The organism is Sphingomonas sp. Leaf230, assembly GCF_001421745.1.
Lineage (GTDB): Bacteria > Pseudomonadota > Alphaproteobacteria > Sphingomonadales > Sphingomonadaceae > Sphingomonas.
Map to the genome: position 1 here is coordinate 1 of NZ_LMKW01000015.1, position 55,559 is coordinate 55,559.

At 58.5% G+C, this 55,559-nt stretch carries 62 protein-coding genes and 1 tRNA gene; 24 read left to right on the top strand and 39 right to left on the bottom strand.

Annotated features, from left to right (window positions below):
- Nucleotides 1-122: 122 nt before the first annotated feature.
- Nucleotides 123-473 carry a hypothetical protein gene (locus ASE82_RS18265; RefSeq protein WP_056066804.1) on the bottom strand — a complete coding sequence of 117 codons (351 nt, stop codon included), beginning with the start codon at nucleotides 471-473 and terminating at the stop codon, nucleotides 123-125.
- 404 nt (nucleotides 474-877) lie between these two features.
- Between ASE82_RS18265 and ASE82_RS18275 the strand changes: the two genes are divergently transcribed.
- Both ASE82_RS18275 and ASE82_RS18280 read left to right on the top strand, forming a co-directional pair.
- A complete protein-coding gene (locus tag ASE82_RS18275; RefSeq protein ID WP_056066810.1) occupies nucleotides 878-1,120 on the top strand; it encodes a hypothetical protein in 243 nt (80 codons plus the stop codon).
- 2 nt (nucleotides 1,121-1,122) lie between these two features.
- Nucleotides 1,123-2,442, top strand: coding sequence for a zeta toxin family protein (locus ASE82_RS18280; protein WP_056066812.1), 1,320 nt, complete (start codon nucleotides 1,123-1,125; stop codon nucleotides 2,440-2,442).
- Between the two features lie 150 nt (nucleotides 2,443-2,592).
- On the opposite strand, the gene ASE82_RS18285 is transcribed toward ASE82_RS18280, so the two are convergent.
- The 16 genes from ASE82_RS18285 to ASE82_RS19140 all read right to left on the bottom strand — a co-directional run bounded on the left by ASE82_RS18285 (nucleotide 2,593) and on the right by ASE82_RS19140 (nucleotide 16,439).
- Nucleotides 2,593-2,665, bottom strand: a tRNA-Trp gene (locus tag ASE82_RS18285).
- A gap of 538 nt (nucleotides 2,666-3,203) precedes the next feature.
- A complete protein-coding gene (locus ASE82_RS19605; protein WP_156348966.1) occupies nucleotides 3,204-3,641 on the bottom strand; it encodes a hypothetical protein in 438 nt (145 codons plus the stop codon).
- Nucleotides 3,641-3,955: a hypothetical protein gene (locus tag ASE82_RS18290; RefSeq protein ID WP_056066815.1), complete on the bottom strand. Its 315-nt coding sequence runs from the start codon at nucleotides 3,953-3,955 to the stop codon at nucleotides 3,641-3,643. Before ASE82_RS18290 ends, ASE82_RS19605 begins: the two co-directional genes overlap by 1 nt.
- A complete protein-coding gene (locus ASE82_RS18295; RefSeq protein ID WP_235524794.1) occupies nucleotides 3,952-4,587 on the bottom strand; it encodes a transglycosylase SLT domain-containing protein in 636 nt (211 codons plus the stop codon). The genes ASE82_RS18290 and ASE82_RS18295 overlap by 4 nt, the downstream gene beginning before the upstream one ends.
- A 28-nt stretch (nucleotides 4,588-4,615) precedes the next feature.
- Nucleotides 4,616-6,484, bottom strand: coding sequence for a P-type conjugative transfer protein TrbL (gene trbL / locus ASE82_RS19135; protein WP_082441725.1), 1,869 nt, complete (start codon nucleotides 6,482-6,484; stop codon nucleotides 4,616-4,618).
- A 10-nt stretch (nucleotides 6,485-6,494) separates the two neighbouring features.
- A complete protein-coding gene (locus tag ASE82_RS19610) occupies nucleotides 6,495-6,674 on the bottom strand; it encodes a hypothetical protein (protein WP_156348967.1) in 180 nt (59 codons plus the stop codon).
- Between the two features lie 11 nt (nucleotides 6,675-6,685).
- A complete protein-coding gene (gene trbJ, locus ASE82_RS18305) occupies nucleotides 6,686-7,450 on the bottom strand; it encodes a P-type conjugative transfer protein TrbJ (protein ID WP_056066823.1) in 765 nt (254 codons plus the stop codon).
- Nucleotides 7,451-7,468: 18 nt separating this feature from the next.
- Nucleotides 7,469-8,797: a TrbI/VirB10 family protein gene (locus ASE82_RS18310; RefSeq protein WP_235524795.1), complete on the bottom strand. Its 1,329-nt coding sequence runs from the start codon at nucleotides 8,795-8,797 to the stop codon at nucleotides 7,469-7,471.
- Nucleotides 8,798-8,912: 115 nt separating this feature from the next.
- Nucleotides 8,913-9,854 carry an SPOR domain-containing protein gene (locus ASE82_RS18315; RefSeq protein ID WP_056066825.1) on the bottom strand — a complete coding sequence of 314 codons (942 nt, stop codon included), beginning with the start codon at nucleotides 9,852-9,854 and terminating at the stop codon, nucleotides 8,913-8,915.
- A gap of 112 nt (nucleotides 9,855-9,966) precedes the next feature.
- Nucleotides 9,967-10,947 carry a P-type conjugative transfer protein TrbG gene (gene trbG / locus ASE82_RS18320; protein ID WP_056066829.1) on the bottom strand — a complete coding sequence of 327 codons (981 nt, stop codon included), beginning with the start codon at nucleotides 10,945-10,947 and terminating at the stop codon, nucleotides 9,967-9,969.
- A 14-nt stretch (nucleotides 10,948-10,961) separates the two neighbouring features.
- Nucleotides 10,962-11,681, bottom strand: a complete 720-nt coding sequence (locus ASE82_RS18325; protein ID WP_056066831.1) for a VirB8/TrbF family protein — start codon at nucleotides 11,679-11,681, stop codon at nucleotides 10,962-10,964.
- Nucleotides 11,678-14,215 carry a VirB4 family type IV secretion/conjugal transfer ATPase gene (locus tag ASE82_RS18330; protein ID WP_056066833.1) on the bottom strand — a complete coding sequence of 846 codons (2,538 nt, stop codon included), beginning with the start codon at nucleotides 14,213-14,215 and terminating at the stop codon, nucleotides 11,678-11,680. The genes ASE82_RS18325 and ASE82_RS18330 overlap by 4 nt, the downstream gene beginning before the upstream one ends.
- Nucleotides 14,212-14,544 (bottom strand): conjugal transfer protein TrbD, encoded by a 333-nt coding sequence (locus ASE82_RS18335; protein WP_056066837.1) that lies wholly within the window; start codon nucleotides 14,542-14,544, stop codon nucleotides 14,212-14,214. Before ASE82_RS18335 ends, ASE82_RS18330 begins: the two co-directional genes overlap by 4 nt.
- Before the next feature lies 1 nt (nucleotide 14,545).
- Nucleotides 14,546-14,935, bottom strand: a complete 390-nt coding sequence (locus ASE82_RS18340) for a TrbC/VirB2 family protein (RefSeq protein ID WP_056066840.1) — start codon at nucleotides 14,933-14,935, stop codon at nucleotides 14,546-14,548.
- A 13-nt stretch (nucleotides 14,936-14,948) separates the two neighbouring features.
- A complete protein-coding gene (gene trbB, locus ASE82_RS18345; RefSeq protein ID WP_235524797.1) occupies nucleotides 14,949-15,926 on the bottom strand; it encodes a P-type conjugative transfer ATPase TrbB in 978 nt (325 codons plus the stop codon).
- A gap of 129 nt (nucleotides 15,927-16,055) precedes the next feature.
- Nucleotides 16,056-16,439: a helix-turn-helix domain-containing protein gene (locus ASE82_RS19140; RefSeq protein ID WP_235524798.1), complete on the bottom strand. Its 384-nt coding sequence runs from the start codon at nucleotides 16,437-16,439 to the stop codon at nucleotides 16,056-16,058.
- A 603-nt stretch (nucleotides 16,440-17,042) separates the two neighbouring features.
- Here ASE82_RS19140 and ASE82_RS18355 point away from each other — a divergent pair.
- From ASE82_RS18355 to ASE82_RS18400, 11 genes are all read left to right on the top strand, one after another.
- The gene (locus ASE82_RS18355; protein WP_235524799.1) at nucleotides 17,043-17,291 is read left to right on the top strand and encodes a hypothetical protein; all 249 of its coding nucleotides are present in this window, start codon (nucleotides 17,043-17,045) and stop codon (nucleotides 17,289-17,291) included.
- Between the two features lie 184 nt (nucleotides 17,292-17,475).
- Entirely contained in the window at nucleotides 17,476-18,249 is a 774-nt protein-coding gene (locus tag ASE82_RS18360) for a helix-turn-helix domain-containing protein (RefSeq protein WP_056066846.1), read from the top strand.
- Between the two features lie 398 nt (nucleotides 18,250-18,647).
- The gene (locus ASE82_RS18365) at nucleotides 18,648-19,061 is read left to right on the top strand and encodes an antirestriction protein (RefSeq protein ID WP_056066849.1); all 414 of its coding nucleotides are present in this window, start codon (nucleotides 18,648-18,650) and stop codon (nucleotides 19,059-19,061) included.
- 50 nt (nucleotides 19,062-19,111) lie between these two features.
- Nucleotides 19,112-19,297, top strand: a complete 186-nt coding sequence (locus tag ASE82_RS19615) for a hypothetical protein (protein ID WP_156348968.1) — start codon at nucleotides 19,112-19,114, stop codon at nucleotides 19,295-19,297.
- Between the two features lie 3 nt (nucleotides 19,298-19,300).
- Complete coding sequence (locus ASE82_RS18370) at nucleotides 19,301-19,900, top strand: hypothetical protein (RefSeq protein WP_056066851.1); 600 nt, start codon at nucleotides 19,301-19,303, stop codon at nucleotides 19,898-19,900.
- Nucleotides 19,897-20,379 carry a DUF6884 domain-containing protein gene (locus ASE82_RS18375; RefSeq protein ID WP_056066856.1) on the top strand — a complete coding sequence of 161 codons (483 nt, stop codon included), beginning with the start codon at nucleotides 19,897-19,899 and terminating at the stop codon, nucleotides 20,377-20,379. The genes ASE82_RS18370 and ASE82_RS18375 overlap by 4 nt, the downstream gene beginning before the upstream one ends.
- 605 nt (nucleotides 20,380-20,984) lie before the next feature.
- Nucleotides 20,985-21,347, top strand: coding sequence for a KleE stable inheritance protein (gene kleE, locus ASE82_RS19740; RefSeq protein ID WP_056066860.1), 363 nt, complete (start codon nucleotides 20,985-20,987; stop codon nucleotides 21,345-21,347).
- Complete coding sequence (locus ASE82_RS18385; protein ID WP_056066867.1) at nucleotides 21,334-21,636, top strand: TrfB-related DNA-binding protein; 303 nt, start codon at nucleotides 21,334-21,336, stop codon at nucleotides 21,634-21,636. Before kleE ends, ASE82_RS18385 begins: the two co-directional genes overlap by 14 nt.
- Nucleotides 21,633-22,388: a ParA family protein gene (locus ASE82_RS18390; protein WP_235524801.1), complete on the top strand. Its 756-nt coding sequence runs from the start codon at nucleotides 21,633-21,635 to the stop codon at nucleotides 22,386-22,388. Before ASE82_RS18385 ends, ASE82_RS18390 begins: the two co-directional genes overlap by 4 nt.
- Nucleotides 22,388-23,428, top strand: coding sequence for a ParB/RepB/Spo0J family partition protein (locus ASE82_RS18395; RefSeq protein WP_056066878.1), 1,041 nt, complete (start codon nucleotides 22,388-22,390; stop codon nucleotides 23,426-23,428). Before ASE82_RS18390 ends, ASE82_RS18395 begins: the two co-directional genes overlap by 1 nt.
- Nucleotides 23,429-23,542: 114 nt before the next feature.
- Nucleotides 23,543-24,175, top strand: a complete 633-nt coding sequence (locus ASE82_RS18400) for an IncP plasmid survival protein KfrC family protein (RefSeq protein WP_056066882.1) — start codon at nucleotides 23,543-23,545, stop codon at nucleotides 24,173-24,175.
- A gap of 12 nt (nucleotides 24,176-24,187) precedes the next feature.
- On the opposite strand, the gene ASE82_RS18405 is transcribed toward ASE82_RS18400, so the two are convergent.
- The 3 genes from ASE82_RS18405 to ASE82_RS19620 are packed head-to-tail and all read right to left on the bottom strand — an operon-like array spanning nucleotide 24,188 to nucleotide 25,754.
- Nucleotides 24,188-24,625: a conjugal transfer protein TraM gene (locus ASE82_RS18405; RefSeq protein WP_056066885.1), complete on the bottom strand. Its 438-nt coding sequence runs from the start codon at nucleotides 24,623-24,625 to the stop codon at nucleotides 24,188-24,190.
- Nucleotides 24,625-25,350, bottom strand: a complete 726-nt coding sequence (locus tag ASE82_RS18410; protein WP_056066887.1) for a nucleotide-binding protein — start codon at nucleotides 25,348-25,350, stop codon at nucleotides 24,625-24,627. The genes ASE82_RS18405 and ASE82_RS18410 overlap by 1 nt, the downstream gene beginning before the upstream one ends.
- Nucleotides 25,347-25,754, bottom strand: coding sequence for a TraK family protein (locus ASE82_RS19620; RefSeq protein ID WP_156348969.1), 408 nt, complete (start codon nucleotides 25,752-25,754; stop codon nucleotides 25,347-25,349). The genes ASE82_RS18410 and ASE82_RS19620 overlap by 4 nt, the downstream gene beginning before the upstream one ends.
- A gap of 325 nt (nucleotides 25,755-26,079) precedes the next feature.
- On the opposite strand from ASE82_RS19620, the gene traJ reads away from it, so the two are divergent.
- From traJ to ASE82_RS18455, 9 genes are all read left to right on the top strand, one after another.
- Nucleotides 26,080-26,475, top strand: coding sequence for a conjugal transfer transcriptional regulator TraJ (traJ, locus tag ASE82_RS18420; RefSeq protein WP_056066893.1), 396 nt, complete (start codon nucleotides 26,080-26,082; stop codon nucleotides 26,473-26,475).
- A gap of 34 nt (nucleotides 26,476-26,509) precedes the next feature.
- Nucleotides 26,510-28,831, top strand: coding sequence for a TraI/MobA(P) family conjugative relaxase (gene traI / locus ASE82_RS18425; RefSeq protein ID WP_056066896.1), 2,322 nt, complete (start codon nucleotides 26,510-26,512; stop codon nucleotides 28,829-28,831).
- Nucleotides 28,828-28,992: a type IV secretory system conjugative DNA transfer family protein gene (locus ASE82_RS20425; protein WP_156348970.1), complete on the top strand. Its 165-nt coding sequence runs from the start codon at nucleotides 28,828-28,830 to the stop codon at nucleotides 28,990-28,992. The genes traI and ASE82_RS20425 overlap by 4 nt, the downstream gene beginning before the upstream one ends.
- Nucleotides 28,989-30,911 (top strand): type IV secretory system conjugative DNA transfer family protein, encoded by a 1,923-nt coding sequence (locus tag ASE82_RS18430; RefSeq protein WP_056066899.1) that lies wholly within the window; start codon nucleotides 28,989-28,991, stop codon nucleotides 30,909-30,911. Before ASE82_RS20425 ends, ASE82_RS18430 begins: the two co-directional genes overlap by 4 nt.
- Entirely contained in the window at nucleotides 30,908-31,444 is a 537-nt protein-coding gene (gene traF, locus ASE82_RS18435) for a conjugative transfer signal peptidase TraF (protein WP_056066901.1), read from the top strand. The genes ASE82_RS18430 and traF overlap by 4 nt, the downstream gene beginning before the upstream one ends.
- Before the next feature lie 9 nt (nucleotides 31,445-31,453).
- A complete protein-coding gene (locus ASE82_RS18440) occupies nucleotides 31,454-33,634 on the top strand; it encodes a DNA topoisomerase 3 (RefSeq protein WP_056066903.1) in 2,181 nt (726 codons plus the stop codon).
- Nucleotides 33,631-34,029, top strand: coding sequence for a hypothetical protein (locus ASE82_RS20210; RefSeq protein ID WP_235524802.1), 399 nt, complete (start codon nucleotides 33,631-33,633; stop codon nucleotides 34,027-34,029). The genes ASE82_RS18440 and ASE82_RS20210 overlap by 4 nt, the downstream gene beginning before the upstream one ends.
- Before the next feature lie 15 nt (nucleotides 34,030-34,044).
- The gene (locus tag ASE82_RS18450) at nucleotides 34,045-37,299 is read left to right on the top strand and encodes a zincin-like metallopeptidase domain-containing protein (RefSeq protein WP_056066906.1); all 3,255 of its coding nucleotides are present in this window, start codon (nucleotides 34,045-34,047) and stop codon (nucleotides 37,297-37,299) included.
- A 245-nt stretch (nucleotides 37,300-37,544) separates the two neighbouring features.
- Entirely contained in the window at nucleotides 37,545-38,012 is a 468-nt protein-coding gene (locus ASE82_RS18455) for a thermonuclease family protein (protein ID WP_235524803.1), read from the top strand.
- 1,031 nt (nucleotides 38,013-39,043) lie between these two features.
- Here ASE82_RS18455 and ASE82_RS18460 read toward each other — a convergent pair.
- From ASE82_RS18460 to ASE82_RS18535, 16 genes are all read right to left on the bottom strand, one after another.
- Entirely contained in the window at nucleotides 39,044-39,292 is a 249-nt protein-coding gene (locus tag ASE82_RS18460) for a hypothetical protein (protein WP_056066912.1), read from the bottom strand.
- Between the two features lie 46 nt (nucleotides 39,293-39,338).
- Entirely contained in the window at nucleotides 39,339-39,971 is a 633-nt protein-coding gene (locus ASE82_RS18465) for an SOS response-associated peptidase family protein (protein WP_056066915.1), read from the bottom strand.
- A 10-nt stretch (nucleotides 39,972-39,981) separates the two neighbouring features.
- Entirely contained in the window at nucleotides 39,982-40,263 is a 282-nt protein-coding gene (locus ASE82_RS18470; protein ID WP_056066918.1) for a hypothetical protein, read from the bottom strand.
- 31 nt (nucleotides 40,264-40,294) lie between these two features.
- A complete protein-coding gene (locus ASE82_RS18475) occupies nucleotides 40,295-40,555 on the bottom strand; it encodes a hypothetical protein (RefSeq protein WP_056066920.1) in 261 nt (86 codons plus the stop codon).
- Between the two features lie 63 nt (nucleotides 40,556-40,618).
- Complete coding sequence (locus ASE82_RS18480) at nucleotides 40,619-41,878, bottom strand: Y-family DNA polymerase (protein ID WP_056066923.1); 1,260 nt, start codon at nucleotides 41,876-41,878, stop codon at nucleotides 40,619-40,621.
- Between the two features lie 3 nt (nucleotides 41,879-41,881).
- Complete coding sequence (locus tag ASE82_RS18485) at nucleotides 41,882-42,316, bottom strand: LexA family protein (protein ID WP_235524804.1); 435 nt, start codon at nucleotides 42,314-42,316, stop codon at nucleotides 41,882-41,884.
- Between the two features lie 104 nt (nucleotides 42,317-42,420).
- Nucleotides 42,421-42,903, bottom strand: a complete 483-nt coding sequence (locus ASE82_RS18490; protein ID WP_056066928.1) for a hypothetical protein — start codon at nucleotides 42,901-42,903, stop codon at nucleotides 42,421-42,423.
- A gap of 26 nt (nucleotides 42,904-42,929) precedes the next feature.
- Nucleotides 42,930-43,616 (bottom strand): DNA adenine methylase, encoded by a 687-nt coding sequence (locus ASE82_RS18495; RefSeq protein ID WP_056066931.1) that lies wholly within the window; start codon nucleotides 43,614-43,616, stop codon nucleotides 42,930-42,932.
- A 145-nt stretch (nucleotides 43,617-43,761) separates the two neighbouring features.
- Nucleotides 43,762-44,076 (bottom strand): hypothetical protein, encoded by a 315-nt coding sequence (locus ASE82_RS18500; protein WP_162236768.1) that lies wholly within the window; start codon nucleotides 44,074-44,076, stop codon nucleotides 43,762-43,764.
- Between the two features lie 133 nt (nucleotides 44,077-44,209).
- The gene (locus tag ASE82_RS19155; protein ID WP_082441729.1) at nucleotides 44,210-45,793 is read right to left on the bottom strand and encodes a Fic family protein; all 1,584 of its coding nucleotides are present in this window, start codon (nucleotides 45,791-45,793) and stop codon (nucleotides 44,210-44,212) included.
- Nucleotides 45,794-45,795: 2 nt separating this feature from the next.
- A complete protein-coding gene (locus ASE82_RS18515) occupies nucleotides 45,796-46,002 on the bottom strand; it encodes an antitoxin VbhA family protein (protein ID WP_056066948.1) in 207 nt (68 codons plus the stop codon).
- A gap of 109 nt (nucleotides 46,003-46,111) precedes the next feature.
- Nucleotides 46,112-46,600 carry a hypothetical protein gene (locus ASE82_RS19630; protein ID WP_156348971.1) on the bottom strand — a complete coding sequence of 163 codons (489 nt, stop codon included), beginning with the start codon at nucleotides 46,598-46,600 and terminating at the stop codon, nucleotides 46,112-46,114.
- Nucleotides 46,601-46,700: 100 nt separating this feature from the next.
- On the bottom strand, nucleotides 46,701-47,462 hold the full coding sequence (locus ASE82_RS18520; RefSeq protein ID WP_200910756.1) for a hypothetical protein: 762 nt from the start codon (nucleotides 47,460-47,462) through the stop codon (nucleotides 46,701-46,703).
- Entirely contained in the window at nucleotides 47,449-49,098 is a 1,650-nt protein-coding gene (locus ASE82_RS18525) for an HsdM family class I SAM-dependent methyltransferase (RefSeq protein WP_056066953.1), read from the bottom strand. Before ASE82_RS18525 ends, ASE82_RS18520 begins: the two co-directional genes overlap by 14 nt.
- Nucleotides 49,099-49,215: 117 nt before the next feature.
- Nucleotides 49,216-49,986, bottom strand: coding sequence for a hypothetical protein (locus ASE82_RS19635; RefSeq protein WP_156348973.1), 771 nt, complete (start codon nucleotides 49,984-49,986; stop codon nucleotides 49,216-49,218).
- 82 nt (nucleotides 49,987-50,068) lie between these two features.
- Entirely contained in the window at nucleotides 50,069-50,278 is a 210-nt protein-coding gene (locus tag ASE82_RS18535; protein ID WP_056066959.1) for a hypothetical protein, read from the bottom strand.
- Between the two features lie 251 nt (nucleotides 50,279-50,529).
- Here ASE82_RS18535 and ASE82_RS18540 point away from each other — a divergent pair, with 251 nt between their 5' ends.
- Complete coding sequence (locus ASE82_RS18540) at nucleotides 50,530-51,087, top strand: hypothetical protein (RefSeq protein WP_056066962.1); 558 nt, start codon at nucleotides 50,530-50,532, stop codon at nucleotides 51,085-51,087.
- A gap of 150 nt (nucleotides 51,088-51,237) precedes the next feature.
- On the opposite strand, the gene ASE82_RS18545 is transcribed toward ASE82_RS18540, so the two are convergent.
- The 3 genes from ASE82_RS18545 to ASE82_RS18550 all read right to left on the bottom strand — a co-directional run bounded on the left by ASE82_RS18545 (nucleotide 51,238) and on the right by ASE82_RS18550 (nucleotide 54,632).
- Entirely contained in the window at nucleotides 51,238-51,744 is a 507-nt protein-coding gene (locus tag ASE82_RS18545) for a MucR family transcriptional regulator (RefSeq protein ID WP_056066965.1), read from the bottom strand.
- Nucleotides 51,745-51,973: 229 nt separating this feature from the next.
- Nucleotides 51,974-54,025: a putative bifunctional diguanylate cyclase/phosphodiesterase gene (locus ASE82_RS19160; protein ID WP_156348974.1), complete on the bottom strand. Its 2,052-nt coding sequence runs from the start codon at nucleotides 54,023-54,025 to the stop codon at nucleotides 51,974-51,976.
- Between the two features lie 40 nt (nucleotides 54,026-54,065).
- Complete coding sequence (locus ASE82_RS18550) at nucleotides 54,066-54,632, bottom strand: recombinase family protein (RefSeq protein ID WP_056067055.1); 567 nt, start codon at nucleotides 54,630-54,632, stop codon at nucleotides 54,066-54,068.
- A gap of 530 nt (nucleotides 54,633-55,162) precedes the next feature.
- Here ASE82_RS18550 and ASE82_RS18555 point away from each other — a divergent pair.
- Complete coding sequence (locus tag ASE82_RS18555) at nucleotides 55,163-55,534, top strand: hypothetical protein (RefSeq protein WP_156348975.1); 372 nt, start codon at nucleotides 55,163-55,165, stop codon at nucleotides 55,532-55,534.
- Nucleotides 55,535-55,559 lie beyond the last annotated feature (25 nt).

Genomic DNA, 55,559 nt, shown 5'->3' on the forward strand with positions numbered 1-55,559 from the left:
CTCGGCCGCACTGGCCAAGGACGCCGCGACCATGAAGGTCGCGATTGTACGATGCATCGATGATGACTCCTGACGAACCTAGTTCGCCCCGCGCGGCAGTAGCCGGCGGGGTTAGCGGGTCGTCAGGCTTGCGGGGGCCTCAGAGCGGGATCAGCCGTGGACAGCGGCAGCATCGATCGGCCCGCGCCCACGGGGGCAAGGCGAAGATCCCCCGTCAGGTTCATGCTGACGATCTTGACCGGCGCTGCGACATGATCGCCGTGGCACCCGCCGTGATGGTGCGGGTAGCCCTTGTCGCCGTCTGCCGGCACCTGATCGGTGTCACCGGGGCTATGGCCTTCGGCAATTTGTTCGCCGGACGTCAGATGTACGCTGATGCTGGCATCCGGCCGTTCCAGTGCGTGCGCCGTCGCCGTCGCCCCAAGGGAGAAGACGAGTGTCAGGCAGGCAAGGATGGTCAACAGGCGTCGCACGGATTGCTCCGTAGCAGTAACTCTGCTGATGCGATAGCCCGTCCATGGTAGGAACAATTAAACGATCAACCCCCGGCAATTTGCGGGTATTTGTTATATTGTCTCTCAAAGAAAGTAGAACTCTTCTGTCATCGAAGGAGCGCTGGTGAGACGCATCCTGCTCCTTACCATGATCATTGGAGCCATTTGCATGACCGCGAGTACTTTGACGCACACTGTTGTAATCATGATCGGTGTGGTTTCCCCCCTGCCCCGCCGGTAGAATACGCTCCGCTGCCCCTCCGCAGCGGGGCGTTTCCATTTCTGATACAACGTGTTCGCAGCGTCATCGCTGATGACTAAAAACGTCTATATGCTACTCAATTAGGCGCCCGAGTGTTATAGCGGAACGGAAAGGAAGGCCCGTGAGCAAGACCAGCCTCAACCAGATCATCGAGGGTATCGATAGGAACCTTTCGTTCCTGCATAAGGAGCGTTGGGCGCTTCGCTACGCGGATCTTCTCGACACTATTCAGGCCACCACTGGCGACGAACAGGCTCGCGCCAAGCAGGCGTTGCGCGAGCACAACGCGATCCGAAATCAGCCGGAGACTAGCCGGGGCCCTTTAGTGGAGCAGGCGCGCGCGAATTACACGGCTCACGCATAAGCATGGCTGACGATCAAAAGCCGCTTGGAGACTCCGAGCGTGAGGCGCATTCGCGTCTGATTGCTGACCTCGCCATGGAAGACGCCCCGGCTGTAGCACAGCCAAAAGTGGTCTTGACCGCCGGGCAGCCCGGTTCCGGCAAGAGCATGATCGTTAACCGTGTGTCGGTGCAATTCCAGGGTATTAAAGAGCCGGCGATCGTCGTTGATCCCGATGCCATCCGCCCGACCCTGCCATACATGCGTGAACGGATCGCCAGCGGCGACTTGAATATCCCCGGCGCAGCTTTTCAGGATGCGGGGACCATCGGTGCGCGGGTTGTCGAGATGGCCGCTGAGGGGCGGCGAAACATCATCTACGACGGTACGCTCTCCAACGTGAAGTATGCTCGAATGAGCATCGAAAATCTCAAGGAGCAGGGTTACCGCGTCGAAATTCACGGCATGGCTGTGTCCCCTGATTTAAGCCACGCCAGCACGTATGAGCGGCGCGAAATACAGATCAAGAGTTCCGCGACGGGTTTCGGTCGTGGCGTAGGCGACGATTTCCACGATCAGGCCGTCTCTGGCTTGGTTTCGACAATCGGGACTTTGCAGGCGGAGGGCATTGTTGATGCGATCGTTCTTTATGATCGGCAAGGCAATGTCGTTGGCAGCACCCGCTTGGAAGCCGGTCAATGGGTGCCGGATGAGCAGATGGCAGAGACGTTGAAGAACGCCCACCAGAACCCTAACGCTCGCACGCTTCGCGATACCGCTGCAAGTTGGGATACCGCCTCTAACTTGATGAAGGATCGAGGTGCTGATCCGCAGGAGCAGCAGAAGGTTGATAACTTCCGTGACGCGGCGGTAAAGCGCAGTCCTTCCCCGGCGGAAAGCGCAGCCGAGTTCGAGCGTGCATGTTCCGAGGAGGGCAAGCGGATTGTCACCCGCGCGACCCGTCTTGATGAGCGGCTAGTGGATAAGTGGACTGCGCTGAACAAGGCGCACGGAGAGATTATAGCCGCGAAGCCCAGCGGGCCGACATGGATGCCGGGACATGCTGCCAAGGAAGCGGACTGGCGCAGCCAGTGGGATGCGAGCGCCAAAGCGATATCCGATAATGTGGCCCGGCGGGATCGCATCGCTCCCTACACCCAGGCCCCTATCCCCGGCTATCCGAGCAAGGTGGAAGAAGCGGCGGTAACGAAGGTTCAGCGTCGCGACCCGCAGTTGGCAAAAGAGGGCATGGCCTTCCGCGCGACAGAGCGGCAGCAGAGGGCGCAGGCGATGGCCGAATCGCGGACACAACAGCAGAGCAATAACCAAAAACTCGGACGCTAATTTTAGCCGCTAAAATTTCTGGCCAAAATATCGGGGTATCACACACCCATCCCCATATTAATTCGGATCGACTTAATAAGAGTGGCGGCGAGGCTAACGCAAAAATGGGCCGCACCTTTCAGTGACGGCCCATTTAAGGTGCATCGCACAAATACCCGACGGGACTCGAACCCGTGACACCCGGTTTTGGAGACCGGTGCTCTACCAACTGAGCTACAGGCCCACAACATTTTTAAGATGGGGTTGTAACGGTCGATTACAAGGGCGGTTAGGGGAGTCTAAAGGCAAAATATTGTTTTAGTCCAAGCATCTTCATATGAATACGGCCCATGTACAGACCCAAAGCATCCGCGGGACGGAACCTGCCGATTTAGTTCGCCTAAGATCCAGTTGACATATATGCGCTTATAACCATCCTCGATATCTATATGCTTAATAATACCAAGCGCTCTAATTTCGATATTAGATGAACCTTGACCAAGCATCTTTTTGACAGCAATTCTGTCTCCGATCGCCATTTGATCTCGTAATGCGTTTTGGCCCTCGTCTTGTGCCGGCGTATACCCCAAGTACCAGTATCCTCCGGCAAGAAAACTAGGCAACATATCATGTTTGCCTTCCCACATTGCGCCGACTAACCAATACTGAGGCATATATGCTACTCCCGTGGTAACTGAAACTTCCTACCCTTCTTCTTAAACCTTTCGGTCATGTCGACCATTCCTTTTTTGGCGTAGACGGTAGTGGTCCTGCCGCCACTCCTAAGGGTCCGCACGCCTCGACGGTACATAGCCGTAGCGCACGACAGATCGGGCGACCCATGAATATGAGGCGCAATGCACGCCATCTTTTCGTGCTCGCGCCCACGAGAGATCAATAACCTGATCGCCCCAGCGTTTAGCCACCCAGCCGATCGTCGCCGCAGCATCACGGTTATACGGTAGCAGCCAGACCACACGGCCAGCTTTCAAACGTTCTCTTATGGCGTACAGGTTTGTCGCGAGATCCGGGTTTTCCGCGTCATTTCCACCGGCCGAGATCACCGCAGCGGCATATGCGATCGTCGGGGTGCGTTTTAGAATAGCCGTTGAGCTAAGCCCATTTTCCGTGATGAACGCGCAACGTTCGCCAACGATAGTCCGAACCTCAGCAGCCGTTGCGACCGCATGACTATCGCCGAGAATGAGGCACGCGATCATTAACCGAAACGAGCTTCAATATCGGCCGCTAGTGTATCTCGCGCGGCAATCTCGCCGGCCGCAGCATCAAAGTCGATCGCGAAGTATTCGCCATCCGCCGGCTTTAGCCGGGCCGCCAGGTATCCCCGGAGGATCGGTTGGGCCGCCGCTGTTTCTGCCCAACGCGCCAGCGCTGGCGTGTCGGCAAATCCCCCTATGGACAGCATTTCCGAAATTGCCCGGCTACGATCCACGGCATTGAGCACGATCGGGACCGACGCCGGGCAAGCAGGATCTACCCGCCTTCCCGTGCCGATCCCGTCCGGATCGATCATTGTTCGGCCGAGATCGAGCGCGTGACATAGCCGGGAGCCTGATAGGCAACCCTGATAGGCGCAGCGTATTCGAGAGGGCGTGCAGGCGTCGCGGGAGCCCGTAGGATACGCCGTGTCGGCTTCGCGGTTATCCGGACAGGCGACGCGGCCGGCGACAGGCTGGCGGTTCTCAGCGGTGCTTTAGCAGCCGGCGCAGCTGCTACCGCCGCGATCGTTTGCGGCGTTGCCACCGTCAGGGTGTCATAGGTGTGGAACCGAGCCGCCAGCCAGTTTCCCCATTGGCGTGCTCCAATCATGATAGCGGCACGGTAAGGCGCATTGTGGCGCGGCGTCCGCGAATGGTAGTTCGCAACCCGCGTCCAGATATCACCGCGATCATTCTTGATGTGTCCGCGCAGTCGCCATGCGGCCAGATCGAAGGAGAAGCAGCCCGCTTTCGCTACGTCGCCCGTGCCGATGCCGTAGCGCGCGAGCGTCCGAATATAGGCCGTGTTGAACTGCATCGCGCCGATATCGTAGGTCGCATTCGTATTGCGGACCCACTGCCCCGGCCGGCCGCCTTCCCGTTGCGCGACCGCAAGGATGATATTGGCAGGGACGGCATATTTCGCCGCGGCAGCAACAGAGCACACAACTCGTTCGCGGATAGCGGGAGGAATATCAGCCGGCATCATGAGCGCGTCCCCGGTTCACAAAATCATCGACTTCGCCCGCAGCGGATGACGGGTTATCCCGACGCGAGCTACCGGAGATTGCATCCCCGCCAAATCCACCTGGATCAGCGCCGATAGCTTCGCTTGGACCGCCATCGCCATCGAGCGCGCCGCCATCCGAACCACCGGCCGGCGCAGAGCCAGAATTTGCGCTATTAGAGGGGCCGCTGGCGCTAGCCAGCGGTTCAGGGTTTGACTGCGCGGCTTCCGTTGGTGCCGCACCGGGCGACGCTGGAGGATTAGCGGCAGCGCTCGCGGCTTGAATCCGTGACGACAGTTTGCCCATTGCCGAGCGATCAACCCGGCCCTGCAATGCTTCGCCAACCATTCCGGCCGCGTTCTTGCCAAGGATCTTTGCAGCGCCCCAAGCCGCGCTACCACCAGCAGCCGCGCCCGCCGCGCCCGCAGCAGCACCAGAAGCGGAGCCACCAGCGCCAGCGCCGCCGGCTTCGCTGCCGCCGCCTTCACCGCCGCCGGGTTCGTTGCGCGCGGCATCCGCCGCGTTTGCGCCGCCGCCGCCGCCGGCTCCACCACCGCCGGCTCCACCACCGCCGGCACTGGAACCACCAGCCGCCGAGGCGGACTGACTACCGGTATCGGAAGCAGCCTCGCCGCCCGTCGCGGCCGAACCGTTATCGTTCGATGACATGGGAGAGGATGACGACGAAGATGACGTAGAACCCATCGCCGCTTCCATCGGTGAACCGCCACCGCCCGGTGAACCGCCGCCATCAGACGGAGCCGCTGCATCAGTCGCAGAGGTCAAAGCTGACCCCGCTCCGGTGTCGGCCATATCAGCCTGTGCTGACTTGTAAGCCGCGGCAATAGCTTGCCCGCCACCTACGGCATTCGCCGCGCCCGCAGCCATAGCAGCGCCACCCGTCGCCGCCGCCGCCGCCGCCATGCTAGCAGCGCCCATAGCGGCGCCAGCACCAAAGCTGCCGGCGCTACCGATCGCGCCAATGCTGCCACCCGTAATGACGCCAGCAACCATCGCCGGAATCTTGTTCACGAGCGCCAGCAGAACCACGCAAAACACTAGCATCGTACCAGTGTCTTGCAGGCTCAGCGAATTGCCCGCCGTTTCGTAATACTGATCTAGGAATGTTTTGCCGACGCCGACGATAACAACCATTGTTAGCAGTGATGCTCCAACGGCTAGAACAGTCTTGAAATAATTGATTGCCATGTCGGAGGTCCAGCGCGAACCACCGAAGCCAAGAAAGATTACGCCAGCGTAAGCGAGGATATATGCGGATGCGAGTAGCAGGAGCATATTCACGCCGACGAGAGCCAGTGTAACGAGAATACCGATCCCGCAGAGCATACCAACTAGACTATCCATCGGATGCCACGCCGACGTATTTGCCAAAATCTTTTTATAGATATCGAAGCCTACGTCCACGATTCCAGACGGGGATAGATTGTTTGGTAAGCCAGAAGCCTCAGCCCCCATTTGCCTCATGCCATTGATGATAGCGAGGCCGATGGCCGGGCCGTTCAGCAGCAGCCACCAGTAGAAGCCGCAGAATATGGCAAATCGTATGAGTTCTGACGCAAACTCACCTAGATCGACCCGCTTCAACGCCATTTGTCCGAAGGTCCAAATCATGCTGATCGCGGCAAGGCTCCAAAACAGAACCGTTGCATGATGGGTAAAAACGTCGCCCCAACCGGATGCCTGCGCTTTGAACTTGTTAAGTACATTATCCAGCATTCCGTTCGACGGAGCGCTTTGGGCGAAGGCAGTACCCGCCGATAGGAACCATATCAGCAGGCTAGCCGAGATTGTGCGGGCGACGTTTCGCGACAGCATAACAGAACCCTTATTGTTGGAAGTTGCTGCGTTCTTCGGGTGTTGTGTCGTGAACGCGATCAGCAGCCGATTTCGCCGCGGGTGTCGTGGTCTTCACCGGCTCCGGCTGGCGAGACGGTATCAAGATGATCGCCGCTAAACCGCCGACAGCGGCAAGTGCGATGATAAAGTAAATTAGGTTCTTACTCATAACTATACCCTTTACTGCGTGTAGTTGCTTCTGGCCTCAGCGGTAGTCTTGTGAGCGTTGAGTCGTGCTTCATCTTCCGCGGCAACACGATCAAGCTGTAGCTGCTGATGGGCGGCGGAAGCCGCATTTTGCGCCAGCAATAGACCACGAATTTGCTGTAGCTCGCCAGTGGACTTAGCTGCCAACTGGTTCGCGTAGCCGATAGCTTCCATTTGCCCCTTCGCAGTCTGTGCATTGGCTTGGATGCGGTCGAGTGTGCGGCTGTCAGTAGTTAACTGAGCTTGTTGGGCATCTAACCCGCGCAACGTCGCGTCATTAGCTGCCATCGCTGTTGCAGTCTTAGCGCGCTGTGCGGCGACAAGAGCGGACCGCTCAGCAGGCGTGCAGCCACCGCCCCCATAGCACGGCGAACTTTTATAATAATTCGGATCTTTGAATTTATCAAGGTACTGACTGATGCCACCCGACTGTTGTTTCAGGGCATTAATCTGGTTCACCGACGACTGTAGGTTGTCGATCGTTTGTGTGGCGTTGTTCCAGATATAGGCCGCCGGGGCGGCCGTATTCTGAAGCATGTTCTGGTACTGTTGAAGCTGGGTTTGATATTGTTGAACTTGTTTGGCGACAGCAGCCACACTTTGGATCGCCGTTGTCGTCGTCTGCTTGACCGCAGCCACGTCGACTACGGCAAGCTGCGCCGAAACCGGCGCGACCATCATCGGTGCAGCGATCAGGGCGGCGAGGCCGATTTTAGCGGCTAAAATTTTGGTACGCATTGTCTGTCCTCCTTGCTGTTAGTAGTCGAAAGCGCGGTAAGGCTTGGAAAATGTCAGGTCTTTCAGCACGACCACGTTGAACCGGTAGCCGGGGCGGATCGTGAGCGTAGGCGCGACGGTGAGGTTCTTCTGGATCATCATGGCCGTCGCTTGACCAAGCTGTTGACCCAATGCCTCGCTCAGAGCCGAACCCGCGCTTTGGCGTCCATTGTTATTATTGAAGTTAGATTGCGGCTGACTGAGCGATGCACCGGCAGTAACGCCAGACATGATAAGGGCAGACCCAAATATCCGTAGATAATGGTTGTTCACCTTGTCCTTAAATCCGGCATACCCAGCACTATCCGCGCCGGGCATAGATCCAATGTCCATTGCCTTGCCGTCCGGAAAGATGATGCGCTGCCATGCGATAAGAACGCGGGATTGCCCGTACTCGACCTGTGCAGAGTATTCACCTACGAGGCGGGCACCTTGCGGAATGATAAGATACTTCCCCGTTGGCGTATCATAAACATTCTGTGAAACCTGAGCGACAATCTGACCCGGCAGTTCCGAGTTAATCCCCGAGATCAGCGTTCCGGGGATCACGAAGCCAGCCCGCAGTTCATACTTGCTACGCGGCGCTTGTGGAACGGATGCCATCTGCCACCGATCACCGCCGGCTTTGTTTCCGAACCGGCTTATATCATTGGTATTGGCTTGTCCGGAGCCGCCGGCAGCGCCGCCCCCTGCCCCGCCCGCTTGCCCTTGGAGCGCTGCCAGGGTCTGGAGATCCGCCGCGGAAGGTGCGTTACCTTGTGCAGCATTAGCAGCGATTTGCTGGCGTACAGCATCGAGCCGAGCCGATGCATCATCGCCACCAGTCTGGCCGCCGGGTGAACCGCCGCTACGAGCCGCGGCCATTTTGATGTTCGTTGGCGCACGTACCGCGTCGGCGAACATCGCATCCTTGGCTTGCCGCATGGCTTCCAGCCGTTGCCGGCGAGCGGACACTTCGGGGGAAACTGGCGGGGGGCCGTAATTACCGGCCGATCCGCCGGGCGGCATCGGAGGCATGTCAGGATTGACGGGGGCGATCGGTACGCCGTTGGCGTCATAGGCCGTAGGGCCGGGAACTACTGTGGGTTGCACGGGCGGGATCGGTGCAGCCCCGATCGCGGCAATCTCACCTCCGGCCGGCGCAGCGCCGGCCACCTTGTTCGCCATATCGACCGAGCTTTCGCTTTGCTTCGCTTGAAGCTCGGACGCCTCGACGGTCGGCTTGCCCTTGTTGATGACAATCAACATCACGACGAACAGGAACAGGGCAACGCACCCGATCACGATATAGACCGGGAGGTTGTTCACGCGGCGAACGCCCGTAATCAGCTTTCCACGCTTGTCCGTCGCGCCACCTGGGGACGTTTCAGGCGACAGTGGATCAGAGGTTCTACTAGCCATCATCTATACTCCAATCCGGCCGTCAGGCTTTTACGACGATGCAGGCGGTAGCCTTGAGCCCGCCACACACGGCCTTTGCGAAGGCGACCGTTCGGTAAGGGCCTGCCTGCACGAACGTCACGCCCTTGGCGGACCGGGGAAACCGGGGGGATAGCGCCGCCAGTGTCGGACGCTTTGCCGTCAGCGTTCGCCAATATTGGCGGGCAACCCGATCGGTGCGGAATGCTGCAAACTGGACGCGCCAGCCTGCGGCCGCTGCCGATCGCCTTGCCTTGGCGCGGGCCAACTCGCCTTGCATCTTTGCGACCTTTGCAGACATGCTCCGCACGTCGGTATCGGCCGCCTGATATTCAGCCACCTTCGCCGCCATCTGCTGCACGCGGGAATCCGCTGCCGCAATTTCAGCGTTACGCGCGTCCACCGCGTATTGCGCTGCATAAGCCGGCGCAGGAGGCGGTACAGCCACCGTGACCACGCTAGACGGAGCATTGACGGTTAGGCCACGAAGTGACGCCGTGACGGGCACGAGCGCTGCTTGTGGGGCAACCCCGGCATCAACCGCGGCAAGCTCCGCTTGGACCTGTTGAGCATCGGCCGGAAGATCCGGCCGCGTCGCACGTTCGACAAGCTCGGGCGAAGCGCCGGAAAGGTTCAGCGCCCAGCCGGCCGAAGGCGATACACCGGCTTCACCAGTGGAATAGGCCCGCGTGAGGGACTGTCCTGCCACCGTCAGCATAACCCGGTAATAGCCGGGTGACGGTTCATCCACGACGTAGCGGAGCGGTAACGCCGATGTGTCAGCCCGCGCCTTGCCGCTCGATTCAACCACGGCGTATCCGCGCCGTCGCAGGCCATCGGCCAACGCCAAGCCGAACCCGTCATTGTTCGCCGCCGCATCGATCGCGACGCGCGAGATCGCCGGAGGGTAGAGCTTCACCAGTTCGGCGAGCGAGTCCGTTGCCATAGCTTGCGCGTCAGACGGGGCGACCACAGCAGCATAACTGTCTTGGTGTCCCGAGTTCCACGCACACCCTGCCAGCAGCAGCGCGACAGCCGCGATAGGGGCGGCCCTCATATCACTGGACCCGTGCGATGGTGATGCGCTCTTGCCGCTTGCCGACGCCGGCAATCAGCACCGCTTCGTCAAAGACCTGATCGACAATGTAGCGATCCCCTTGGACCCGGTAATTGACGAGCGAAGCATCCTTGTCGTTCGTGACCTTGCCGCCAGCGCGGACGACCAACAGCGAGGGCGCTTCCGTTTGCTGCATGACCCGCGGCATTTCGATGATGGTCTTTACGCCATCGTTGAAAACGCGAACCGGCTTCCACCTGGCTCGACCTTTCACCGAGTATCCGAAGCTCAGGTTGGACAGATACTCGGCTCCCGGCCGACCCGTAGGCGACGCGGCAGGACCACCCGGAACAGCGATGGCGCTTTCATTCCGGACAACCTCATTGTGAGCCTTGAGGGCGGCCCATTTGGCGGCAACGTCGTCGGGATATTGGAACGCCACACGAGGCATGAACTCAGTGCGATGGGAGACAAGTCGCATGTGGTAGGTGCGCCGATCCGTCGTCACTACCAGCGAGGTCGAAAGGCCCACGTCCATCGGCTTGATGATAAGGTGCTGTGTCTCGTTCGGACCCGAACTCGAGACAGCCGGTTCGATCAGCCACCGGGCACTGTCGCCCACATTGACCGAATTTACCTGTTCGCCGGGCTGTAGCTGCACGTCGCAGATTTGCAGGACGGCACAGACGATCGAGGGTTCGGTAGCGCCGAACAGAAAGACCACCGCGCCTTCCGCACCAGCGACAGGACGCATTCCGGTCGCGCTACGGTCCAGCCAATCTTGGGAGATCGCGAGGCCGTCCCGTTGAGCCGGCGTCAGCTTCGGATTGTTGGGGTTGAAGTACATTGGCGGGGTGCCGTCTTGTACCGGAGCGACCGCCACATTCGCCTCCTGTGGGGGCACGGGCGGGGGCATATCCTGCGCCAGCGTCATGCTGGGTATCGAGCAGAGAAGAGCCGCGACGATGAAAGTCCGTGTCATGTTACTAATCCCCCTCAGAGTGTACGCGACCACGAGAAATCGCTGACGTAGATGCCGAGCGGATTGTCGTGGATTTGCTGTTCAGTGGTGTTCTTCCCGATCGTCGCAGCGCGGATCGTGACGAGGGCACGCATCTTGGCTGGCGGCGACAACAGGCCACCGGTTCGATCGCGGATCGTCTCCGTCCAATCGACCTGCCAAGTGTCCTTCGTCTGCGGGATCACCGATGCGATTTCGACCGCGACGGTTTCCTTTGCAGCCCGAGCAAACGGCGTCGTGTCAGGATTCCCATTCAGGTAATCCGTCATTTTTGCCATGGCCGGATCGGTCGCGGACAACATCGAGAACACGCGGAAAATTGCCTGCCGTTGCAGCGCAATATCTGCCGTCACCATGCGCGAGCTTTGAATGAACGACCCGACTTGCGCCTGTACGACACGGCCATCCACCGGAGCGGCGCGATCGGCGCGCTGCGTAGCGACCGCATCGCCGAGCTTGTCGACCTTTACGACGTAGGGGACGAACTTCGACTGACTGCCGATCGCGATGATCCCCCCGACTGCGGCTAGAACGATCAGAAGGCTCAGGATCGCAACCAGTTGCCACATGCGACGTGAGGCAGCGAGGCCGCCCACATGGTCATTCCAAGACCGCCGGGCCGACAAGTATGGGTTGGTATCGCCAACAGGCAGGGAGGCGGCTTCGGGCCGCCGGAACTTGTCCATGAAGCTCATGCCGCTTCTCCATATTGATTAGTATTGACGCCACGCAGGGACAGCCATTCATCGACCCAGCGACGGCCAAGCCGGGCTTCCAGTCCCTTGATTGTTTCGATGGATTCCTTGTCGGTTGCCCCGACGAACGCGAGCGCCACCGGACCAAGCGCCAGTTCAAAAAGCCGCCGCCCGTTTTCCGAAACATAGTAATATTGGCGTTTTGGAATCGCGGTCGCGAGTAGCTCGATCTGGCGTGGGTTGAGGCCCATCCGCTTGTAGAGCGTCGAGGTTTCTTCATCCCGCGCGTACACGTTCGGAAGGAAGATCTTGGTCGCGGTGGATTCCACGATCACATCGAGAATGCCGGAATTAGCAGCGTCCGACAGGCTTTGCGTTGCCATGAAGACTAGGCAATTCGCCTTACGCAGCACCTTGAGCCATTCGCGGATCTTGGCGCGGAAAGCCACATGCCCCAGCATGATCCACGCTTCATCGAGGATGATCGCGGCCGGCTGGCCTTGAAGTGCGCGTTCGATCCGGCGGAACAGATAGAGCAGCACGGGGAGAGCGTATTTCTCCCCGAGGTTCATAAGCTCCTCAATCTCGAACACCGTGAAGTTGGATAGCGAAAGGCCATCGTGCTCAGCGTCGAGCAAATGACCCATCGCGCCATCCACCGTGTACTGTTTGATGGCGTCTCGGATCGTTTCGTCCTGGATCGTCGTGGAGAACTCGGAGAGGGTTCGACCACCGCTTTCGTGCATGTTGACGATCGCATTTCCGATCTCGTTGCGCTGCGCTGGCGTCGTGTTGACCCCGTTGAGCGCAAGGATGGTATCGATCCAATCCATGGCCCACGCGCGATCACCCTTGGTTTCGAGGAATGCGAGAGGGCAAAACGCCAAGGTTTCGTCATCGCCGGCAACGGTGAAATGCGTGCCGCCAACCGCCTTCGCGAGCGGATAAAGCGACATGCCCTTATCGAACGCAAAGATGGACATGCCGGGATAGCGGCGAAGCTGCGCCGCGATCAGGCCGAGCGCGGTGGACTTACCCGCGCCCGTTGGACCGAACATGAAGGTATGCCCCACGTCGCGGACGTGGAGGTTCAGACGGAACGGTGTGGAGCCGTTCGTGACACCCTGCATCAAGGCCGGTGACTGCGGCGGGTACATTGGGCACGGTGCGTAATTCAGGCCGGTCCAGATCGAGCTTGTCGGAAGCAGATCGGCGAGGTTCATCGTATTGATGATCGGACGGCGCACATTCTCGACACCGTGACCCGGCAAGCTGCCAAGGAAGGCATCGAGATTGTTGATCGTCTCGATACGCGCGCCGAAGCCCAGCGCCGTGATCGCCTTTTCGAGCTTGCGAGCCGACAACTCGACCTTCTCGCGATCATCGTCCATCAGCACGACGACGCCGGTATAATAGCCCTGAGCAACATAGCCGCTGTTGACCTCAGCGAGCGCCGCGTCCGCGTCCGCGACCATCGAAAGCGCGTCCTGATCGATCTTTCCGCTATTGGTCTGGAATATCTGATCGAAGAATCCGCGAACCTTCTGCCGCCATTTCTTCCGGAATTTTTCGAGGTGCGCGATGGCCTCGTGCGTGTCCATAAAGATGAACCGCGTTGACCAGCGATACTCCGTAGGAAGCTCAGAGAGCGCCGAGAGGATGCCGGGCGAGCTTTCCTGTGGGAAGCCTTCGATCGCGACGGTCTGGACGAATTTGCGGCCGATCTTGGGGACCACGCCTGTCCACATTTCCTGCCCGCCCAAGATGCAATCGAGGTACATCGGATTAGAGGGGAGGATCACGGGTTGATTGATCCCGGTGATGCAGAATTGCAGCCAGCGCAGCAGATCGTCATGCGTGACGACTGTGCCGTCCTCGTTCTGCACCTTGTGACCGCGAAGCCGCGTCAGCTTCAACGCAGTGCTTAGCCGGCTTTCAAAGGTGACGACTTCGCGGTTGAACCGTTCGAGCAGATCGTTCGTGCGCGCCTTGCTATCGGGCCGCTCCCGATCGTCATCGAACATCAACTCTACGAATTTCTGTTCCGCCAGCATTGGCGGGAAATAGGTGGCGGTGATGACGAAGTAGCCTTCGTACATCGTCCCCATACCTTCAAACAGGCGTCGGCGTTCTTCATCGATCATTTCCGTAATCGGATCGGGGAAGTGCGACAGGCCACGTTCGGAGTAGTTCGGAGCAGGCCGGCGCGGGGCATCGACGTGGATCATCCAGCCATTGCCAAGGCCAGCCAATGCCTGATTGATGCGGAACGACACCATTTCGCGCTGTTGATCGGTGCTACTGGCGTTGTCGTCTCCGGCGTACAGCCATGAAGCCATGAAAGAGCCGTTTTTGCCGACGATCACGCCGTCATCGACCATTGCTGCATAGTTTAGGAGATCGGAAAGACCTTCATCCTTCGAGCGGTACCGGTCCAATTTCCGTTTGTTGAAGTTTGAAACCACCGCGGCAAAGAGCGCGACCAGCAGTATCGCCCCCAAAATTGCGATTGTGATCGCCAGTGTCTGGATCATTTCTTCTTCCCCGGTTGGCGATATCGCTTCCGCTGGCTGGTTTTATTGTTCCGGAATGGCGACGAGCGAGCGGCATAGTAGGATTTGTACCCACGATGCCGGAGATAGACGAAGCGCAGGAGAGGGTCGGATTTTGCCATCAAGCGCGCGGCCCAAATGCCGGCGAACCAGATGAAAAGCCCGGCGACCCACGCCTTAAATTCATTGAGCGCCGGAACGATCAGTGCGACCGACGCGAGCGCTGTGAGCATGACAATCTCGCGGTCTCCCCCGAGAAATAGGCTGCTACGGACGCCCGAGCGCCGGATCGGCACTGATCGTAGCGGCATGTCAGGCGACCCCTACAAGCTGGCCTACAGGGGCATTGAAGGCGATGGTTGCACCGCCGCCCGAGATCGATGCCAGCACCGAGTTAGCCGCAACGAGAAGCGCCACGACCATGACGAGGAGCATCAGCGAGCGAACGAACCCGTTCAGATCGCCACCCAGCACCAGAACAGCACCGGCAACGACGATGCCGACGAGAGCGAAGGTATAGCCCACGGTGCCGGTCATCGACGTGCGGACTTTGGTCAAGAAACTTTCATAAGGAAGGCCGCCAGTCGTGTCTGACGCCCAAGCATTGTGCGGCCAGAGCAACAGAACTGCTACCAGCAAGGCAGCGCCCATGTAGTAAAACATCTTTTGCCGGAGCAAAGGATCGTTCCAATAAGCAGTCATTTCCAACACTCCTTCACAGTGAACGAAGATTGTATTTGCCGTCCGCATAGCCGTTGACCTCGAGGATGCTTTCGATCCTTCGGCCTTCTGGCGTTCGAGCAATGTGGACGATCAGATGCACAGCGTCCCCGATCAGAGGTTCGATCGGCCTCGGGGAGTCAGGGTGCATACTGATTAGGAGCGCGAGGCGGCTAAGGCCGGAGGTCGCGTTATTCGAGTGAAGCGTTGCCGCACCGCCTTCATGGCCGGTGTTCCACGCCATCAGAAGATCAAGGGCTTCCGGCCCACGGACTTCGCCGACCAAGATCCGATCGGGCCGCATCCGCAGCGTTGTTTTGAGAAGCGCCGTCATCGAGACATTTGGCGAGGTGTGATACTGGACGTAGTTTTCAGCCGCGCACTGAATTTCGCCCGTATCTTCGATAATAACCAGTCGTTCGGTTGGGTCCGTTTCGACCATCCCGTTGATTATGGCGTTCACGAGGGTGGTTTTGCCCGAGCCGGTTCCGCCGATCACAAGGATATTGCGATGGGTGTCGATGCCCTCCTGGATCAGCCGGCATTGCTCAGCGGTCATGATCCCGGCCGTGACGTAATCGGCTAGGGTGAAGATCGCGACGGCCCGCTTACGGATCGCAAAAGTAGGGTTTGGAACGACGGGAGGCATCTGCCCGGCGAAGCGAGAGCCGTCGATCGGGAACTCACCCTCTAGGGTAGGTGTGTTCCGGGTGACTTCTTTGCCGTGATAGCCAGCGACCAGTTTTACGATCGCTTCGGCTTTTGCGGGACTAACAGTCCCGATGCATTCCATCTTCTCGCCAAGCCGTTCTAGCCAGAGCTTGCCATCGGCGTTCAAGATCAGTTCGACCGTCTTGGGATCAGCAAGGGCGTCCAACATCAGCGCGCCCATGTTGCGGCGCAGGCTTTCCTTAGCCCGCGCCTTGATCGTCGCCATATCGGCGGTGACGGTAGTATCGGCATCGACCGTCATCGTTATTCCCCGTAACGCAGCTTATCACTACTTTACAAAGGATATACCGGATGCACGGGGTGGAGCAACCGACAAACGAGTCGGTTCGAGAATTGTTCTCACGCGATGCCGGACTGCAACAAACGCGTGTTAGTCTTTGATTTTAAACCGATCGTGTGCGGATTTATGCCACTTGGCTATCTGAAAGGCTTGATGGTCCGACACAATCGCCGATACGCGCCGGAAGCCGGGCGGCAGACCAAGCTTGGCATCATCCTTCAAAAGAGTGTCTGCCAGGCTGGCGTCCCATCCATCTGTGCCTACCGGTGGAACAGTAAGCAGTGTCACAAGAGGGACTTCTAATGCATCTGCAATCGCGGCCATTGTCTCTAACGACGGATTTCCTTTAGCGTTCGTCACGTCGGATATGTACGATATCGACACATTGGCCTTAGCGGCCAAATCGGCCTTTCGCATTCCACGCATGGCAAGGTGTCGCATGATGTTGATGCAGAGAATTTTCTTATGCACCACCTCGAAACCCCTCCCCCTTTGTGCCAAAAATTTTAGCGGCTAAAATTTCTGATGGCGTTCCTCGACTCTGTTTTCTGTTTAACCCGAACGTACGGCCTATCATGAGCGTCTAACATATCCAATTAAAGTGGGTGTTCGATGATAATATGGCGCTAGAGATTTCACGCGCCATAGGAGGTTTGCACTAAGCCTACCTACTCGATGAATATGCGATTGACCAATTACGCCCGTCTCGAACCTAAATTAGATTGTCCCGCGCCGAGACCGATTTTGCGCCGATAAGGTAGGCTTCGTCCCGAACAGAGTTTGATTGAGCGAACCCGCGTAAGATAACAATCAAACCACTGCGGTGTTAGCGTGCGGAAGTTCTATTACCGGCGCACTCGATAGCTCCCTGCATTTTTACGGGGCTGACGTTTTTATTCGGCATCGAGTCGTTGTCGTTAGCTCGCAAAGATCTTCAATTGGCATGAACGTGGGTGCTGTTGGCCAAGGTTCTATCATAAGAGCCGGGAATGTATTTCGATCAATACTTGCGACGACTTGGAGAAAAATTCAACACTGAATTGCCAAACGGTTCAGTGTTCCTTACAACCGCGAATCATGGCGAAATTGTCTCCATCAAAATCCGTCGCGGGCAGCACGCTTTCCATGAGGAAGCGCGCCCAGCGTCAGGACGCGGAAGGATACAAGCGCCTAACGATTGCCCTCTCTTCGCGCGCTGTTGAGGTCGTGGAAGGGGTCAAAAGCAAGCACGGTCTTAGCTCGCGAGAGGCCGCGCTGAATGCGATCCTAGAACGGATCGGCGACGATATGATTCTACGACAGGAGTTTCTGGCCGTGAGCACATAAACGAATGCCCGGCACGAGGCCGGGCACCCTGAAATTGTTATGTGGCAGCGTCGCCAAACGCTGACAGGTCAGTTCAACAACCTCCACATAGCTGTTTCTGAGCTTCGGTTCAAGGGAGCGCGCTTCGCGCCACGCATAAGTTTTGCCTGCTGAACGGCCCTTTCGCACCAGAAGGGGACGAATAATGCTGACACTTACGCATACGACTTTGCCATCGATCGGCGATCTTGCCGCCCAGCTACTCGGCCGGGCGCGTGGCGACGTGCGCCAACGAGGCGGGCTGCACGTCACCAAGCAGCCGGTTCACGGGGGGAGCAAGGAGGCTGGCAGTTACCACGAGGAGGCTTTTTTCGGGAAACTGGACGACACCATGCGGCGGGCTTGTCGCCGGGCTGTGAAAGAAGCTTTTGAGAAGGGTCGTAAGGCGCTTGTCGAAGCACGCCGCTTGCGTCGCGAGCTTACGCGGCTTGAGGCATTGTGCGCCCGCATCACCGCTGGCACGATCCGGGTCTATGAAGCCCTGCTACGCATGGAAAAGCGATTTAGGGGGCGTGTTTTCCCGTCCTACGAATTGATTGCGGAATGGGCTGTAGTGTCTCGCTCGACTGTTCACCGGGCGCTTGAGGCGCTTGAGGAGATCGGCTTGCTCGCGCGGCTTCGCCGTTACGTCCAGACCAAAGACAAAAAGGTTGGCGCGCGGTCGGAGCAAACCTCCAACGCGTACCGCTTGGAGTTGCCTGCAATCCTGCGTGATTTGATCGAGCGACGGTTCCGCCCTGCCCCCATGGCCCAGGACGAAGCCCAGCGGCATCACGAGCGACTAGCAGACCACGCCGACATGCTTAGCAAGCTGTCCAAGGCGGACTACCTCAGGGCAACCCACTCAGATCCAGAGACAGCACGGGTGCTGATCCGCCTTTTGGAAGGCATCGAAAAGCGCGACGGTCTTGTTGCGTAGCCGTGAGTGTCATGACGAAACTGAAACTCCCCGGAAGTTTATTATCTTAGTGTGATGTGGAATTGCCCTAGTCGGGCAACACGCTTCGAAGATGATTAAACGCCATAGGAAGGTCGGAGCTTAGCTCTCCTGTTCAGTCGGTATCGCTCGCGGTTCCGGTGCTGATCACCTTTGCCGATCGACTGCAGCATAGACGCCAACGACTATGTTGCCGGCGAGCAACAATTTTAGCCGCTAAAATAAATACCCCCGAATCTGATCTATTTCCGATTGTAAGGAAGCGAAAAAGTAACGATTGCGCCTCCAAAGCTTGACAAACACTTGACAAAACCCGCCGCGCATCCGATATATCCGCTGTGGCCGGGCGCTTATGCCATGGTCCGAACCGGAGTTTTCCGATGAAACTGCCTTCTAAGATCGTGGCTACCGTTGTTCCCGAGGGTGAGCGTTTGTCCGTCCTCCCCGATATTTTTGGGTTCGCCCAGATGCTCCGCGCCGAGGCGCTGGCCTATGGCTGGATGAGCAAGCTATCGATCGACTATACCGGCGGGTACTGGCACTATTACAAGCTGGATAACGGCGGGTTCTACATGGCCCCCGACATAGATACGCCCATGCGGATTTCGTGTGACGGCAACGGTTGGGAGGCTATCGTTAGCGCCGACGTCGCGGGGATGATCGCTACCCTCTTTATGATCGGTCAACTTTGCCACGAGCTTCAAACCGAAGCGATGGCTGAGGCATATCATGCGCTCCTCGATTTCGGGACCGAGCACGCCGAACAGGCCGCAATCCTGAATCTCGTTGACTGATAGACCGGGCCGGGGCGCTGTCCCCGGCCTCACCGGATGAGGAGGCCCATATGGCCCGCCGCGCTGTCCGCGATCCGCGACACATTCATACGCCAAAGATCATCGGCTACCAGCCCGACCTATTTGCCGGGCCAACCGTGGCCCATGAGGTTCCGCGCCGGCCGATAGGCCGCGATGCGTTCCGCCAGCTTCTCGTTTGGGCTCGTACCGACACCCTTGGCGATCGGGAGGATTGAGTCATGACGGCCATTGATTGTCGCAGCCAGGGCGACCGTATTTCGTCGGAGGAATTGGAGGAGCTGCTGGCGATCGTTCGCGCTCCCCCGGCCGAGCCGGTGCTAACTGAGGACGGGCGTTGGCGTAAAGAGTACCGCGAGGCGCAGGCCCGCACGCGGATCGCGGGCGTGCAGCACGACCTTTTCGGAGGGCCGGCCAAGACTCATTATCACCGGCATCACCAGCAGGCAGAGTTTCAGCGTCCCGCGATCGAGAAGATCTACGCGAAGATGAAGCGGATCGCTGGCAATGCGACTGCGACGTTCGGACCAGAGCGCGCCGATCGGCCGACATACCTCTTTCCCGAGGAGCGCGAGGCAGTCATCCGCGGCGCTGCCAACTGGCTCCGTCTAGGCCAGCGCGTTCAGATCGATGACGGCCCCGGCGCCGTCGATCCTGCCTATGGAGGCTATCGCTGGATTGGTCGCGAAGGCGTCGTCTACCGGCTTTGCAGTCCCGTCTTTGCCGAGCGCGTCTATGTCTTCCTTGATCCCGTGGGCGGGGAGCGTGCAGAAAAGGTCGCGTTCGTAGAGTTACGGGACTTGGAGCCGATCGCAAAATGACCCGGCCTGTTCATCTTGTCGCGTGCGTCGGGCAAAAGCTCCCTCACGGGGCACGCGCGGGCCACCTGTATCAATCCGATTGGTTCAGGAAAGCACGGACCTATGCGATGATGCAGGGCGGACGTTGGTTCATCCTGTCCGCACTGCATGGCCTCGTGTCCCCTGCCCGCGTCATCGAGCCCTACAACGTCACCCTTAGCGATATGGGAGCCGCAGAGCGTCGGGCGTGGGGTGAGCGCGTCAGCGCGCAGCTTGCCGATCATATCGGCCCGCGTACCCCTGTCGTCATCCTAGCCGGCCGACTGTATCGAGATCCGCTGACAGTTTGGGCTGGATCGCGATCGATCGTGCCGATGGAGGGCATGGGGATCGGACAGCAAAAGGCTTGGCTTGCACGCCAGATCAGTGAGGCACGCGAGCGCGAGGCGAACGCCGCTCAACTCGACCTGTTTCATGACAGTCCATGGACGAATGCCTGACAGGAGGACCGATGCAAAAGACCCGCAACATAGAGCCCCGTTTGCGACGGGCGCGCTTACTGGCAGCAAGACAGCATCCCTTTTGGGCGATACCACGTAGGGCTATCCTTGCCGGGCATTACGATGCCGGGACAAAGGTTCGGGACCATCTAACCGAGCACGACGCCCGCCTTTGGGCGGTCGCACGCGGTTATAGCGAGGATGAAACGCCATGAGTGAGCAGCGTGACGATCGATAGTATCCGCCCCGAATGCCTGCGCCCAGCCGATGACGGTTGGGAGCCGCCTACGGCAGATGAGGTAAGAGCTATCATCAGTGCGACCGGCTTGAGCGGCAGCGGCGTGGCGCGGTTCCTTGGCATCAGCAGCAAGGGTTCTAGGGTCATACGCAGATGGGCCGGAGGCGAGGATCAGATACCCTATTCGGCATGGGCTTTGCTATGCGACAGGGCCGGCTATCATCGAATTTGGGACAGCCAAAAAGAGCAGAATTTTAGCGGCTAAAATTGTGCTATCGCCCTTGACGGGGCTTGACAGTAAGCACCATACAAACGATATATCAGTTGTGGCCGGGCACTTTGCCAAGGTCCGAACCGGAGATTTCCGATGGGTGACGTACTAAGATTCCCGATCACGCCGCGCCAGCCAGCCATTGTGCGCCAGCCTGTTCGTGTTGCAATCGCAGACCCCCCAGCCCCGACGTGGAGCCCGATAGTGGACACAATCATCGCTATCGTTTGGGGTATCACCGCCCTTAGCTGGATCGTCTTACGGTTCATCATCCCAGTCGTCGTGTTCTGGCAGTTCCTTCGCATGATTTGGTTTTGGGATACCCCCAGCGTTCATGCCGGCTGGCAGTTTCTGGCCTACTTCGCCGGCTACACCGCCCTTTACTATTTCGTGGCGGTCTACCGACCCAAGTCGATGCGCGACGATGCCAACCGTGGAGGCCGAAATGTCCGCAAATAAGCTACTTACCAGCGATCAGTTCGAGCGCGCCGTCGCGGGCCTCACGATCGCCGATCGTCCGGTTGCCATGGCGCGGAAGGTGCTCGTTGAAGGTATGAGCCAAGCCGATTGTGCCCGCGCTCTTGGCGTGTCGCGCAATGCCGTGTCGCTGGCGGTTAATCGCGTTCGTGACGCCCATGACGAGGTTCCTGCAGGCTTCGAGCGGGTGACGGCCATCCTTCCGCTGCATCAGGCGTCCGTGGTCAAAAGCTGGACCGAACAGAGCAGCCTCAAATGGAAGGTCGCATGATGAAAACGCTTGTGATCGCAAACCAAAAGGGCGGCGTCGGTAAGACCTCTACCCTAGTCCATCTGGCGTACTATTTCGCCGATCAGGGCCTAAAGACCGCCGTCATCGACTTGGATACGCAGGCCAACGCCAGCTTCACCCTTGGCGCGTTCAAATCCGGCACCGTTGCCAGCAGCTTGTTCAAGAACATGGCACGGTTTGACCTGGCACCCATCGACAACATGGCTGTGATCGAGGCTGACCCCCCGCTTGCCAACCTTGAGAAGATGAAGTTGGAGGATGCCGCGCCGGCCTTCCGTGCCAGCATCGGCCGTATCGAGGCGAACGGTTTTGACGTGTGCCTGATCGACACGGCCCCGTCCCTTGGTATCGCTATGGTATCGGCTTTGTTGGCGGCCGATTACGTCGCATCGCCGATCGAGCTTGAGGTTTACGCCTTGCAGGGCGTGAAAAAGATGAACGCAACAATCGCTGGCATTAAGCAGCAGGCCAATCCTAAGCTCGAATTCCTTGGCATGATTCCGAGCAAGGTGGACGGTCGCAATCCGCGCCACACGCTCCACCTTGCCGAGCTTACCGCTGCCTTCCCTACCTTGATTATGCCCACGCCGATCGGCAACCGGAGCAGCATCGCAGACGCGCTCGCGTCGCATTGCCCGGTTTGGGAAATCCGCAAAACTTCCGCCCGTGTGGCGGCTAAGGAAATGCTCGCGATGGCGAAGCATATCCATGACAAGATGGAGATCGCATGATGGCCGACCAGACCGACGACCAGAAGCCGGCAGCTAAGCCCGCCAAGCCTGCCCGCAGGAAGCCCGTAGACGCACAGCAGGGCTCGGGGCTTGGCATCGCAGGGTTGGGCGACCTGTCGGGCCTCCTAAGCGATCCTACGCCTTCCAGCGACAACGGGGCGCCCGTTTCCGGCAAAGCGGCCGAGCTTCCTATGGATTTGATCGAGGAAGATCCGCATCAGCCCCGCACGCATTTCGATCAGGCATCGCTTGAGGAAATGGCCGGCACGATCGCGCTTCGCGGCGTGAAGACGCCGATATCGGTTCGCCCGCATCCGGATCACGATGGCCGGTTCATCATCAACCACGGCGCACGCCGGTTCAGGGCTTCCGGCATTGCCGGCAAAACGATGATCCCCGCGTTCGTGGACGGCGATTACACCGAGTCCGATCAGGTCATTGAGAACCTGCAGCGCGACGCGCTGACAGCTCGCGAGATCGCAGAGTACATCGGCCGCGAACTGGCGAAGAAGGTCAAGAAAGGCGACATCGCCAAGCAGATCGGCAAGTCCAATGCCTACGTCACCCAGCACGCCGCATTGCTGGATTTGCCCGACCCGATCGCCGAGATTTTCCAGTCGGAGCGTTGCCGCGACGTAACGCTGATTAACGAACTGGTCGGGCTCTACAAAAAGCATCCCGATGGCGTCACCGATTGGCTTGCCGACGAGGAGCAGGAGATCACGCGCGGGACTGTCCGTTTGCTCAAAGAGTTTCTGACCTCCGGCGGTATCGACGACAACGAAGGCGGCAGCGGCGAAGGGGAGGGCGATCAAGATCCGGAGCCGCCCGTGACAAAGGAGAAGGAGGAAAAGGAGGCCGACCCCGACAAGCTGAAAAAGGCGATCGTCATCGTTCAGCATACCGGACGGCCCGGCCGCCTGTTGCTCAATCGCCGGCCATCGAACGAAGGAGCGTCGTGGTTGAAGTACGATGACGACGGTAGCGAGTTCGAGGCCGATCTAACCGACGTGCGATTGGTGTCTGTAATCGAGGGTTGAGCCCGCGCTCCTTATTGGCGTTCAACAGAGGCCCTGCGAAAGCGGGGCCTTTTCCTTTTGTACCAACGGATATAGTCTTGGCAGGAATTTTAGCGGCTAAAATTGGAGGGTCTAATGCCCGCAGCATTTTCGTCCGACAGTCTCAAAATTCCGACTGTTGCGGACGGTAGCGGCGATCCGCAAGCGGATGCCGATCGTCTGCTAGATCAGGCCCACCAGATCGAAATTCAGGAATCCGCCGCCCCGTTTATCGCCACGACCGCCGAGGCTTACAACGCGGCCCTCGCCGAAATTGTCGAGGAGAAGCAGGATCAGGCGAACCAGATCGAAGACCGGTTAGAGAACATGGTCGAGACGCAAGGTGCGCGGTTGCAGCAGATCCAGTCGCAAGCGCCCGGTATGCTCGCAATGCCGGGCGTAAAGGCCCGTTATCAGGCTCAGGTCGCGCAGGCACAGGCCACCATGCAACGGCTACAGAGCCGGCTCGAAATGGTCCGAGAGATCAGGGACGGCATCCATGTCCAAGGGACGCGGATCGAGAACATGGCGGCGCTCAAGCTCGAACATCGAGAGCCCCAACTGTCCGACGATTTTACGCAGATGCAGGAAGCGCGCCGGCTTCACGAATTGCATACCCGCGCCGAGCGGGAGAAGAAGGATCGGACGGAGCATCAAGGCTTGTCCCATAGTGGGGGGCTGACACAGCGTAAGAGCACGACCGGCGATCGGGATGCCGGCCGAGCTTAGCAGAAACGGCCCTCAGTGAATGAGGGCCGCAACTAGTACGATCACTGCGGCAACGATTGTCAGCGTCGAGGCCAACAGGTTCCGATTGGCAATTTTAACACCGTCCGCGAGCGGTTTCCCAAGGCCCTTGCTAACCTCCGTGGCGACCTCCTGGACGAGTTTCTTGGCACCTTCGGCCATGCGTGCCTTCATCGATGCTTCCGCCGCTTCTAGGGCCGCGTTGAGGATCGATTCCGCTTTGGCGTTTATGTCGGTCCCCCAGCGATCCGACATTTCCTCAAGCTCGGATTTGAAGGCTTGGAGTTGGGTTTGTTGAGCGTCGGCGCTTTCGCCCAGCAGCATCGTATTTATGGTTTGCAGAATGAGAAGCGGATCGTCCGGTGACAAGGCAACCCCGTGTTTGGTCGCAATCTCAGCGATCAGCGCGCGGATCTTTTCATGCTCAGCCATCAGATGATCGCCGCTTTCGAGAGTTCGCCGAAGATAGAATCTCGCATCCGGCCGAGCCGATGACGCTGCATCAGAGGTAGCGTCGGATTTTCGATCGCTTCCGCGAAGGTCTTACGGTCGGCGAGCATGTCGCGCATATCAGCGCCAAACGTCTCGCGCTTGAGATCCGGGAGGGTAACGATCGCCGCAACGCGATCCTTGTTGTCACGGTAGACCTTCATTTGCTCAAACCCTTTGCCCTCGTGTTCAATCGGGCCGTGGTAGGGATTGAGCCATGCGACGATCGCGGCCGGAGCGGGGAAGGCATCCGTGATCGAGGCAAAGCCGGCAATGGTATCGGTCATCGATTGCCCGCCCACGACGAGCGTATGCAAGACGAGTTGGTGGTTGAGGCTCGCGATCACTTCTGCCGCATCGCTATCGAACATGTAGGCAGAGAGCGGCTGATAGGTGCTCGCTCCGCTATCGATAACAACGTCGTCCTTTGTTCCGGCGACTAGTTCCATCATCGCATCGAAGTTGCGCGGGTTGATATCCCCGTTTTCGAGCAATGCGATCTTCTTGACGTTGAACGCCTTGAAGCCGGCGAACGTGGCGTTGGTAGGATCGGTGTCGATGCACAGGGGCGTCTCACCACGCGAGATCAGGAATTGCGCGAGCATCGAGGCGGCGAGCGACTTGCCGACGCCACCTTTGCCTTGGAGAACGATATGGACGTTGCTCACAGGTAATCCTTCATGTCGGGCGATTCCGGGTGATGGAACCGCTTAGGGCGAGGGCGCGGCTCCGGCGCTGGTGCGTCATCTGCCGCGGTCGGTTGAACCGGAGGTGGAGGAGAAGCAGCTGGGGGAGGCGCTTGAACCGGATCGGCAATCGAGACGGCCAAAGCGGGCTTCCGGATCAGGTCGCGAACATACTTGGCGAACCAGACGTAGCTGAAATCGATGCGGCCCTCCTCGACCAGCGCCTCCCATATCTGACTGACCGGCCAGCCATCATCCAAAGCCGCTTGAACATCAGGTTTTGCAGAGAGGAACGCAGCCCGGTTGCGTCCACCAGCAGCGGCCTTTGATCGGGCCGCACGATCCCGCAGGCGTTCCACGAACGGCTTGGGGGGTGTGTCTGTCATTCAATGCGTGCCTTTAGTCCTCAGTTTAGAAACTGTTTAGAATCCGGATAGAAACCCGACGCCATCAGAGCAGAAGCGTTTAGGAAGCTGGAAAATCGCACAGAAGGGGATGGATTGCCACCCTGAACAACGGATAAAGTCGTTGTAAACGCGCTCTACACGGATCATATCTGGCGTCTAAACGTCGAAGACAGGGCAGGATAGGTGAAGTTAGCTAACCCGCGAGCGGGCCATCTAACTTCACATCACCTTATTCGCAGCGGGGCTGCTCAACGGTGATCCTGCTCTACGAGGTCGAACGGCTACCGCCGTTGAGGAGAACGCCATGGTTCAACGCGACGAAAAAGAGGGCGAGGCAGGCGGGGAAACCCGCCGTCGCAGCCGTCATCTTCGCGTCCCCGTGACGGAGGAGGAGGGGCAGCAGATTGAAGAATTGGCACAGCAAACGGGTTTGTCGATCGCGGCCTATCTACGCCTTGTAGGGCTAGGTCATCAGCCCCGCAGCGCGATCGATAGTCAGCAGGCGCGCGAGCTTGTCCGTGTGAATGGAGATCTAGGCCGGCTTGGAGGTCTGTTGAAGCTTTGGCTAACCGACGACGCCAAGCTGGACGAGTTCAAGCCGGAGCGGATGACGCGGATCATCCGGGGCGTCCTGGAGAAGATCGAGGCCAATCAGGAGGAGCTTCGGGCGGTCGTCAAAACCGTGCTTCGCGCCAAATGAAAATTTTAGCCGCTAAAATTTTGGGTCTGTGTCGATGATCGCGAAGCACGTCCCGATGAAGGTTACGCGCAAAAGCGATTTTGGCGGATTGGTTCGCTACATCACTAGCGCGCAGGGGCGTGACGAGCGTGTTGGCACCGTCACCGTGACGAATTGCGGATCGGACGACCCGCTAGATGCCGCCGATGACGTAATGCTGGTGCAGCAGGGGAACACGCGGTCCAATGCGGACAAGACCTATCACCTGATTATCTCATTCCGGCCGGGGGAAGCTCCTTCCCCGGAAGCCTTGCGACAGATCGAGGAGCGAATTTGCGCCGGGCTTGGGTACGGCGAACATCAGCGTATCAGCGCCGCCCATCACGACACCGACAATGTCCACCTTCATATCGCGATCAACAAGGTTCACCCGCAGCGCAACACCGTCCACGCGCCGTTGCGTGATTATCGAACGCTTGCCGAGCTATGCGACAAGCTCGAAATTGAGTTCAGCCTTGAGCGCGACAACCATCAGGCCCAGAAGCGGGGAGGGGAAGGTCGCGCGGCCGATATGGAGCAGGCCGGCGGTATCGAGAGTCTGATCGGTTGGGTGCAGCGGAATTGCGCCGACGAGATCAAGGCGGCGGATAGCTGGCAGGCATTGCACGCCACGATGGCAGCCAACGGGTTGACCATGCACCCGCAAGGCAATGGCCTTGTCGTCACGGCTGAAAGCGGAACGTCCATTAAGGCCAGTTCGATAGCACGCGACCTGTCCAAAAAGGCGCTTGAGGATCGTCTAGGACCATTTGTGGCGGCCGATGGCTTGAGGGTCCAGCCAGTCGCCAAGCGCGCATATGAGCCCCGTCCTATGGCTTCCCGCGTCAACACCGCCGAGTTGTTTGCCCGGTATCAGGACCAGCAAAAGAACCGCAGCGCCGCACGAAGCGTTGACCTCGCAGCAGCAGCAGCCAAACGCGCCGCAGGCGTGGAGGCCGTTAAGCGGGCGGGCCGGCTCCGCAGGGCGACAATCAAGGTAACGGGCGGCAGCGGCATGGTCCGCAAGGTGAATTATGCGCTGGCGTCACGCGCCACCAAACAGGCGCTCGACAAGATCACCGCCGCCTATGCTCGCGAGCGGGAGCGCATCAATCAGCGTAATAGCCGGAAGGGCTGGCATGACTGGTTGCAGGAGCAAGCGAAGACCGGGAATGCAGAAGCGTTAGCGGCGCTCCGTGCCCGTGAGGGCAACCGACACAAAGCCGGCAATGCGGTGAAGGCGACCCCGGCGACCGTGCCGGCCACCGCGAGTGTTACGAAGCCCGATCACATCACGAAGCGCGGAACGATAATTTACAGCACCCCCGGAGCCGCCATCCGTGACGATGGCGATCGGCTCCACGTTTCGCGGGGCGCAGAGATCGAGGGCATCACAGCAGCGCTCAGGATCGCCCGCGATCGATACGGCGAGGAGCTTTCGATCACAGGAACGGCCGAGTTCAAGGAGCGTGTCGCACAGGCCGCGGCCAAAGCGGCGTTGCCAGTCCGATTTGAAGATCCCGAGCTTGAGCGCAAGCGACAGGCGCTTGTGACCAATCAACAACAGCAGGAGGCCACCGATGGTAGAGAAGACCTTGGAGGAGGAGATCGAGGAGGCGATGCGCGCCGTGGACGGGAGCGGGCCACCGGAGCCCCCGGCCAGCCCGATACCGGCTCAGTCAACGTCGGCAGAGCCCCGGCGAGCGGCACAGGAAGCCGAGGAGCCGGCGCTGGCACAGGACAGCCAGGTATCGCCCGAGGCGGTGACGGACGGGCCGTATTTGACGGAAGAGGCGGACCAGCGCGTCCCCGCAGAGCCGGAGGAACCCGAGGGCGTACAGGCGGGAAGCCGAACCTTAGCCGGATTGGACGAAACCCGCCTCCCCAAGCCAGAAATCGCGTGCGGCACCTGTCCGAACTCAGTGTGGTTCGCGACGCCGAACGATCTTCACTGTTATTGCCGCGTAATGTTCGTCCATACATGGACGGCCAAGAAGCCGGGCGAGATCGTCTCTTGCGATGGGATGTTTCTCGGACAGGATTGACGCCGATCCAGATCGGCGCGGCTGATAAATACATCGCCGAGCGCGAGGCGAAACGGCAAATAGGAATGGATATACCGAAACACCGGCCTTTCGAGGCGGGCGAGGATTCGCTATCCTACGCCGGTACGAGGGAGATTGAGGGCACGAAATTAGCCCTGTTGAAACGCGGCAACGAAATCATGGTGCTGCCGATCGACGCTACCAGTGCGGCAAGAGCCGCCCGGCTGGCGATCGGAGATCGCATCGAGATCGGAACCGATGGCACCGTGAAAAGCAGAGGACGCAGCCGATGAACGATCCAGACCAGCCGGTAAACTCAATCTCCGCACCCACGAGCAGCGGCAAGGGAACGGGACTCATCATCCCCGATCTACTGCGATTAGAAACGGGGATTGTCGTCTTGGATCTTCGGGCGGACCTATCTCGGTTCTACCAGCCCGGCGGTGACGCATGAAAAAGCGTAACAACAATGTTGGCCCACAGGTTCGCAACCGGGGCAGGACAACAGGGCAGGGTGCGACAAAGGCTTTGCTCGCAGCGTTGATGCTGTTCTTTTTTGCAGCCGGTTTCGTCGGCGCGACGCAGACCTTCGCACATTTGATGGCGTATCAGGCGACCTTGGGGCCGAACTGGAATCACGTCTACGCGCCATGGCGGATCGTGCAGTGGTTCACGCACTGGCAGAAGGTGCCGAGCCTCGCGCCGTATTTCACGAAATCGATGGGCGTCGGAATGCTGATCGCCGGGGGCGGCATCCTTGTCACAGCCATCGTGAAGATCGCGAAGTCGAAGAAGGGCAAGGGCAACGAGTTCCTGCACGGCTCCGCACGATGGGCTGATATCAACGACATTCGCGCCGCCAGCCTGATCGAGAATGATGGTGTCTATGTTGGCGCGTTCGAGGAGAAGAACGGCAAGGTTACGTATCTCCGTCACGCCGGCCCCGAGCACGTTCTAACCTATGCACCGACGCGATCCGGTAAGGGCGTTGGGCTGGTCATCCCGACGCTGCTTTCGTGGATGCACAGCGCCGTAATTGCCGATTTGAAGGGCGAGCTTTGGGCGTTGACCGCCGGCTGGCGGAAGAATCACGCGGGCCAGATCGTCATGCGGTTCGAGCCGGCATCGTCACGCGGCAGCGTCAGGTGGAACCCGCTGGACGAGATCCGCATCGGCACCGACAATGAGGTTGCAGACGTTCAGAACCTCGCAACGCTGATCGTTGATCCGGACGGTAAGGGGCTAGAAAGCCACTGGCAGAAAACGTCGCAGGCGTTGTTCGTGGGCGTCATATTGCACGCCATCTACAAGGCCAAGAATGGCGGCCCGGCCGCGACCATGAGCGCGGTCGATGGACTTCTGACCGATCCCGCCCGGCCGATTAAGGGCCTGTGGGAAGAAATGATGAGCTACGGTCATCTTCCCGGCGGGAAGAACCATACCGTTGTAGGGCGCGCGGCGCGCGACATGATGGATCGGCCGGAGGAAGAAGCCGGCTCCGTCCTTTCGACCGCCAAAAGCTATATCGAGCTTTACCGAGATCCCGTCGTCGCGGCGAACACGTCAACGTCCGACTTTTCCATTCGGGATTTGATGAACCATGACACGCCGGTAAGTCTCTACATCATCACCCAGCCGACCGATAAGGACCGTCTGAGGCCGCTTGTGCGGATCATGTTGAACATGATGGTTCGTATCCTCGCACCCAAGCAGGAGTTCGAGAACGGGCGCGCAAAGGCCAGCTACAAACACCGGATGCTGTTCATGATCGACGAGTTTCCCAGCTTGGGGAAACTGGAAATCATTCAGGGCAGCTTGGCGTTCGCAGCCGGTTACGGGCTCAAATTCTATCTTATCTGTCAGGATATCAACCAGCTTCGCAGCCGGGAAACGGGCTACGGCCATGACGAACTAATCACGTCGAACTGCCATGTCCAAAACGCCTATCCGCCCAACCGGCTTGAGACGGCAGAGCATCTATCGAAGATGACCGGGCAAACGACGATCCTGAAAGAGCAGGTCACGACGAGCAAGAATGCAGGCGGCGGGCTGTTTTCCGGGTCAACGTCGAAGACGATACAGGAGACACAGCGCGCCCTGTTGACCGCGGACGAATGCCTACGGATGCCGGGGCCGAGGAAGAATGCGAGCGGCGATATCGAGGAAGCGGGTGACATGCTCCTCTACATCACCGGCTATCCGATGGTTTACGGCAAGCAACCGCTGTATTTCAAAGATCCGACGTTCCTCGCTCGCGCCCAGGTGGCGGCACCCGACAAGAGCGACATTATCCGGAAGGCAAAGCCCGGCAGCGTCACCGCCCGCAATGACGACGACGACGAGGCCGCAGCGCCGATCAGGGTGAAGCTATGAAAAGGTCGAGCTACGCGCAGATCAGTCGCAACGTGGCATTCGGCATCGTCGGCTTTGCCGTTATCGCCGGATTGGCGACCGCGGCCATGGGTTTGCGCGTCAACGTGACGCGCAGCATCCCGTTGGGTTTCTACCGGACCACCGGCAGCGAGATCCACAAAGGCGATTACGTCATGTTCTGCCCGCCCGAGCGCGAGGTATTCCGGCTCGCACTTGAGCGGCGCTACATCGAGCCCGGTAGTTGCCCCGGAGGCAGCTATCCGATGATGAAGCGAATTTTAGCGGCTAAAATGGATCGGGTGCAGATCAGCGCGGCCGGTGTCGTCATCAACGGCGTTCCAGTCCCCAACAGCAAACCCCGGATACAGGATAGCGCACGGCGACCGCTTCCCCGGTTCACCGGAAACGGCACCGTTGGAGACGGCAATGTCATCGTCATGGGTGAAGCGCCCGTGTCGTTCGATAGCCGATATTTCGGGCCGATCCCACGCAAGCAGATCAGCAGCGTCATCCGCCCCGTAGTGACTTGGTAGGAGCCGACCATGGCCGGAGAGATCGTAGTCATCGCGGAAAAGCCCGACCTTGCAAAAGCGATCGCCGAGGGCTTCGGAGGAGGTAGCCGGCAGGACGGCTACATCGATTGCGGCAAACATTACGTCACATGGGTATTCGGCCACATGCTTGAGCTTGAGGCTCCGGAAACACCGTGGAGCATGGCCGAGCTACCGATCAGTTTCATTCCGTGGAGCAAGAAACCCTCTCCCGACAAGATGAAGCAGCTTCGCATCATCCGCGACCTGTTGAAGCCAGCCAAGGGTATCATCCATGCGGGCGACCCCGATGACGAGGGCCAGCTACTCGTTGACGAGGTTATAGAATGGGCCGGCTCCCGGCTCCCCGTGCAGCGCGTCCTAATCAACGACTACAACCTGAAACTGGTACAGCGGGCGCTATCCACCATGCGCGACAACCGCGAGTTCGCAGGCATGTCCGCAGCCGCCGAAGCGCGGGGCGTGGGCGACCTACTCTATGGCGTCAACATGACCCGCGCGTACACGCTCGCAGCGCAGGCCAAGGGTTATCAGGGCGTGCTCAGTGTCGGGCGGGTGCAAACCCCGATCCTTGGCCTTGTCGTGCGTCGCGACCGCGAGTTCGCAGCTCATACGAAGGGCTATTACTACACCGTCACCGGCCAGTTTGAGATTAGCGGACAGGCTTTCCCGGCACGCTATCAAATAGTCGATGGCGATCCCGTCGATGATAAGGGCCGGCTGTCCGATCAGGCGCACGCCCGAGCTATCGCGGATGCCGTCGCCGGCAAGCCCGCGAGGATCGTCAGCATAGAGACGAACGCCAAAGAGGCATCGCCACCGCTCCCCTATAATCTGTTGAAGCTCCAAACCGATGCGTCGCGCAAGTTCAGGATGAGGCCCGATCAGGTGAAGGAGATCACGCAGACCCTTCGCGAAAAGTACCGGCTGATTACCTACAACCGGAGCGACAGCGAATATCTCAGTGACGAGCAACACGCGGACGCGGCTGGCGTACTCGCTGCGATCGGCGAGACGGCTCCCGTGCTGGCGGCTCCGGTCAAGCGGGCCGACCCAGCCATCAAAAGCCGGGCGTTCAACACCGCCAAGGTATCGGCCCACCATGCCATTATCCCGACCGAGGCAACGGCCGACCTGTCCAAGCTCAGCGAAGGCGAGCAGAAGATCTATCTGTTGATCGCCCGCGCCTATGTCGCGCAATTCTGGCCAACCCATCAATATGACCAGACCGATATCGTCCTGGAGGTTGAGGGCCGGCGCTTTGCCACACGGAGCAACATCACCACCCGGCCGGGCTGGACGATCCTTTATAAGAACGATGCCGGCAACGAAGACCTTGCCGATGACGACGAGGCATTGGCGCTCGACCTACGGACCATCGGCGCGGGCCAAAGTGGCACCTGTACCAGCGCCAGCGCTGACCAGCAGGAGACGAAGCCCAAGCCGCTCTACACCATGGCGACGCTGCTAATGGACCTCACCCGCGTTGCGAAATACGTCCGTGACGAGCGGCTGCGGAAACTCCTGATCGAAAAGGACAAGGACAAGGCCGGCGAGCATGGCGGGATCGGCACCCCCGCGACGCGGGACGGCATCATTGCCACCCTGTTCGATCGCGGGTTCCTGATCGAGAAGGGCAAGAACATCACCAGCACCCCGCAAGCGCGGGACTTTTACGACGCCCTCCCCGATCAAGCCAAATACCCCGACATGACTGCTATTTGGCATGAACAGCAGCGCGCGATTGCCGATGGTACGAAGGATGCGCGATCGTTCGTGCAGGCTCTTGCGGATTACGTCGCGCGCGAGGTTGCATCGGTCAAAGAGAACGGGCTGGCGATCAAGACCGATGCGCGGCCCTGTCCGCTATGCTCGAAACCGCTTCGTCGGATGAAGGGCACCAAGGGGCACTTTTGGTCCTGCACCAGCTATTCCGAGGGGTGTAAGTTCACCGCCGAAGACAAAGCCGGCAAGCCTGTGCTGATCAAGAAGGAGCTGGCGACCGTCTCGACCATGCACAAGTGCATGGCGTGTGGAGCCGGACTTATTCGCCGTCCTGCCGCCAAGAAGAAGAACGCTTTTTGGTGGAGTTGCAGCAAATACCCCGAGTGCAAACAGACCTATTTAGACACCAATGGGAAGCCTGATTACAGCAAAGGAAAAGCGTCATGACTGACCCGACACCGAACGCCGAAGGTGAAATCAAAAACGTCTATCCCAAAGATGATAAGGCGGGAGCACGCGAGCTTGTTGCTCAGGCCAAAGAAGCCGGCGTGACGTTCTCTCCCGACCCCGACAAGGCCACACGCTGGCAGCCGACGCCAGACGGTGACGTGGGATCATACACCGATGACGACGCGATCATTCGCCAAAAGCTGATCGATGCGGAGATCCCCGGAGCCAAGATCGAGTTCGATCCTGCCGAGGCCGATCGCGCCGGGGCGTTCGTGGAGGATGCTTTGAGCGAGGAAGATGCCCGCGCAGCCGAGGAGGGCCTTGAGCCACCAGCGCCGGCACCGGTCCCGACTAAGGGCGCGCTATTCGCCCTTGCCCGCGCAAAAAACTAACCAGCGGAGGCTATCATGGCCGAGGACAAGAAGCCGTTTCATGAGCGCGTCGCCGAAAAGATCATTGAGCAGCTAAAGGCCGGAACAGCACCTTGGCAGCGACCGTGGAATCCCGCCGCCCCCGGCCGTGAGGGCGGATCGATCATTCCGATGAACCCGATCACCGGCAAACGGTATCGCGGCGTCAACGTCGTGAATCTTATGTCCGAGGGGCACGAGGATGCCCGGTGGATGACCTATAAGCAGGCCGCAGCGGCCGGCGCTCAGGTCCGAAAAGGCGAGAAAGGCTCGCTTGTCCAATACTGGAAATTTGACGACGAACAGACGCTTAAGGACGCGCAGGGCAAGCCGGTAAAGGACGCCGAGGGCAACATCGTGAAGGTGCGCGTGGAGCTTGAGAGGCCCCGGCCATTTTATGCAGTCGTGTTCAACGCCGAGCAAATCGACGGCCTGCCCCCGCAAACCCCACCAGTGCCGCCAGAGTGGGACCCGATCGAACGCGCCGACGCGATATTGCAGGCATCGGGCGCGAAGATCCGCGAGGTTGGCGGCAGCATGGCGTATTACATGCCGGCGACCGACAGCATCACGCTACCCGACCGTTCGCAATTCCCGAGTGCCGATGGCTTCTATAGCATCGCGCTTCACGAGGTAGGCCACTGGACGGGAGCACCGAACCGGCTCGACCGCGACCTTGCACACCCGTTCGGATCGGAAGGCTACGCCAAGGAGGAGCTACGCGCCGAGATCGCGAGCATGATTCTAGGCGACGAGCTACAGATCGGCCGCGATCCCGCGCAGCACGTCGCCTACGTCGCGTCCTGGATTAAGGTGCTTGAGGACGATCCGATGGAGATCGTTCGGGCCTGTTCCGACGCCGAGAAGATCAACACTTACATACTCGCGTTCGAGCAGAAGCAGATTCAGGAACGCGACGCCCAGACCATCGAGCAGCCCGCGCCGGCCGACCCCGACGAAGCCGAGCGACGCGCGGCATTGGACACGCCGATCGCCGAGGTGCTGCAATCCGCGGATACCGATTTCAGCCACTTCCACGGCTATAATCACAGCTACAATCCGACGATCGGCGCACCCCATGCGACCCTTGATGCCGCACTTGCCAGCGCCGGGATCGCTCGGATTGGCGATGTCGTCGGGGACGACAGCCGGGATTATCCCGCCATGTACCAAACCGCGATCGAGCGCCTGTCCCCGGTGTTCGGGATTGCACCAGACGACGAAGCGTTCACCAATGCCTATCTTGAGCGCAAAGGCTTGGCGCAGGCGTTCGCGGAGACGGCCGAGCGGCTGACCCGCGAGCCCACCTATACCGTACAGACGTGGGACGAGCAGGAGCAGCAGTTCGTCAACGTCAGTGCCGGTTTACGCGCAGACGGGGCGCTCGACCTGTTCAGCGATTTGACCAGCGAGTTTCGAGCCCCGCACGATCGCGAGGCCACGGCCGGGATCGACTATCCCGACGAGAGCCGGATCATCAGTGACATTACCGGCCTCGTTGTCGCTGGCACCACCAACCCGCCCGAGCGCATCGGGCAGACGATCCCGCTCGCAGAGAAGATCGATTGGGCTGACGCCAATCTGGTGAAGCACGCGCAGACCGCCGGAGATCCAGATCGCGAGGCGCGCTGGCAGCATTTAGTCGACAATGGCGCGCGGATGAATGTGCAGGCGACCGAACCCGCACAGACCATCGGCGTGATCGCGGACCAGCCTACGACGCTCAATGTCCCGTTCCGTGAGAAGAACGAGGCCAAGAAGCTAGGGGCACGTTGGGATACGGACGAAAAGACGTGGTTCGTTCCCGCCGGGATGGATCAGACCCCGTTCGCCAAATGGGCGAAGGACGGCCCCGCCCCGGCCCTTGAAGGGCAGGACCAACAGCAGGCCCCAGCGCAGGCGGACAGCGCCACGCGGGCTCCAGCGGCCGCCAGCGCCGAACAGGAAGGGCAGCAGATGACCAATCGTAGTGACACCCCCAAGCAACCGGCAAAACGCGAGTATCTGGCGGTCCCTTATGGCGAGCGAAACGTCGCCAAGGCGGCCGGCGCGCGATGGGATGCGCCCGCGAAGTCGTGGTATGCGCCCGAGGGTAGCGACTTATCGAAGTTTGCGCGCTGGAACCCCGAGAACCGGCCAAACCGTCAGGAGAAGGCGATAACTCCGCAAGCGGAGTTTGCCGCCGCCATGAAGGACATGGGGCTTACCGTTCCGAACGGGCATCCGATCATGGACGGCCAGCGCCACCGGGTGCCGGCCGATGGGGACAAGGGCAAAGAGACGACCGGCTCCTACCGGGCGTTTCTGGACGGACACCCGGCCGGCCATATCGAGAACTTCCGGACCAATCTCGATATGACATGGAAATACACGGGCGCGGCGCTGTCGCAGCAGGAGAAAGCCCGGCTCAGCGCCGAGGCCGCGACCAAGCGCGACGCGCGCGACCGCGAATTGACCGCGACCTATGCCGAAACTGCCCGCCGCGTGCAGATGCGCGCAACTAGCTATAAGCAGATCACCGAGCCCACTCCCTACATGGCGGCCAAGGGCATCACCCCGACGATCGGCGCGATGACCGACGGCAAGGACGCATCGATCCACCTTCCGGCGATTGACGCGCAGGGCCAGCACTGGACGACGCAATATATTCAGGAGGACGGCACCAAGCGGTTCGCCAAAGACAGCCATAAGGAGGGCTGTTTCCATGTCGTCAACGGAACGCTGGCGGATCTTGAGAAAGCCCCGAGGTTGGTAATCGGCGAGGGCTATTCGACCATGACGACGATCGCGCGTGTAGTGGACCATCCCACCGTGGCGGGATTCGATGCCGGCAATCTGCCGGCAGTCGCCAAGGCGTTGCACGAGCGCTTCCCGGACAAGCCGATCTTCATCATGGCCGATGACGATCTTCGTGTTCAGCAGAAGCACGGACACAACCCGGGACGCGATAAGGCAAACGAGGCGGCCGAAGCTGTAGGCGGTAAGGCAGTCCATCCGATCTTCGCGCCGGGCGAGCAGGCGGCAGATCCTAAGCGGTTCACTGACTTCAACGATCTTGAGCAGAATAGCAGCCTTGGACGTGCCGGCGTCGAGCGCCAGGTCAAAGCCGCTCTGCAAACCGCGCAGCAAACCTCCCAGCAGGCTTTACCGACGCCCAAGCACCGATTGGACGAGGAAACCGAACATCAGCGGCGGTCGGGGCCGGCGATCGGAAACGACCAGCCGGCCCAGCGGCGCACCGCGCGCCTGTAATCCACCGCATAATTCCAAGCTCTATTCCGAGGAGACAATATGATGGAATTTTGGGAAGAACACGCCCGGCGACTTTGCGCTGTGCTTCGGAGCGACCCAGCGCTGACGCTGGACTATGTTCGCACGGCGTCACCGGATGCCCTTGCCGAGAAAGGGCTAGAACCTTTCCCGGCGCTGGCCAAGGAGCGGGAGTCGGTAATCCACGCTATGTCAGGGCTCCACGACCGACCAGCCGCATGAGGCGGGTGGCGATCGTCGGCTTTGCCATCATCGGCCTCGCTGCATCGGCCGACGCGCAACGATGGACGCCCCCCAGCCGCCCGCTCCCGATCGAGCAGACGACCGGCGTTCCCACATCGATCTATGACGGGGATACGTTTCGGTTCGGAAAGATGCGGGTCCGGATATGGGGAATCGATGCGCCGGAGAAGGATACGCGGTTCGGTCCCGGCGCACGCGCCCAGCTCGTGCAGCTTGTCGCCGGCCGGCCGGTCCAATGCCGCGGCACCGGGCAACGGAACTATGATCGGATCGTGGCGCAGTGCTGGAACTGGCAGGGCGTCGAGATCGCGGCTGCTATGGTGAGAACAGGATGGGCTGTCGATTGGGCTCGCTTCTCACAAGGCCGTTATCAGCCATCCCAACAGGCGGCTCAACGCGCCCACGCCGGCATGTACCGTTACGGCGTGCAACCATGGCGCGATCCCCGGTAGGCAATGAGTTCTAAGGCGGTCGAGAAGCTATGCCATCCAACGGCTGGCGTATATCTGACACCCTGAATCAAATCTTCGCGACCCGATTGCAAGGATTATTCAGATCGGGTACAATATGATTTGGTAAAAGATCAATCGAGCCGGGGCTAAGCGCCGTCTTCATCGATTTTCAGGAAGGCCGTGCCATGTCCCGCGTATATCGTACCGTCGCTTTCGCCGTACTAACACTCAATCAAAGCGTTGTTCTTCGTGTAGGTGCTAGTGACGCAACTGTCAACAAATATGCAATTCCACGTGTTAGCGTGTTTGTTCGTCGCGTTAGTCGTATTCGTATTAGCACGTTTAGTCGTTGTATTAGCCGCAACCGAGTTAGCATGTTTGGTCGCCGTAATGGTTTAGCGAGTAAAGCAACGAATGGTCCGTACAACGAGTTTGGCGCATTCACCGTACTAAACGGCGGAATCGCCGGTTCACCGGTCAATGTACCGGAGTTGCAGCCATGAACGAACATGAAGCGTCCGTCGCGAACCGCCTTACCGATACCGGTCGCCCGTATGTCGCTGCGTTCACGGTATGGGCAATGCAAAAACGCGAACCGCCGAAGGGGGTACGACTGCGGACCGTCACTCTTGGTGGTATGTTATCGTCTCTACCCTACATCGGATACACGACCTTGAAGGCACACGGCTGGCTGTAACGCTGCTCCGTCAGCCAGCTTTTGTGACGCAACCCGTCAATCGATCTATGTACCGGAATGGGGGCGGCCTTAGCGTACGATTCCGAAATCCTCTCACAGTCCTCTATCGGCTGATAGTAGGCACTGGCGACACGATTACCTGGCCGCGGGCGAAGCACCGTTTGCATTTCAGGCGGGATCGAGCAGCGGCGATCGGGATCGGCATTCCACCGAACAGTTCCAGCACAGCGCCGAACGGGACGTTGATCGTGCGTCCGCATTGGCAGACTATCCGCATGTCCGCGCGTTTATGTATGAAATCCATTGTCGTGTTGAAGCTGGCGGTACTCACGGATCAGATCGCTTGTGGCGTAGTTCCGATGGTCAAAGAGTCCGTTGAATACGTTGCATAGGGAGACAGACCACGGCGCGCGAACTCCGCCTCGATCGGCACGAGCAGCGATTCCGGTCCGTGCTCGATCGTCTGAAAGAATATGGTTTGCATTTCCGCCGGAGGAAGGTCGGGCAGCATTTCAACGATTAGATCATGCGTCTGATTAGCGGACATTGAGCCGTTACGGCTCGACTTGGTTGCGTGCTCCATGAGAACAGACGTGGAACGCAGAGGGTGCCAAGTCAATCCGTCCAGATTAGCGTTCTTTGCGTCGAGTTGGGAAAACCGGCCCGCGCACCGTCATGCGATCGGCGTCGAAAGGCCGTTGCAGCTTCACCACGTCGTCATACGAACCGCGGAGCCACGTATCCACGTCCTCCGGATTTAGGATCGTAATCATGGCTTTCGGGTGGATCGGTGCAACCAGCGGATTCGGGTCGCACGTCACCATGGCAAAGCTGTCCCCAGCCTCCGTATGCTGCCAAAAACCGGCGACAGGGAACACTGGCAGATCCGGCACGGCGAACCACATTTCGCCTTTGAGGGGCTTTTTACCGTCCCCCAGGTCATGAGGCTCAGAGGTGAACTCGCAAAATTCCGTAAGCGGAATCACGCATCGATTTTCGGGCTTCTCAGCAAGCACCCGCCATTGCTTCAAGGCCAGATTTCGGACGTTCGTCATCGGCCACGGCGCTTTGCCCCCGGTAACATCCCACGTCATCACGTCCCACGCGCGTTCGCCGTCCTGTTCACGCACGACGTAATTGCGGCTTTTCGGCCGCAGCTCGCTTGGATTGAAATGGTTGTCGCGGGGACGGTCGCGAAACAGCTTGGCGGCCGAGCCCCAATACGTTTCCGGTTCCCCCGACATGCGGGCGCGGTTGCACATACCCCCGCTCTCAGTTGTCTATGGCATGATCGCGAATTGCCTTCGCAATCGCGTTCAGCAGTTCAAGGACGCGCGGGTCCGTCTCGCTTTCCGAGAAGGCTTCCACGATTTGGGCCGATTGCTCGAAACCACTGGGTTCGTTTTCCATGACGTCAGACTGCCCGACCGGGCAGCGATCGGCAATGCGCCGATCGGCGCCGGCCGCGGCCGGCGATGCGGAGCGGGCAACGCCCGCCGTGCCTTTGCTCGAGCACGCCGGGATTCGCTGACGCGAACGGCTCTGCTCGAGCATAGACACGAACGTCTATGAGATACACGACGCCTTAGCGGACTTGTGGCCCCTGCCCTTTCATGGCGTTGAAGTTGCGTAGTCGCCGCTGGTAATCGGCTTCGGCTTCGGCTTTTGCTGCTTCCTCAGCGGCTATGGCCTCTTGTTCTTTCCCATCCGCTACGAGGGCGAGGAAGGCCGCGAGCCCCGCTTCGGCTTCCGCTTTTGAGTCGAACTCTTGCGATTCCGTCCCATCCGCATCGAGCAGGAACACCCACTTACCGTTCTTCTTCTCGACGAGATCGCCACGCGCCATATCATTCTCCTTCTTAGACGATATCGGCAACGAGAGGCTGGAACTCAACCGATGTACTGGCAATCACCGTGCGATCGGTATCTCAGCGATGTTCGTGGTCCACGACGGGCTTTTGCTTTCCCGTTTGGTGTCATAGCTCTTAGCGCCCTGCCCTTCGGCCGCGATCCGAACGGTATTGCGACCGAACCGCCCATTGAGTCCGTCGATCGCCGCCAGCAATGGGGCGGCCTTCGGATCGATCGTCGCGAATAAGTCGATTTGGGCCTCCCCTGCCGCGTGCAGCCCTTCCAGCATCACGCCGCATTTCGTGTAGATCGCGCCCGGCACGAACATGGAATCTGCCATGTTGCCGGCGACGCTGGCGATCGATCGCGGATCGTGTGTTGCCGGCGACAGCCGCGCCGATCGCGAGGCGGAAGGCGCGTTCGGTTTATACCGGCTCCCATGCGCGAACGCGATCATGCGTGACGCGACCAGCCCTTGCGCGCGGATCTTTTCAGCGGCGCGGACAGCACGGCGCACCATCGCTTCGCGCAGCGCGTCCGGATCGCGGACAGGCTCCCCGAAATTGCGCGTGACAGCCGTTCCCTTCAACGGCTCTGGATCAGGCGCGAAATCCGAGCATTCGATCCCGTTCAGTTCACGGACGAGCCGTTCGAGCACGACTGTCCCGACGTCGCGTGCGACCGCGGCCGGCAATGCCGCCAGATCGGCCACGGTGCGAACCCCGAGGGGCCACAACTTGGCTTCCAGCGCCGAACCAATGCCCCAGGTCTCACCGACTGGAAAGGCGTCGAACATTAGCCGACGTAGCTCCACGTCATGCAGATCAATGACGCCGCGCCAGACCTTTTCCGATGCCTTCGCTAGTGCGTTCGCCACCTTGCTCAGCGTCCGCGTTGGTCCCAGCCCGATCCGGGTTGGCAGGCCGACCGATCGCGCCACCGCTTCCCGGATGCGATGGGCCGCGGCTACGTCGCCGCGCCCATTGGCGAGAATCGGCAGACGAAAAAACGATTCATCGATCGAGTAGATTTCAACCGTGTCGCTATGCTCAGCGATCACCATGTTAAAGCGCCGGTTTATGTCCGCATACAGTTCATAATTGGACGAGCGGAGCACTACCCCATGCTGCCGGATCTTGTCGCGAATTTTGAAAACGGGTTCCCCCATCTTGATGTGCAGCGCCTTCGCTTCGGCACTTCGCGCGACCACGCAACCGTCGTTGTTTGAGAGCACAACGACCGGCACATTGCGGAGCTTGGGATCGAATAGCCTCTCTGATGAAACGTATGCGTTCTCCAGATCGATAATCGCCCACATTGGCTAAGCCTGTAGATTGCGGACGGAGGCGCGCACGACGCCCCAAATCTCGATACCCATTTCGCCATCGGCGATCGTCGGTTCATAGACCATGCGGGCGTTGCGAGCTTCAAGGTATGGCACCCCTTGGCGTATGACCAACTGGCGGACCACGAACCCGCCATCGACAATTGCGATCACAATTCGGCCGTTCGCCGGCTTCGCGTCGCGATCGACCACTACCACGTCATTATCGAACAATCCGGCATCGAGCATGGAGCTTCCGCTGACCCGGAAAACGAAGCTGGCAGCGCGGTCCAGTCGGAGCAGTTCGACCAGATCGATCGCGTCCTCCCGCCAGTCTTGACTAGGTGACGGAAAGCCAGCGCCGGCCGCGCCGACAATCTGTAAACGGAGATCCGAGGAAATTTCGGCGATCGGAATCGGCCGATCGAGCATGAGTGAGGGGGCAACGCAGGACATGCCGCCATTGTAGGCGCGAAAAGAACAGAATGGGAACGTTGAAAATCAAACGCTTGTGAAATTTGGAATCAGGGGGTGTCTTATCTCTGTGCAGCAGGAGCCGGTTTCGAGTCCTCGAAAATCATAAGCGGCGAGTAAGGGCGCGACGATTGGTAGTGGCAACCCAGCGCTTGAAATCGGTCTGCAGCGTTCGGTAGCTCCCGCCCCGCCTTTACTTCGGCCGGCGTCCCATCGATAAGCTCTTGTTGGATCTTGTAGCACGCCCGTTCGGCATGAAACCCCGAAAAGAGCGCACCGCCCACCCCAATAAACAAGAACATCGCTCCCATCGCAATCGGCAGGAAAGCCGGGGCGATGTGCCTTTTTTTTGGGTCATCAACCGTGACCGCTTGCTCATATAGAGCAATAATTCCCCAGCCCATTAGCAGTCCACCGAGGCCAACAGTCCACGGTTCGGCGTACCGTAGCGCCGGTAAGAGGCAGTACCCCGCAAAAGTACCGCCCAGCACCCATCCCCCTGTATGGCGAGCGAACCTAGTCTGTCTCGTTTCAGCCTCGATCATGCTACTCCCCCGGTTTTAGTACTGTTTTATGCCTCTGTTTCGAGGATCGCCGCGAGCACCGCCATTCGTTCCCCGGCGGATAACTCGCGGTAGTTGCGTTGCCACCGCGCCGCCTTGCGCTTGATGCGCTGGCGATCGGTGAAATCGACACCGGCATGATCGGCCCAGTGCGCCGCGTCAGCCGCATAATTCATCCAGAGCGTTTCCGTCCGAGGTCCGCCGCGCGTCCCCACCTGATAGCTCAGCGAGCGCCAGCGCGGGGCCGGCAACAGCCTTTCGTAAAGGGCGGAAGGATAACCCGAGATCATCACAGAGGCTGGCAGCGCGCCTAAAACGTCGACGAGCTCGACATGATCGGCGTCGGTATAATCGAAGCGGTAGCGTTGCTGGCGAACTTGTCCGCGTGTCGCCGTGACGTATGGCGGATCGGCGTAGATCAGCACTCGGCCGGCCGAGGTGAAATCGAATGTCCGCAGGAACGTCACGCAATCGACGTTGTGCAATTCCGCACCCTCTAGATGGCCGAATCCGGCGATCGTCTCCGGGTCTATTTCCAAACCGATCGAGCGAAGCGCCGCGGGCTTTCGTCGCATGATGATGCCCGACCCCAGGTGCGTTTCGATATAGGTGTCATGCGGAGGCATATTGGCAATGACTGCCTGATAGGAGCCCGCTCCCGACTTCGCCCCCATGTAGGCCAACGGATCGTCCATTCCCAAAAATCGCCGAGGGGAGAAGTCTCTCCCTACGATCAAGCCGCCGATCGGCGTCTCGTTCTACCCTCTCAGCAGGGGGCAAGCCCCCCGCAACGCCCCTGATTAAACGCCATGAAGATTGAGCCCGGCATTAGGGCCTTAGTCAGACGAATTTCACGACCACTTCCACCACAGCAGCGATACAGCCGCCAAGAATGCTACAGCCGATTATGAATCCGTGCGTTGATCGCTCCACCGGATCATCGCCGGCCCGGCATGTATCCGCGCCGATGACCATCCCAAAGCAAGGCGCACACAAGCCGGCTGACAGCAGGAGCGTCACCCAAAACAACGGCTTGTCGTCTAACAGTTCAGATAGCCCACCACCTACGAGCAGCACGACCACGCTTGCGCACGCCATACCGATCGTCGGCCAAAACAGCGTCTCGTGGAAAGGCGACGCTCCATAATTCCGCATCATATTACTCCCTCAGATTGCTACTGTGCCGACAGCCAGGTCAAACTGTGCCACGGCGAATTTCCTCGATGACGCATAGACATTCGTGACTATGCTTCAGGCCGCAACTCACCGGCCGACCTCGCGTGGCGTGTCACCGAGTTCTCCCCTTGGTTTGCGAGGCGGGCGGGAGATCCCGGCCGGCGACTGTCGCGCGACCGTTCGCATATTCAATCTTCGGACTATCCCCCACTTTCGGCACCTGTTGGAAAGCAGTAGGATCGTGGCAAGCTACGCCGTTCCCGTAGATCTGATACACGCCCTTGGCGCTGACATGCACGATCGAGCCGGCATAGGTCGCGCCATTGTCGGTTTTCGCCGGGGCTGCGGTATCGAGGCGGAAGACGCCCTTAGGCAACATGCCTTGAGGGTCCGACTTCTGGACCTCCCATTTGCCTTCATACCGGCGTTCGTGGAGCCGGCTTCCGTTCATCACGACGACCTGTTCAGCGCCGTCAGGGATTGAGCGACCAATGGGCACCTTTTCGGCCAATCCGGCCAACGTGCTCCCCCGACCCAAGCTCAGGAGATTTTGCACGCGACTTCCTTTCGTAGTGTCTCGCTCCGGTTGAGGTTCCGAACGGTGTCCAGCATCGCGTCCTCGAACATCGAGAATTTCGGAGCGGGGTTCTTGTCCGCGGGTTTGATTGGCGTCTTCCGGGGCCGGTCCATTTCGTGAATCCTTTTGTTGGTTATCCAACTGGCGTTTCATGCTCTCCTGATAGGAGAGTACGCGATCCAGCGCTGTTGCACCGGGCACGTAATTGAAGGTGACATTGGCCTCACCCCTAGCGCCCAGAGCAGCCAGCAGCCGATCGGGGGCTTGCTCGCCATCGAGCGTTGCCTTGCGCGCGACCGTTTGTGAATGTGCCGGCGTTAGGGAACGGTTCCGGAGTGCCGCGATACGCGCCGCTTCTTCGAGGGTTGCAGCTTGCCGCCGAGCAGCAGGCAGTAGCGCTGTGATCTCCGTTTCCGCTTCACCAACCGTTGCGGTACGGATTCCAGATAACGCCGCAGGGCCGTGTTCCGCGGACTGGCGGATAATCTCGCTGAGCCGATCTACACCGTTGAACCGTTGAAGCGTCTCACGAGCCTTGAGTAAACGCCGATCGTCTTCGTGTTGAGACGGGCTAATGGCATCGATATCTGGATATGTTCGCCGCAAAACCTCTACATCACGCGCTTTGTAGAGCGCGTCTCGCGTTACCGCGGTCGCGTTGGTGGTACTCCAATCAAGACTGTGTCCGGTGTGATCAGCGAGTTGCTTCGTGAAGGTGCGAAGTGTGCGGCTGTTCCCTTCTGAGAAGGGGTGCAGATGGTCGAGATCGCCATAGAGCTTCGCCATTGCGTCGGCAAAATCGACTGTCGAAAGCCCTTTAAGAGTGTCACCCCCGCGTAGCTCACTCAGCACTGCATCTAATCGCGCGTCCACTTCGGGACGAAGGGCATATTCGACCCTATGTGGAAAGACTGGCTCAGATTCGAGCCGACGTTCCTTGCCGTGCGATGGCGCGTCGGGGCGGTATTTTCCCGGATTATGGTGCGGGAGATCTTGAAAGATGCGCCGATGGACTTCGCGCAAATGCGCCGCATCAAATGTTCCAACGACAGGATCGAGTTCTAACTGACGAATACGGGCAAAGGTTAGCGCACCTTCACCCTCAGGGGTCACGTCCACGATTAGACGTAAAGGGCTTTGATCGCCTCTACATGCTCATCGCTAGTCAACTCGCCGGCTACATATCGGCGGTTAATCGCTTCGACTTCTGGCGAAAGGGTGAAACCCTCATACCGCACGCTGCCCCGCGCAAAATCGACCGAACGTAGCCGGTGCGCCGCTTCATCAGCGCTGATCGGTTGGGTTTTAATCTGCCGGTAGACGTTCATGGCGTTAATACCTCAAAAGCGGTCAGGCGACGATCATAGACGCCAATGACTATGATGTATAGGTGTCTGATACAGCGTGGGTTCCGCCAAAGGTACGGTTGTGTGTCGCTCATGTTCCTAGCATTCGGTTTCGCCATGTCCGTGAGAGGCCCAACCCCTTTACGGCCGCAGGTGCGACCTTTGAGAGCAGCGTGGTTTCAGCTGACTTCTGATCTTCAAGATATTCTTGGAATGTATCGAATCGAGGCTTTGCTTCACGCTCTTTCAAATACGTTGTCAGCAAGATCGCAACTTCGTCAGGCAAAGCGAGAGATCCAAGATCAGCATAGCGCCGAATGAGACGTGCTCCATCCCCCGATCGAATAGCCGCAGCGTTCTTAAAGTCAGCGTCGTACTCTTTACCCTCAGCCTCCTCGCCCCAAAGAATATCCGAATATCGCTTCTGGTCATGGAGAGATTCAATTACGGCAGCACATCCATCAAAACGCCTTTGCCACCATCGCTCACGATAAAAACGCCTGAGTGACAACCACATCGTGACAAAGCCAGCGACCACGCCCCCGCAGATCGAAACCAGAAGCGATTGATACCATGTCATCGACACAATTTCCTGACTCCACTCAAACAGATTTTTAAAAGGCTGTTCACATTGAATGAGGGATTTAGTTTAATCGGTAGTCGTCAACCGGGACCGAAAATTAGCTCCTTGCGCGGAGCAGCTCCCCTGAAACGTCATTGAACTCGTAAAAATCCGGATTACGCTCGGCAACCAGTACCATCAGATCGTCCAACATCTGGTTGATCGGAATTTCCGTTTCAGGATCGCCAACAGCGAACGCGCGAATGCTTGAGGCGGCCGGGTTCGCTTCGACCAAGATAAGATAGAAACGCTCGAATTGCTCGTCCCGATCATACGGATCCCCCCGGCCGGTGAACAGCTTGAGACGTTGATGGGCATTGAGGAACGTTGAGCGCCGACGAGGCGTAGCACCGCCTTCCCGGACGTGATCATGCTCGGCACCGGCGTCGAGGAAGAACAGGCCTGCCAAGACGGCATAGGGAAACCGCCGGTGGAGCGTGACTGCTTCGATCAGCATGTCGCCACGCCGGTTGGTGAGGTTCTTTTGGAAATTGCGGGCGCGGCTGTCGCGGAAATTGATTGTCTTGATCGATATGCCAAGCAGCAGGCCAGATTCTTCGGTTGCCCAAGTCACATCGACCTTCTTGGCGCCAATGCCACCGGCCATCCGACGTTCGGCACCTGATCCGCCCAACTCCCCAGGTTCGGCCGGGCGAGCTTCCTTGCAACCGCGACGTCGCAGCTCGGCACCAATTGTGTTGGCGATGGCAGCCGACATTGCCTCGCTATAGGCTTTCTTTGTGTCCGAAGGGGAGGAGTCATCGGGTTTCGCGGGTAAGCTCCGGAGCGCCGCGTCAATCGTTTTCTCAATCGGTGACACGTTCGCTCCTGCTTCGGGTAACGCGACGCTGGAACAGCAGATCGCGCGCACCGCGGAGGCCTGCAACCTCCACGGGGCTTAGACCTAAGTGTCGCTCGAGGATGATAGTATCGACAAGGTCAATAGCGCGCTGCGGCTTGGTGCTTCGCAGCGCTTGCCCGAGCTGAGGCCGGATCGCCCGCAGATCATCCGCGACCGCTTCGAGAGTGGCAGCGGAAGGCACAGGTAACTGGTCCGCCTCCTTGGGCTCGTGCTTCAACATGCCGCCGCCATAGGCACGACCGACGACCTCGGCACCCAGCAGGGTCGCCGAGTTAAGACAGGCAACGGGTAGTAATTCGCGACCAATCGCCCGCACTGCGGGCTTCAGCTTCACGCCGTAGAGCGAGTTAAGAAACTGCGCTTCGGCATCGTTGGTGATGAGCCGGGGGCGATCGTGATTCATGTAGGTGAACAGCAAGTCAGGCCGTTCAACGAGAGGCACCCGCCACCAAGGCGAGCGAACACGGCATTTGTAGGCGTGATGTACACCAGCCTCTTCGCCGGTAGCGATATAGGCTAGGGCCGCCGCAGATGGCTTCGCGCCAGGTGTGAAAAGGAAGCAGCGTTTGCTATCCTTGGCGAGATCCTCCCATGCCGCTTGGCTGAAGGTCATGCCGCGCAGGTGTTTGGAACCGGGCGGTGAGATCACCAGCAACTCGCCAGCCTTCAACTTGAGACGTGCGGCGTCACTGCGGCTGAGCGCAAAAAAATCGTTGTTACCGGTGACCGCGCCTAGATAGGTTTCGCCCCAGTCGAGCAGCGTCGCAAAGTTCGATCCTTCTGTCAGGCGTGCATACACTTCGAGCGCTGCGGCTGGCAGGAGTGCGGGTGTCCATTTCTGATCGCCGGACGGCGCGTAGCCGGTCCATGAATCAGCGCAGATACGCTCGAGGTCGGCAATGTTGCGTGCCTGATAGACCTCGAAGCTTGGAGCACCGCCCGTTCCTTCTGCAAGGAGCAATACTACTTCTTCGAGCACGTTGGGGAACACTAGCTCTTCGAACAGGACCAAACGCACTTTGGCAAAGCGGGATAAGAGGAAACGGCGGACCTGAGCAGCGTAGTTGACAGTGAGTAACTCGGCCGGAAGCACCAGGCCTAGGCGTCCGCCATCGTTCAGAAAATGAGAAGCATGGATAGTGAACGCCGCCCACGAGCTGGCAAGGCCGGTCAGCCGCACCCCCTGTGCAAGCGCAGCCTGAAGGCTCTTGGCTCGGGCATCGCCAGTGAACTGCTGATACCGGACGTAGGGGGGATTGCCGATTACAGCGTCAAATTTCGCTTTCGGCGGCACTTGGTCAAAGAAATCGCCGACAGCGATCCGTCCCTCAGCCTCGTGCATCGAAAGCTGCGTAAGCGCAGCTTGGGCCGAAGCATCGTGAATTTCGATGCCGTGGAGCTGATCCTTGAGATCCGGCGACGCGCCAAGGCTCCGTAGTCGTTCAATCGCCGGCAGCAGGAAGGCGGCATCACCACATGACGGCTCGAGCACGGTATCTAGATCGGTGCGGATTGCCCAATCGGCAATGAAGCGAGCGAGCGCGGGAGGGGTAAAGAATGCCCCCCGTGCTTTTCGTAATGCTGGCGTATCCATGCTTCCCCTTACCGGTATCCTACATGCTTCGCGCGTGGAGAGAACCATCGAATAGGTTGCTTACAGCACGGTCTCCATATGTTCCACCCTGCTGATCTCGCAATCTGACCGTAGTCGTTATCGCGATGGGTTCGGACCGGGTGTCACGGCGGTTATGACGGACGTGGCCCGTGACATGACAGCCGACGGGAGAGCTTTTTCTGCCAAGCCTGCAAATGCCCCGAGCAGCAGTGCAACCGATCCGGAGTGAATTAGGCTGGAGGCCTGAAACATTCCGACTTTAACGTCAGCGACGCCGGTAGAAAATATTAGAGCCAAGATTACGGTCAGAGAACCAGTAAAGATTAGGCGCAGCTGAGGCTCGATTTTGTCGTCTTCGAGCGCGACGAGATCGGCAAAAGCCAGAGTAACCTTGCGACTGGCGAATGAGGCCCATGCGCCCAGCATAGCGCCCGACCAGACCAGCAACACACGGCGATATCGGTAGAATTCGTCAAATGGCAGCCAGCGAAGGTGTTCGCATATAAGATACGATAGTATTCCAATCCCGCCGAAAAGCGCTGCCCAACCACCAAGTTTTCTCATGTAGAGATTCTTTATGGGGCCAGATTCTCGCTCGATTATGTCAGATTCTAGCGCGCGGAGTGCATCGAACGCAACGACTGGCGATGCGTTCGGACCAACCAATCCAACTTGTCCGAGCGCAACAAGTTTTGAGACAGCCTCTCGGAGCTTGCCCGAGTCTTCCGGTTTCCGGTAAAGGGATTTCAAAATCGTCAGTGCGCGTTCGACCTCGTTTTTGAGGTCGCGTTGATCGCGGGGGGCGCCGACCTTAAGCACTCGGAAATTAATATCCGGAGTGCCATCTTCCGCGACGCGCGGTTCCACCCCCCAAAAGCCTCTGGGAGCATTGGCGGTCTGATCAAGAGTATCCTGAGTAGGCTCCCCTACAGGGGGCATGCTGCCCGCTTCAGCGCCCACAACATGTGCACGGACCATCTCCGGGGCTCGTCATCTTGGTGACCGAGGAGAAAGTCGATTCCCGGAGCGTTTCCAAGCCAATAGTGTTGTTGATCGCGTCCAACTCAGCGAGCATACGATCCTGTCCTGGCGTGCGTTTCGTATATCCGATGGTGTCGAGTTTCTTCTTCAATGCGTCGAGTTCCGGCGTCAGCGCCATGATCGTTCCTCCCTAATTGTTAGAGCTATGGATATCGCGGCCTTGTCACGCTGTCATCTGCCAGTTGCGTTTTGTGCGTATGAGATCTCAAATTATTGATTTTAAGGGACAGCTCGTGCCGGATTTTCGCTTTCACATTCTAAACGCTGCCGTTTTGCCGCGGGTCGTTGATACAAACAGCTAGCTGGACAGATTGGAAGATGTGATTTTCGTCGGTCGGCCTACAACTTTGGTTGAATAAGGAGCGCGGAATGGGCGAGGCAAAGCGTAATCTGGAGGAGGTCCGCACGACGATGTTGCGTGTGGTCGAAGGCTGGATGCTCGAACCGACTGAATGGGAGGCTCGTATGGTTGCCGAGGTACGGCTGCTGCCCCGGGTCGAAGTGCCGCGACATCCGGCGCATGTTCTTGATTATATGAAAATGAAGATGGGAGAGTGTCACGCCAACGCTTGGTTCATGGAGCGCAAAGATCCCGCCAGGTTGAACAAGCGCGTTGTAGGCTGGACAGTGACCGATGGTCAGTTTGTGCTGCATTCGGTCGTTCGGCGTGGGAAGGATATGTTCTGTGTCACCCCGGCACCTCGAGGCGCTGGCGAGAGTCTAATTTTTATCCCGGATAGGGCGATAGTTTACGAAGAGATCGACGGACGTTTCGCTCATTCGCGTGGCGGTGAGCGGATTAAATACGGGCTGCGTCCAGACCCGGCCGCCAGCATCAAATTCGGTCACCTACTATTAAGCCGACTGAAATCAGGGATGAACCCCTACAAAGCGATGGAGATTGCCCCTCCATTCAGTGATTTGTAACCATAGCAGCATGTAAAATGAGCTGCTGCCGATCTGTCGCTAGCGCCAAAATCGCAGTGATCCCCAGACCGAGGCATAGCGGTTCTGTCAGCGATAAATGGCACGTAGTCACGGGCTAGCTCCCTGTTTCGAGGAAGCCAGCCCCATAGATTATTCCGCTGCTGCTTCTTCGGTCTTGCGCTTGCGAGGAGCCGGAGCGGGCTTTGTGTCAGCCTTGGCTGCATTCGTCGGGCCAGGCTTGCGACCCAGGCCAATGCTCTTGGCCATCGTGCGGCGCGCTTCCGAATAGGTCGGAGCGACCATGGGGTAATCAGCCTTCAGGCCATAACGCTCCCGATATTCCACTGGCGTCATGCCGTTAGTGGCGAGGTGACGACGCAGCGTCTTGTAAGGCTTGCCATCGATCATGCTGATAATGTGATCAGGGCTGGCAAGCGACTTACGGGCCGTCACTGCCGGAGTGTATTCTTGAGCAGGTGCCTCGGGCTCAGCAGTCGCAGCGTTTCCGCCGACCAGCACCGAAACAGTTTCATACATTTTGTTCAGGAAGGCCGGAACGTCGTCAGCATTGGTACGCGTGTTAGGATTGGCTAACCAAGCGATCGTCAATTCCGTGGCGAGTTCGACAGGGTTCAGGTCGAGGGTAGTGTCCGACATAGTAGGGCTCCATTTCTAGTGACGTCTATAGGTACTAGATTGGTATGTTGCAATCTCAGATCATTCAAAAGCATCTGTTTGCCTCGTTCTACGTATCACTCCGTATGGTTGAGCAGGGAAATATGTTACGACAGCTACGCGTCTGAACGCAGCCGATAAGAGGGAGACGTCAAATTCGACAATGGTCGTCATCTGAAATCTGCAACTTCGTAAGGCAAAAGTGTACACTTTAAGCAGGCGTACCTCTTGCAATAACTCGAGCCTCATCAGCTTTAACCGGCCTGCCAAAGAAAAAGCCTTGTCCGAATGTGCAGCCTAACTGCTGCGCAGCAATAGCTTGTTCCGCAGTCTCGATGCCTTCGGCAGTAACTCTCATGCCCATGGTATTCGCTAACATAACAATTGTGCTAACGATTGAGGTGTCACTACTCTTCGGATCGTCGATCCCGTGAACGAACGACCGGTCAATCTTGATAACATCGAGGGGGGTATGTCTTAAATATGAGAGACTAGAGTATCCAGTACCAAAATCATCCATAGCCATGCGAACGCCCATAGCCTTAAGGCTATCAAATGCACTTCGATTTACGTCGCCCTCATTTAGAAAAATGCCCTCTGTCATTTCGAGTTCAAGGCGTCCCGCAGAAAGTCCCGAAGACCTTAAAGTAGCTGATAAGAAAATCGTCAATCGCTGAAGATTAAAATGGGAAGGAGATATGTTTACGGCAAGTCGTATGGTCGGAGGCCAGTGTAGCGCTTCCATACATGCCGTCCGAATTATAAATTCGCTCAGATCAAGTATAAGCCCCATTTCTTCCGCAAGCGGAATAAAATCGGCCGGTGAGACTATGCCTCGGGTTGGATGCATCCACCGTATAAGCGCCTCAAAACCCACTATCGAACCTTTTTCCAGTTCGATTATAGGCTGATATACGAGGTCAAAATCACCGTTTTGCATTGCGATCTTAATATCGCGCTCTAACAGAGTTCGGTGATTTGCATCGGCGCGGATTGCGGAACGATAAATTACGAAGTCATCTGCCCCATAGGGAAGCGCATGGCGTAGCGCGAAATCTGCATTACGTTGAAGAGATTCAGGTGAAAAGCCATGATCCGGAGAAGCTGATGCACCGATCTTCGGCGTCAAACTCACCGAAAATTGCTCGATGCTGATCGACCGCAAAAATTCCTTGATTAAATTCGAGCAAATAAGCTCTAGAGGAAGATTGTAGCTAAGATTTCGAATAACTATATCGAATTCTCCGCCGTCGAAACGGCTTATATAGGCATCATCACCTAAGACCTCGATAAGCCTTGTGTGAATCTCCCGAAGCAGCGCTAGCCGCTGCTCCCTGCTAAGCTGCTCCAAGCCATTATAACCGGCAAAAGCGCTGAAAATAATGAAGCCTGCCGGTATCAAATGACCGCTCTGGCCAAACATGCAGGCGCGTAGAACGCGGATTGCAGCATCGTGGCCTGATGCGCTTTCGACTGGCGGTAGAAGGCTGCGAAGCCGCCTTAGATGAGACAATTGCTCATCTTGAATGCGGACCAGCTGACCCACCGTATCATTAACAATCCCGACAGCGCCGGCAACGTCAGCTAAGTCTGTTTGTAAAGAGCTAGCTATTCTGTGTATCGAAAAAGTGCTTTCACCAATGCTGCTAACGTTGCTGATCAATAGTAAGCGTTCATATGCGGAATTATTTACAATTTCCTTGGCAAGCTCACCTCGGAATGCTTCAATCCACGCCAACCGCCCATTCTGTGCTCTCTCCGTCATCAGTATCCGGAAATGATCAGGTAAAGGACCTGCGGAAAGCTCGCACCACGCCATTACTTCGTCGATCAGATTAGTGGTCGCCCTTGCATCGTACTCTATATTGCCGTTGGCCAAGCTGGCCAGGGTCGGGCGCACAGCATCTGCAATACCAGTAGGATGCATATAATCTCGATTATGTGTTTTGATAGATGATATATTTTGTAGATCTATAACGATCATTCGATCGGATATGTCTCTTGCTTGTGAGGAAAGCGTTTCAAGAAAATAAGCGAAACTTCGCTGAAATGCGGCGTGAACCGATTGTATTATTATCTCGGCATTCTGTGGGTCTGCCTCACCAGCTAGCGACCTGAAGCCTGCCGATATTGCACGAACCGATCGTACGAACGCGGCATCAGCACGATTACCAATAATGCCGTTCAGAGCATTACCGACGGTTGCTGCGGCTGCTACTTCTACGAAGGCTCCGGCCAGAACGGATGATGCTAGTTCTATCACTAAGTTAAGCTTTCTTTTGCATAACCACTGTAAGTCTGCATCATATTGGCCCCCTGCTGCTTGCGGGAAAATGGCGGTAGAAGGTCGCGACCGAAACCCCGATCGCTTCCGCAATGTCTTGTGGCCGATCACCAGCGGCGAGCAGCTTTGTGGCCGTGGCTCGTTTTTTTGGCGTCAGAACCGACTTCCGCCCCTTGCCGCGCCCGCCCTTCCCTCGCGCAGCTAATAGCCCCGCCATAGTCCGTTCGCGGATTAGCTCCCGCTCCATTTCAGCAATGGACGCCAAGATATGAAACAGCAGGCGGCCCGTTGGTGTTGCGGTGTCGATCCCATCGGTAAGTGAGCGCAACTCGACACCCCGAGCCGATAGTTCCGCAGATAATTCGACAAGGCCCTTCATCGAACGGCCGAGGCGATCGAGCTTCCATATCACGAGGGTATCGCCGTTGCGGGCAAGGTTCATCGCTTCCGATAGGCCGGGTCGTTCGGTTTTCGCCCCACTGATTTTATCGGTACATATCCGATCGCATCCCGCAGCCGTCAGCGCATCGATTTGCAGCGCCAAATCCTGATCCTGGGTGGAAACCCGCGCATATCCGATAAGCATGGTCATTGTGCTTTCAGGAAGGCCGTAAATCTTTCGGCACTCTCCCGTAACGCCTGCCCATCGGGTCCATTATAGGCCGGGGGCGGAACGCGAAGGTTCAAACGACCAAGCCCATCAAGTACCTGAGAGTAATTAAGGCCAGTCCGCTCCATCGTCTCTTTCGAGGTGCTACCGCCAGAAGCGTATGCTCGGAGTGCGTCATCGACGTTCATCGTATCGCCCTTCTCAGATTGCCGTAAATCATGGCTTCATTTGAGAACATACATTGAGAACGACATTTGAGAAAGGGTAATCAAGCCCTCGAAGCCTGAGAGCACGTCGGTTTCGGCCAGTGCGACGTTTTACCGTTATCGGGGCCACCCGATTCTCATTAGACGTTCCCTTTCGAGAAGCACGGGTCGGCCCCAAACGCCCTGAGATTGCGTGGCCTGCCCGTGACGTTCGACGGTGTAATATCGATTGCTGATAGCGGATATCGAGAGGCGACGTTATCCTCCTGCGTTGAATCCTTTTCCCCCAAGGAGGCGAGAATGAAGCGACGTTGGATGATCTCATCTGTGTTGTTGACGATGACGGCCTGCGGACAGTCAGGCAACGAATATGTCGGCAAATGGGAACGAGGCAAAACCAGCCACGAAAATGGCTTCTCCGGCGCTCAGGTTAATGTCGTCAAGGATACGATGACGATCGAACGTAACGGCGACGGCTTCCTGTTAAGTAATGTCCGTGTCCTTACGCAAGGCGACAGAAAGCCATTTGTCTATCCCAATAACAAGCAGCCAGCGATCTACAAAGACGGTCAGCTACAAATTGCAGGGGGGCTTGCGGCTTATGTCATAGATAAAGCATCCGGGCATCTTGTCGCCCCTGACGGCGGGGGGGAGTTTACAAAGACTAAGTAAGAAAGCGCCTAGCTGTATCCGCCAG

Excerpts from the sequence above, each read along its gene's own strand:
- ASE82_RS18280 (WP_056066812.1), top strand. The coding sequence starts at position 1,123 with ATGGCTGACGATCAAAAGCCGCTTGGAGACTCCGAGCGTGAGGCGCAT.
- ASE82_RS19605 (WP_156348966.1), bottom strand. The coding sequence starts at position 3,641 with ATGATCGCGTGCCTCATTCTCGGCGATAGTCATGCGGTCGCAACGGCT.
- ASE82_RS18290 (WP_056066815.1), bottom strand. The coding sequence starts at position 3,955 with ATGATCGATCCGGACGGGATCGGCACGGGAAGGCGGGTAGATCCTGCT.
- trbL (WP_082441725.1), bottom strand. The coding sequence starts at position 6,484 with ATGCTGTCGCGAAACGTCGCCCGCACAATCTCGGCTAGCCTGCTGATA.
- ASE82_RS19610 (WP_156348967.1), bottom strand. The coding sequence starts at position 6,674 with ATGAGTAAGAACCTAATTTACTTTATCATCGCACTTGCCGCTGTCGGC.
- trbJ (WP_056066823.1), bottom strand. The coding sequence starts at position 7,450 with ATGCGTACCAAAATTTTAGCCGCTAAAATCGGCCTCGCCGCCCTGATC.
- ASE82_RS18315 (WP_056066825.1), bottom strand. The coding sequence starts at position 9,854 with ATGGCAACGGACTCGCTCGCCGAACTGGTGAAGCTCTACCCTCCGGCG.
- trbG (WP_056066829.1), bottom strand. The coding sequence starts at position 10,947 with ATGACACGGACTTTCATCGTCGCGGCTCTTCTCTGCTCGATACCCAGC.
- ASE82_RS18325 (WP_056066831.1), bottom strand. The coding sequence starts at position 11,681 with ATGAGCTTCATGGACAAGTTCCGGCGGCCCGAAGCCGCCTCCCTGCCT.
- ASE82_RS18330 (WP_056066833.1), bottom strand. The coding sequence starts at position 14,215 with ATGATCCAGACACTGGCGATCACAATCGCAATTTTGGGGGCGATACTG.
- ASE82_RS18335 (WP_056066837.1), bottom strand. The coding sequence starts at position 14,544 with ATGCCGCTACGATCAGTGCCGATCCGGCGCTCGGGCGTCCGTAGCAGC.
- ASE82_RS18340 (WP_056066840.1), bottom strand. The coding sequence starts at position 14,935 with ATGACTGCTTATTGGAACGATCCTTTGCTCCGGCAAAAGATGTTTTAC.
- trbB (WP_235524797.1), bottom strand. The coding sequence starts at position 15,926 with ATGACGGTCGATGCCGATACTACCGTCACCGCCGATATGGCGACGATC.
- ASE82_RS18355 (WP_235524799.1), top strand. The coding sequence starts at position 17,043 with ATGGCGAAATTGTCTCCATCAAAATCCGTCGCGGGCAGCACGCTTTCC.
- ASE82_RS18360 (WP_056066846.1), top strand. The coding sequence starts at position 17,476 with ATGCTGACACTTACGCATACGACTTTGCCATCGATCGGCGATCTTGCC.
- ASE82_RS18365 (WP_056066849.1), top strand. The coding sequence starts at position 18,648 with ATGAAACTGCCTTCTAAGATCGTGGCTACCGTTGTTCCCGAGGGTGAG.
- ASE82_RS19615 (WP_156348968.1), top strand. The coding sequence starts at position 19,112 with ATGGCCCGCCGCGCTGTCCGCGATCCGCGACACATTCATACGCCAAAG.
- ASE82_RS18370 (WP_056066851.1), top strand. The coding sequence starts at position 19,301 with ATGACGGCCATTGATTGTCGCAGCCAGGGCGACCGTATTTCGTCGGAG.
- ASE82_RS18375 (WP_056066856.1), top strand. The coding sequence starts at position 19,897 with ATGACCCGGCCTGTTCATCTTGTCGCGTGCGTCGGGCAAAAGCTCCCT.
- kleE (WP_056066860.1), top strand. The coding sequence starts at position 20,985 with ATGGGTGACGTACTAAGATTCCCGATCACGCCGCGCCAGCCAGCCATT.
- ASE82_RS18385 (WP_056066867.1), top strand. The coding sequence starts at position 21,334 with ATGTCCGCAAATAAGCTACTTACCAGCGATCAGTTCGAGCGCGCCGTC.
- ASE82_RS18390 (WP_235524801.1), top strand. The coding sequence starts at position 21,633 with ATGATGAAAACGCTTGTGATCGCAAACCAAAAGGGCGGCGTCGGTAAG.
- ASE82_RS18395 (WP_056066878.1), top strand. The coding sequence starts at position 22,388 with ATGGCCGACCAGACCGACGACCAGAAGCCGGCAGCTAAGCCCGCCAAG.
- ASE82_RS18400 (WP_056066882.1), top strand. The coding sequence starts at position 23,543 with ATGCCCGCAGCATTTTCGTCCGACAGTCTCAAAATTCCGACTGTTGCG.
- ASE82_RS18405 (WP_056066885.1), bottom strand. The coding sequence starts at position 24,625 with ATGGCTGAGCATGAAAAGATCCGCGCGCTGATCGCTGAGATTGCGACC.
- ASE82_RS19620 (WP_156348969.1), bottom strand. The coding sequence starts at position 25,754 with ATGACAGACACACCCCCCAAGCCGTTCGTGGAACGCCTGCGGGATCGT.
- traJ (WP_056066893.1), top strand. The coding sequence starts at position 26,080 with ATGGTTCAACGCGACGAAAAAGAGGGCGAGGCAGGCGGGGAAACCCGC.
- traI (WP_056066896.1), top strand. The coding sequence starts at position 26,510 with ATGATCGCGAAGCACGTCCCGATGAAGGTTACGCGCAAAAGCGATTTT.
- ASE82_RS20425 (WP_156348970.1), top strand. The coding sequence starts at position 28,828 with ATGAACGATCCAGACCAGCCGGTAAACTCAATCTCCGCACCCACGAGC.
- ASE82_RS18430 (WP_056066899.1), top strand. The coding sequence starts at position 28,989 with ATGAAAAAGCGTAACAACAATGTTGGCCCACAGGTTCGCAACCGGGGC.
- traF (WP_056066901.1), top strand. The coding sequence starts at position 30,908 with ATGAAAAGGTCGAGCTACGCGCAGATCAGTCGCAACGTGGCATTCGGC.
- ASE82_RS18440 (WP_056066903.1), top strand. The coding sequence starts at position 31,454 with ATGGCCGGAGAGATCGTAGTCATCGCGGAAAAGCCCGACCTTGCAAAA.
- ASE82_RS20210 (WP_235524802.1), top strand. The coding sequence starts at position 33,631 with ATGACTGACCCGACACCGAACGCCGAAGGTGAAATCAAAAACGTCTAT.
- ASE82_RS18450 (WP_056066906.1), top strand. The coding sequence starts at position 34,045 with ATGGCCGAGGACAAGAAGCCGTTTCATGAGCGCGTCGCCGAAAAGATC.
- ASE82_RS18460 (WP_056066912.1), bottom strand. The coding sequence starts at position 39,292 with ATGGAGCACGCAACCAAGTCGAGCCGTAACGGCTCAATGTCCGCTAAT.
- ASE82_RS18465 (WP_056066915.1), bottom strand. The coding sequence starts at position 39,971 with ATGTGCAACCGCGCCCGCATGTCGGGGGAACCGGAAACGTATTGGGGC.
- ASE82_RS18470 (WP_056066918.1), bottom strand. The coding sequence starts at position 40,263 with ATGCTCGAGCAGAGCCGTTCGCGTCAGCGAATCCCGGCGTGCTCGAGC.
- ASE82_RS18475 (WP_056066920.1), bottom strand. The coding sequence starts at position 40,555 with ATGGCGCGTGGCGATCTCGTCGAGAAGAAGAACGGTAAGTGGGTGTTC.
- ASE82_RS18480 (WP_056066923.1), bottom strand. The coding sequence starts at position 41,878 with ATGTGGGCGATTATCGATCTGGAGAACGCATACGTTTCATCAGAGAGG.
- ASE82_RS18485 (WP_235524804.1), bottom strand. The coding sequence starts at position 42,316 with ATGCTCGATCGGCCGATTCCGATCGCCGAAATTTCCTCGGATCTCCGT.
- ASE82_RS18490 (WP_056066928.1), bottom strand. The coding sequence starts at position 42,903 with ATGATCGAGGCTGAAACGAGACAGACTAGGTTCGCTCGCCATACAGGG.
- ASE82_RS18495 (WP_056066931.1), bottom strand. The coding sequence starts at position 43,616 with ATGGACGATCCGTTGGCCTACATGGGGGCGAAGTCGGGAGCGGGCTCC.
- ASE82_RS18500 (WP_162236768.1), bottom strand. The coding sequence starts at position 44,076 with ATGCGGAATTATGGAGCGTCGCCTTTCCACGAGACGCTGTTTTGGCCG.
- ASE82_RS18515 (WP_056066948.1), bottom strand. The coding sequence starts at position 46,002 with ATGAACGTCTACCGGCAGATTAAAACCCAACCGATCAGCGCTGATGAA.
- ASE82_RS19630 (WP_156348971.1), bottom strand. The coding sequence starts at position 46,600 with ATGACATGGTATCAATCGCTTCTGGTTTCGATCTGCGGGGGCGTGGTC.
- ASE82_RS18525 (WP_056066953.1), bottom strand. The coding sequence starts at position 49,098 with ATGGATACGCCAGCATTACGAAAAGCACGGGGGGCATTCTTTACCCCT.
- ASE82_RS18535 (WP_056066959.1), bottom strand. The coding sequence starts at position 50,278 with ATGGCGCTGACGCCGGAACTCGACGCATTGAAGAAGAAACTCGACACC.
- ASE82_RS18540 (WP_056066962.1), top strand. The coding sequence starts at position 50,530 with ATGGGCGAGGCAAAGCGTAATCTGGAGGAGGTCCGCACGACGATGTTG.
- ASE82_RS18545 (WP_056066965.1), bottom strand. The coding sequence starts at position 51,744 with ATGTCGGACACTACCCTCGACCTGAACCCTGTCGAACTCGCCACGGAA.
- ASE82_RS18550 (WP_056067055.1), bottom strand. The coding sequence starts at position 54,632 with ATGCTTATCGGATATGCGCGGGTTTCCACCCAGGATCAGGATTTGGCG.
- ASE82_RS18555 (WP_156348975.1), top strand. The coding sequence starts at position 55,163 with ATGAAGCGACGTTGGATGATCTCATCTGTGTTGTTGACGATGACGGCC.